General features: G+C 38.2%; 51 protein-coding genes (2 of these 51 only partly in view). 27 read left to right on the plus strand and 24 right to left on the minus strand.

What is annotated here, in order from left to right:
- Positions 1–2,160, minus strand: partial view of a glycoside hydrolase family 42 gene (locus GQR45_RS02235; protein ID WP_165725005.1) — the 5' portion only. The gene continues 276 nt to the left of window position 1, outside the view; the window shows 2,160 of its 2,436 coding nt (coding positions 1–2,160); the start codon lies at positions 2,158–2,160; its stop codon lies beyond the left edge, outside the window.
- A 616-nt stretch (positions 2,161–2,776) separates the two neighbouring features.
- Here GQR45_RS02235 and GQR45_RS21290 point away from each other — a divergent pair.
- From GQR45_RS21290 to GQR45_RS02255, 3 genes are all read left to right on the plus strand, one after another.
- Positions 2,777–3,100, plus strand: coding sequence for a hypothetical protein (locus GQR45_RS21290; protein WP_240920115.1), 324 nt, complete (start codon positions 2,777–2,779; stop codon positions 3,098–3,100).
- A 493-nt stretch (positions 3,101–3,593) separates the two neighbouring features.
- On the plus strand, positions 3,594–4,565 hold the full coding sequence (locus GQR45_RS02250; protein ID WP_165725006.1) for a TniB family NTP-binding protein: 972 nt from the start codon (positions 3,594–3,596) through the stop codon (positions 4,563–4,565).
- Between the two features lie 356 nt (positions 4,566–4,921).
- Positions 4,922–5,812 (plus strand): hypothetical protein, encoded by an 891-nt coding sequence (locus GQR45_RS02255; RefSeq protein ID WP_165725007.1) that lies wholly within the window; start codon positions 4,922–4,924, stop codon positions 5,810–5,812.
- A gap of 938 nt (positions 5,813–6,750) precedes the next feature.
- Here the strand turns inward: GQR45_RS02255 and GQR45_RS02260 are convergent.
- Complete coding sequence (locus GQR45_RS02260) at positions 6,751–7,332, minus strand: helix-turn-helix transcriptional regulator (RefSeq protein ID WP_165725008.1); 582 nt, start codon at positions 7,330–7,332, stop codon at positions 6,751–6,753.
- A gap of 603 nt (positions 7,333–7,935) precedes the next feature.
- Here GQR45_RS02260 and GQR45_RS02265 point away from each other — a divergent pair.
- Complete coding sequence (locus GQR45_RS02265) at positions 7,936–8,493, plus strand: TMEM165/GDT1 family protein (protein ID WP_165725009.1); 558 nt, start codon at positions 7,936–7,938, stop codon at positions 8,491–8,493.
- A 60-nt stretch (positions 8,494–8,553) separates the two neighbouring features.
- On the opposite strand, the gene GQR45_RS02270 is transcribed toward GQR45_RS02265, so the two are convergent.
- The 3 genes from GQR45_RS02270 to GQR45_RS02280 all read right to left on the minus strand — a co-directional run bounded on the left by GQR45_RS02270 (position 8,554) and on the right by GQR45_RS02280 (position 11,197).
- On the minus strand, positions 8,554–9,078 hold the full coding sequence (locus tag GQR45_RS02270; RefSeq protein WP_165725010.1) for a DUF6436 domain-containing protein: 525 nt from the start codon (positions 9,076–9,078) through the stop codon (positions 8,554–8,556).
- Complete coding sequence (locus GQR45_RS02275) at positions 9,062–10,528, minus strand: methyl-accepting chemotaxis protein (protein ID WP_165725011.1); 1,467 nt, start codon at positions 10,526–10,528, stop codon at positions 9,062–9,064. Before GQR45_RS02275 ends, GQR45_RS02270 begins: the two co-directional genes overlap by 17 nt.
- Positions 10,529–10,645: 117 nt before the next feature.
- On the minus strand, positions 10,646–11,197 hold the full coding sequence (locus GQR45_RS02280; RefSeq protein WP_165725012.1) for a hydrolase: 552 nt from the start codon (positions 11,195–11,197) through the stop codon (positions 10,646–10,648).
- A gap of 166 nt (positions 11,198–11,363) precedes the next feature.
- On the opposite strand from GQR45_RS02280, the gene GQR45_RS02285 reads away from it, so the two are divergent.
- The gene (locus GQR45_RS02285) at positions 11,364–15,863 is read left to right on the plus strand and encodes an EAL domain-containing protein (RefSeq protein WP_165725013.1); all 4,500 of its coding nucleotides are present in this window, start codon (positions 11,364–11,366) and stop codon (positions 15,861–15,863) included.
- Positions 15,864–15,917: 54 nt separating this feature from the next.
- Here the strand turns inward: GQR45_RS02285 and GQR45_RS02290 are convergent, their stop codons facing one another.
- Positions 15,918–16,811, minus strand: a complete 894-nt coding sequence (locus GQR45_RS02290) for a cation diffusion facilitator family transporter (RefSeq protein WP_165725014.1) — start codon at positions 16,809–16,811, stop codon at positions 15,918–15,920.
- 383 nt (positions 16,812–17,194) lie between these two features.
- Here GQR45_RS02290 and GQR45_RS02295 point away from each other — a divergent pair, with 383 nt between their 5' ends.
- The 3 genes from GQR45_RS02295 to GQR45_RS02305 all read left to right on the plus strand — a co-directional run bounded on the left by GQR45_RS02295 (position 17,195) and on the right by GQR45_RS02305 (position 20,194).
- On the plus strand, positions 17,195–18,646 hold the full coding sequence (locus tag GQR45_RS02295; protein ID WP_165725015.1) for a diguanylate cyclase: 1,452 nt from the start codon (positions 17,195–17,197) through the stop codon (positions 18,644–18,646).
- Positions 18,647–18,763: 117 nt separating this feature from the next.
- Positions 18,764–19,717, plus strand: a complete 954-nt coding sequence (locus GQR45_RS02300) for a slipin family protein (RefSeq protein WP_007581832.1) — start codon at positions 18,764–18,766, stop codon at positions 19,715–19,717.
- A 21-nt stretch (positions 19,718–19,738) separates the two neighbouring features.
- The gene (locus tag GQR45_RS02305) at positions 19,739–20,194 is read left to right on the plus strand and encodes an NfeD family protein (RefSeq protein ID WP_024605673.1); all 456 of its coding nucleotides are present in this window, start codon (positions 19,739–19,741) and stop codon (positions 20,192–20,194) included.
- A gap of 34 nt (positions 20,195–20,228) precedes the next feature.
- Here the strand turns inward: GQR45_RS02305 and GQR45_RS02310 are convergent, their stop codons facing one another.
- Positions 20,229–21,101 (minus strand): SMP-30/gluconolactonase/LRE family protein, encoded by an 873-nt coding sequence (locus GQR45_RS02310; protein ID WP_165725016.1) that lies wholly within the window; start codon positions 21,099–21,101, stop codon positions 20,229–20,231.
- Between the two features lie 166 nt (positions 21,102–21,267).
- Here GQR45_RS02310 and GQR45_RS02315 point away from each other — a divergent pair, with 166 nt between their 5' ends.
- Positions 21,268–22,104, plus strand: coding sequence for a patatin family protein (locus GQR45_RS02315; protein WP_165725017.1), 837 nt, complete (start codon positions 21,268–21,270; stop codon positions 22,102–22,104).
- Positions 22,105–22,113: 9 nt separating this feature from the next.
- Here GQR45_RS02315 and GQR45_RS02320 read toward each other — a convergent pair whose 3' ends face one another.
- From GQR45_RS02320 to GQR45_RS02330, 3 genes are read right to left on the minus strand one after another with little or no spacing between them, the layout of a single operon-like run.
- Positions 22,114–22,359, minus strand: coding sequence for a hypothetical protein (locus GQR45_RS02320; protein ID WP_007581829.1), 246 nt, complete (start codon positions 22,357–22,359; stop codon positions 22,114–22,116).
- Positions 22,356–23,951, minus strand: coding sequence for a PepSY-associated TM helix domain-containing protein (locus GQR45_RS02325; RefSeq protein WP_206008499.1), 1,596 nt, complete (start codon positions 23,949–23,951; stop codon positions 22,356–22,358). Before GQR45_RS02325 ends, GQR45_RS02320 begins: the two co-directional genes overlap by 4 nt.
- Positions 23,948–24,235: a hypothetical protein gene (locus tag GQR45_RS02330; protein ID WP_033026460.1), complete on the minus strand. Its 288-nt coding sequence runs from the start codon at positions 24,233–24,235 to the stop codon at positions 23,948–23,950. Before GQR45_RS02330 ends, GQR45_RS02325 begins: the two co-directional genes overlap by 4 nt.
- Before the next feature lie 236 nt (positions 24,236–24,471).
- Between GQR45_RS02330 and GQR45_RS02335 the strand changes: the two genes are divergently transcribed.
- From GQR45_RS02335 to GQR45_RS02350, 4 genes are all read left to right on the plus strand, one after another.
- Positions 24,472–25,242, plus strand: coding sequence for an undecaprenyl-diphosphate phosphatase (locus GQR45_RS02335; RefSeq protein ID WP_165725018.1), 771 nt, complete (start codon positions 24,472–24,474; stop codon positions 25,240–25,242).
- A 9-nt stretch (positions 25,243–25,251) separates the two neighbouring features.
- On the plus strand, positions 25,252–25,473 hold the full coding sequence (locus tag GQR45_RS02340; RefSeq protein ID WP_007581825.1) for a hypothetical protein: 222 nt from the start codon (positions 25,252–25,254) through the stop codon (positions 25,471–25,473).
- A gap of 541 nt (positions 25,474–26,014) precedes the next feature.
- Positions 26,015–28,036: an ATP-binding protein gene (locus GQR45_RS02345; RefSeq protein WP_165725019.1), complete on the plus strand. Its 2,022-nt coding sequence runs from the start codon at positions 26,015–26,017 to the stop codon at positions 28,034–28,036.
- A 40-nt stretch (positions 28,037–28,076) separates the two neighbouring features.
- Complete coding sequence (locus GQR45_RS02350; protein WP_033026456.1) at positions 28,077–28,337, plus strand: hypothetical protein; 261 nt, start codon at positions 28,077–28,079, stop codon at positions 28,335–28,337.
- A gap of 117 nt (positions 28,338–28,454) precedes the next feature.
- Here GQR45_RS02350 and ahpF read toward each other — a convergent pair whose 3' ends face one another.
- Positions 28,455–30,029, minus strand: a complete 1,575-nt coding sequence (gene ahpF / locus GQR45_RS02355) for an alkyl hydroperoxide reductase subunit F (RefSeq protein WP_165725020.1) — start codon at positions 30,027–30,029, stop codon at positions 28,455–28,457.
- Between the two features lie 154 nt (positions 30,030–30,183).
- On the minus strand, positions 30,184–30,753 hold the full coding sequence (gene ahpC, locus GQR45_RS02360) for an alkyl hydroperoxide reductase subunit C (protein WP_007581822.1): 570 nt from the start codon (positions 30,751–30,753) through the stop codon (positions 30,184–30,186).
- A 282-nt stretch (positions 30,754–31,035) separates the two neighbouring features.
- On the opposite strand from ahpC, the gene GQR45_RS02365 reads away from it, so the two are divergent.
- The 3 genes from GQR45_RS02365 to GQR45_RS02375 all read left to right on the plus strand — a co-directional run bounded on the left by GQR45_RS02365 (position 31,036) and on the right by GQR45_RS02375 (position 32,743).
- Complete coding sequence (locus tag GQR45_RS02365; RefSeq protein WP_165725021.1) at positions 31,036–31,455, plus strand: DUF3429 domain-containing protein; 420 nt, start codon at positions 31,036–31,038, stop codon at positions 31,453–31,455.
- Positions 31,456–31,522: 67 nt separating this feature from the next.
- The gene (locus GQR45_RS02370; RefSeq protein WP_002960599.1) at positions 31,523–31,924 is read left to right on the plus strand and encodes a hypothetical protein; all 402 of its coding nucleotides are present in this window, start codon (positions 31,523–31,525) and stop codon (positions 31,922–31,924) included.
- Between the two features lie 3 nt (positions 31,925–31,927).
- Positions 31,928–32,743, plus strand: a complete 816-nt coding sequence (locus tag GQR45_RS02375) for a class I SAM-dependent methyltransferase (RefSeq protein WP_165725022.1) — start codon at positions 31,928–31,930, stop codon at positions 32,741–32,743.
- A gap of 27 nt (positions 32,744–32,770) precedes the next feature.
- On the opposite strand, the gene GQR45_RS02380 is transcribed toward GQR45_RS02375, so the two are convergent.
- Positions 32,771–34,375, minus strand: a complete 1,605-nt coding sequence (locus tag GQR45_RS02380; RefSeq protein WP_165725023.1) for a GMC family oxidoreductase N-terminal domain-containing protein — start codon at positions 34,373–34,375, stop codon at positions 32,771–32,773.
- 102 nt (positions 34,376–34,477) lie between these two features.
- On the opposite strand from GQR45_RS02380, the gene GQR45_RS02385 reads away from it, so the two are divergent.
- The 4 genes from GQR45_RS02385 to GQR45_RS02400 all read left to right on the plus strand — a co-directional run bounded on the left by GQR45_RS02385 (position 34,478) and on the right by GQR45_RS02400 (position 38,795).
- Positions 34,478–35,488 (plus strand): AraC family transcriptional regulator, encoded by a 1,011-nt coding sequence (locus tag GQR45_RS02385; protein WP_165725024.1) that lies wholly within the window; start codon positions 34,478–34,480, stop codon positions 35,486–35,488.
- A 37-nt stretch (positions 35,489–35,525) separates the two neighbouring features.
- On the plus strand, positions 35,526–36,512 hold the full coding sequence (locus tag GQR45_RS02390; protein ID WP_165725025.1) for a Gfo/Idh/MocA family oxidoreductase: 987 nt from the start codon (positions 35,526–35,528) through the stop codon (positions 36,510–36,512).
- Positions 36,513–36,955: 443 nt separating this feature from the next.
- Positions 36,956–37,699, plus strand: coding sequence for a FadR/GntR family transcriptional regulator (locus GQR45_RS02395; protein WP_002960591.1), 744 nt, complete (start codon positions 36,956–36,958; stop codon positions 37,697–37,699).
- A gap of 232 nt (positions 37,700–37,931) precedes the next feature.
- Positions 37,932–38,795: a DMT family transporter gene (locus tag GQR45_RS02400; protein WP_024591885.1), complete on the plus strand. Its 864-nt coding sequence runs from the start codon at positions 37,932–37,934 to the stop codon at positions 38,793–38,795.
- An 81-nt stretch (positions 38,796–38,876) separates the two neighbouring features.
- Here GQR45_RS02400 and GQR45_RS02405 read toward each other — a convergent pair whose 3' ends face one another.
- Positions 38,877–40,073 (minus strand): MFS transporter, encoded by a 1,197-nt coding sequence (locus GQR45_RS02405; RefSeq protein ID WP_007581814.1) that lies wholly within the window; start codon positions 40,071–40,073, stop codon positions 38,877–38,879.
- 74 nt (positions 40,074–40,147) lie between these two features.
- Entirely contained in the window at positions 40,148–41,242 is a 1,095-nt protein-coding gene (locus tag GQR45_RS02410) for an NADH:flavin oxidoreductase/NADH oxidase (protein ID WP_165725026.1), read from the minus strand.
- A gap of 477 nt (positions 41,243–41,719) precedes the next feature.
- On the opposite strand from GQR45_RS02410, the gene GQR45_RS02415 reads away from it, so the two are divergent.
- Positions 41,720–44,137 (plus strand): TonB-dependent receptor, encoded by a 2,418-nt coding sequence (locus tag GQR45_RS02415; RefSeq protein WP_165725027.1) that lies wholly within the window; start codon positions 41,720–41,722, stop codon positions 44,135–44,137.
- Between the two features lie 85 nt (positions 44,138–44,222).
- Positions 44,223–45,806 carry a sulfotransferase gene (locus GQR45_RS02420; RefSeq protein ID WP_165725028.1) on the plus strand — a complete coding sequence of 528 codons (1,584 nt, stop codon included), beginning with the start codon at positions 44,223–44,225 and terminating at the stop codon, positions 45,804–45,806.
- Positions 45,807–45,898: 92 nt separating this feature from the next.
- On the opposite strand, the gene GQR45_RS02425 is transcribed toward GQR45_RS02420, so the two are convergent.
- Positions 45,899–46,816: a LysR family transcriptional regulator gene (locus GQR45_RS02425; RefSeq protein ID WP_007581810.1), complete on the minus strand. Its 918-nt coding sequence runs from the start codon at positions 46,814–46,816 to the stop codon at positions 45,899–45,901.
- A 125-nt stretch (positions 46,817–46,941) separates the two neighbouring features.
- Here GQR45_RS02425 and GQR45_RS02430 point away from each other — a divergent pair, with 125 nt between their 5' ends.
- Together GQR45_RS02430 and GQR45_RS02435 are read left to right on the plus strand one after the other, a co-directional pair.
- Positions 46,942–47,196: a DUF2798 domain-containing protein gene (locus GQR45_RS02430; RefSeq protein ID WP_202799302.1), complete on the plus strand. Its 255-nt coding sequence runs from the start codon at positions 46,942–46,944 to the stop codon at positions 47,194–47,196.
- Positions 47,197–47,238: 42 nt separating this feature from the next.
- Positions 47,239–47,739: a hypothetical protein gene (locus GQR45_RS02435; RefSeq protein WP_165725029.1), complete on the plus strand. Its 501-nt coding sequence runs from the start codon at positions 47,239–47,241 to the stop codon at positions 47,737–47,739.
- A 343-nt stretch (positions 47,740–48,082) separates the two neighbouring features.
- Here GQR45_RS02435 and GQR45_RS02440 read toward each other — a convergent pair whose 3' ends face one another.
- Positions 48,083–48,628, minus strand: a complete 546-nt coding sequence (locus tag GQR45_RS02440) for a hypothetical protein (RefSeq protein WP_039488420.1) — start codon at positions 48,626–48,628, stop codon at positions 48,083–48,085.
- 55 nt (positions 48,629–48,683) lie between these two features.
- A complete protein-coding gene (locus tag GQR45_RS02445; RefSeq protein WP_039488419.1) occupies positions 48,684–49,088 on the minus strand; it encodes a hypothetical protein in 405 nt (134 codons plus the stop codon).
- A gap of 266 nt (positions 49,089–49,354) precedes the next feature.
- Between GQR45_RS02445 and uvrA the strand changes: the two genes are divergently transcribed.
- Both uvrA and GQR45_RS02455 read left to right on the plus strand, forming a co-directional pair.
- The gene (gene uvrA, locus GQR45_RS02450) at positions 49,355–51,919 is read left to right on the plus strand and encodes an excinuclease ABC subunit UvrA (protein ID WP_206008502.1); all 2,565 of its coding nucleotides are present in this window, start codon (positions 49,355–49,357) and stop codon (positions 51,917–51,919) included.
- Between the two features lie 243 nt (positions 51,920–52,162).
- The gene (locus GQR45_RS02455) at positions 52,163–52,654 is read left to right on the plus strand and encodes a hypothetical protein (protein WP_165725030.1); all 492 of its coding nucleotides are present in this window, start codon (positions 52,163–52,165) and stop codon (positions 52,652–52,654) included.
- A gap of 150 nt (positions 52,655–52,804) precedes the next feature.
- On the opposite strand, the gene GQR45_RS02460 is transcribed toward GQR45_RS02455, so the two are convergent.
- The 3 genes from GQR45_RS02460 to GQR45_RS02470 all read right to left on the minus strand — a co-directional run bounded on the left by GQR45_RS02460 (position 52,805) and on the right by GQR45_RS02470 (position 55,325).
- Positions 52,805–53,398, minus strand: a complete 594-nt coding sequence (locus GQR45_RS02460) for a 3'-5' exonuclease (RefSeq protein WP_165725031.1) — start codon at positions 53,396–53,398, stop codon at positions 52,805–52,807.
- A 334-nt stretch (positions 53,399–53,732) separates the two neighbouring features.
- Positions 53,733–54,284: a hypothetical protein gene (locus tag GQR45_RS02465; protein ID WP_165725032.1), complete on the minus strand. Its 552-nt coding sequence runs from the start codon at positions 54,282–54,284 to the stop codon at positions 53,733–53,735.
- Between the two features lie 159 nt (positions 54,285–54,443).
- Complete coding sequence (locus tag GQR45_RS02470) at positions 54,444–55,325, minus strand: haloalkane dehalogenase (protein WP_165725033.1); 882 nt, start codon at positions 55,323–55,325, stop codon at positions 54,444–54,446.
- Positions 55,326–55,505: 180 nt separating this feature from the next.
- On the opposite strand from GQR45_RS02470, the gene GQR45_RS02475 reads away from it, so the two are divergent.
- Positions 55,506–56,018, plus strand: a complete 513-nt coding sequence (locus tag GQR45_RS02475; RefSeq protein ID WP_165725034.1) for a MarR family transcriptional regulator — start codon at positions 55,506–55,508, stop codon at positions 56,016–56,018.
- Between the two features lie 72 nt (positions 56,019–56,090).
- Here GQR45_RS02475 and GQR45_RS02480 read toward each other — a convergent pair whose 3' ends face one another.
- The 3 genes from GQR45_RS02480 to GQR45_RS02490 all read right to left on the minus strand — a co-directional run.
- Positions 56,091–56,582, minus strand: coding sequence for a DUF2798 domain-containing protein (locus tag GQR45_RS02480; protein WP_165725035.1), 492 nt, complete (start codon positions 56,580–56,582; stop codon positions 56,091–56,093).
- 80 nt (positions 56,583–56,662) lie between these two features.
- Positions 56,663–57,280: a LysE family translocator gene (locus GQR45_RS02485; protein ID WP_007581801.1), complete on the minus strand. Its 618-nt coding sequence runs from the start codon at positions 57,278–57,280 to the stop codon at positions 56,663–56,665.
- Positions 57,281–57,353: 73 nt separating this feature from the next.
- A protein-coding gene (locus GQR45_RS02490; RefSeq protein WP_165725036.1) for a prolyl oligopeptidase family serine peptidase crosses the window boundary here: on the minus strand, positions 57,354–57,671 show its final stretch. The gene runs 2,145 nt beyond the window's last position; the window shows 318 of its 2,463 coding nt (coding positions 2,146–2,463); the start codon falls outside the window, past its right edge; its stop codon occupies positions 57,354–57,356.

Genomic DNA, 57,671 nt, shown 5'->3' on the forward strand with positions numbered 1-57,671 from the left:
AGTTTGTTTAATAGTTTCAACGTCTGCACCTTTTGGCATAACAATAAGCTTTCCTTTATTGGCAACTAACTTAGCCTTACGTGGATGTCCGTATTCATCTAAAGACAAGCTTTTCGCTGAGTCTAAAATAACGGTCCCACCTTTGTTTAAATATCCTTGAAGCGCTTTAAACTCTTCATCTGTAACAAAGTTATTACGATAAACCAGTATTGCATCCCAATTGTTGTTATCTTGCTTTTCAATTACATTTTTAGTGACAAAACCAAGCGGGAAACCTTCAAAAAATAAATTTTCGTAAAGTTTGTAGCCCTTTGTCATATAGTCACTTGTATTGATCGCTGTTGTTTCAGAATAAAATAGTCGAAGAGGACGACGCTGCTCTCTAAATTCTATAATTTCCTCAGAAAAACTATTAAGATCAAACATCACTTGAGTAACTTCGTTAGTTACATGTGGCTGCATGTTATTAGAGCCTGCAAATGCACCACCAAGAGCTGGGTCAAAAAAGTCGAGATCACCTTCTAAGCGATCCTCAGGTGAACCATCTGGATCACGCGCCCAAAACCAACCCATATTGGCATCCATTCCAAGTAGAGTTGCAAGCCAATAAACACTTCGAACATAACTTGTACGTGTGTCTAAATCTCGCCACTGACCCGAAGATAAAAAGTGAGATTCTGAATTTACATTAATTTTATTAGGTGCAACTGATTCCATAAAGTCATGAAACATCGTTACAATGCCCCAATTGTAAGCGTATTTCTCAATCCACTTAGAGGACTTACCAGGACGAATGTTTTCGCTTCCAAAAGACTTAGCATCGTGCCCTACCATAGTTGTTAACTCGGCTAATGCTTCTGTATCAATACCACCAGAACGCGAATCATCCATAAACATACGCGGCATTATTTTTATATGAGTATCTGCATCTTTATTTACAGAATGTAATTCATTCTGAACGTAAGTAAACCAGTCTGTACTTCTGTCCATATTGTAACGCGTCCAGTCATACCATTTAGGCTCGCCTTTAATCGTAGGATCTATAGGTATCTCAATGGCTACATCAGAAAACTGACTAAAATGCGTTCCCCAGTTTTCATTTAGCTCGTTAATATCACCTTGGTACTTTTTATCTAACCAGCTTCTAAACTTGTTTAATGTGTATGAAGAAATACTGGTCATTTCTTGAAATTTTTGTGTCCAGTGGCCTTTTTCAGCATACCAGTGTGGTTCATTAGCTAATACAAACCCTACTTCAGTTACTTTTTTACCTTTAGTAAGCTCGCCCGTTTTACGGATTATTTTACCCCAAATCTCTCGTGCCAATGGGTTATCAATATCGAATCCAGTAAATAACGAGCGGCCTTTTCTAACTTCTGGTTCTTGCTCTTCAACCCACTTTGGAATACCCATTAACCAATAAACCAAAAAACCAATGTTGGTATCAGGGATGCGCGTTAGCTCTTTCATTAATTCTTCGTCAAAGGTGCCATCTTTACGCACTAAAAAAGAATTAATAGCGCGGTCATGGTCGACAGGATATAAATCTTCACCACCATGATAAAGCGCGCCTAAATGATCGTTATAAACATCTTTATTAGTAAGCGGCTGCCCTACCGTTTTTGAAAAATAGTCATATAAAAATATTGGCTTACCATTACTTACAAACATATTGTCTTGTGCTTTGGTATTTTGCCAATCAACTTTATTTACAGGGCGACGTTTAATCTCACCAGCCAGCTCTTTGGATAAATCGTCTATACCTTTATCTAAAATTTGAATTACCTTTATACGCTCAAAATCAGGAAGATCTTTTGCTAACTGCTCTTTTGTGTCTGCGTAGTAACGTTCATAGCTAAACAACTTAACAACAGCGTCGTAATTGTTTTCATCCCAGTTAGCAAACTTTAAAAACTGTTCTGCAAACCACACTACGCTTTCCTCACGCGTAACATCAATCTGCTTATGTTCAGCTTTTGCCATCAACTTTTTAAGTTTGTTAATTTTTAGCCGAGCTGTTTTCTCGTAGCTATTCAGCGAAGCACTAGATGTACTAAGAGTTTCTGTGTTTTTTAACTCTATGACACTTTCTTGTTGTGAACACGCTGATGTAAGTAAAAATAAAGGGGCTAGTGTGAAGCCAAATAAATGTTGTCTCATGCTATCTCTCGTCTAGAAAGGTTATTTATTAACAGTATTTATTCTGTTGTTAAGATTTATTTAAGATAACATACATCATATGTTTGTATTTGTAATTCCTTTTCTAACATCACAACATGTGTTTTTATAAAATACCTTTAGCTATATAAATATGCAGCCCTCTAAAAAGCTCAACTGTGGCTATTGGACTTCCTATTCTTTGCCAAAAAGCTGAAGCTCTCTTTCGATTAATTATAGTTAACTAAGAAAAGGACTGTCTTTAAGTTAATAAATTTTGAAACTAGCCTTTGCTTAAGAATATTCCACATAAATAGCTTTCTTGAAACTGAGGCATATTATTAAAGTTGGAGTCTAAATAATTCATTACCTTGGTGAAAGCTTGGAGATACTAGTTTAGCTAAGCTTTCATCAAACAATTAAAATTTATTGATAAGCTTTGAATCCCCGACAACAAAGTCTACAGAGCTAGGTATCTCTGCCGATGAGCTTATCGTCAAAAATCCCAACGCCACATTCATCAGGTTAGCCTTAGGCCAAATTTAGTCGAACACTACATTCCGGGGGAGATATTGTCACCGTTAGCTTTGCTTCAAGCTTCAGCCTAAGCAACATTTCATTGCTGAATGACTTAAAACATAACTGGTTAAATGTACCTGCAACAGCAATCATATCACCTTCAGATTCGACTTCAGGAAAAGTAAACCACGCCTCTATTGACAGTGCTGAGATATGTGAAGAGGAAGGTTTGATAGGCCGCAACATGTTTACCATTGATGCGTGTGAATTAAAGTCTAATGCGAGTAAAGAGTGCGGCTCAGTGGGTGAAAAACAAACTCTGCAGCCAGCCGTTGCACAATTAAAACAGCAACTCGCTAAACTCAAATGCCAGATGAACACACCATCAAATTCAACGCTGACAGTTGACTTAATAGCGAAGTGAATCTTGAATTTATAGCAAAAAATGGGTTTGATACCTACATTAAGGATAACCAATTTAGAAAACGAAATCCGCTGTTTAAAGACAGCGAAACATATGAAACAGAGCAAGAAAGCGCCAACTAAAACGTAGTAAAGGCAAGCCACGCTTATTTACTTTAGACGATTTCCATTATGATGAAACAACACAAACATGTCGCTGCCCCACAAGTAATGATATGTGGCGAAGTGGTATCAATGTAAAAAGTCACAACCAAAAATACACGTGACTCTGTGGTTACTTAAAAGATTGCAAATAATGCCCACTACAACAGCAGTGCATGCGAAAGCCGCCTATTAAAACAGGGCGACAAGTGCAGTTTATAAATAATGAGTCACGCAAAAAGCTGAGCTATGTAGACAAAATGAAAGTAAAAATAGACAGCCCGATCGGACGACATAGCTGTTTATTAAAGAATGGCTCCAACTCGCTCTAATGATGAAGGAAATGAAAAACAATGGTAGCTATGCCTAGTACAATTTTCGCATGTGACGTACAAAAAAAGATATGGCAGAGGATTGCGGAAACCCACAATATGTATTACGTCCCATCAGAGGATAAACGAGCTCAACTTATTTATGGTGCATCCGGTGCTGGCAAGACGTATATATTAAAGCAGTATCACGCTCAATTTATACCTGTTACCACGCCAGAGAAAACTACAGTGCCAGTCTTTTATGTGGCTTTTAAGGAGTTTAAAAAAAGTACTGCTGAGATAACTCGTTTTTTAATCTCAGAGCTAGACGGAACAACACAAAATGCTCGTGCTTCTGCAGCTGAATTGGACTCTCAACTTGTCACACTGCTCAGAGGGCTAGAAGTAGAGCTAATCATTCTGGACGAAATTCAGAATATTGCCTCGAGTTATGATGGGATAGAGTTTCAACGAATTATTAAATATTTTTGCTACCTTATCGATAGCAACAAAATCCGTTGTTCAATTGTTTTTGCAGGCACAAGTAGTGCTAAGCGCCTTATTACATTTGGTAGGACTGCCGGTAAATTTGACGATGACGAGCAGATGTCTCGCCGACAAATGCGCCCCATTGAAATTAACCCAATCCTTCCTAGAACGAAAAACTGGGTTGCCTGTTGTAATTGGTTCATTCAACACATTGGATTGCCAGTCTTAACAGCAGATAAGCACAGCGAGCTATTTGACCGTATTTATCTTGCTTACAGCGAGCACACTATGAGTACGATGCGCGATTTGTTTTTACGTAATAACACTCGAAAAGCAATGAACTATGAACAGCTTCTAGAAGCTTTATTTGAAAACTTTGAGAAATATGCAATTGGGGCTATCAACCCATTTGATTATGAACTCTTAACTAAAGAACAATTAGATGCATATATAAATGAGCAAGAAAAAAATCTTAGAAGTCAGCTATTGGTTATGTACTTCGCTTACTTAAAAGAAACGGCGTAAAATCAGAATCTCGCGTACTAAATAAAGCTATGCTAACCAGTATTATCAAAGGTAGGTCAACAAAGCACGAACTCCTTGATCACCTTATTCCTACTACTCGCACTTTATCATCATTAAGGATAAAGTGCTGGACACATGCGAGATTGCTAACGCCACAGGTTTGTACAGATTGTGTTAACCAATATGGGTATTTTAGGACCCAATGGCAAAATCCGTTTTTACGCCACTGTATTATTCATGAGTGTGCCTTATTATCCGAATGCCCTCATTGCAACGCACCACTGCAATTTACTATTAATCTTCTAAATGGCTGCTGTACATCACCTTTGTGCGGCTTACGTTTAACGCACATGCCATTGAATGAGCTATTAAAATCACAAGAACAAGTCCACGATGCATACCTTATAGCGAAGGTGATAGTAGACGATAGCAATACACGAACGAGCTTCCCGCCAAAGGAGATTACCTCTACATTATTGAATAAAGCGGCTGATATTCTTAATAGTCCAGATAGTGCTAGATTGTTCTTAAATGAAAGGGCCAAACGAGTACCAACAGATGTGCCGTTGAATATTGAATTTCACAAAATTGAAATTATTGTCCAGAATTTGCTATGTGAATGGGGGTCATTATCCACACTATATGGCATGTATAATAGCGAGTATATTCGTTCAAATGATCCTATGACTCAACTTTGGTTTGAAGCTCAAACAGCCTCCACTATCATCGGCATAACATTTAAACAAGTCGTTACTTTACATGAACTTGGATTAATACGTTCTGATTCTAAAAAGGCCTTGAGAACGGATACTCGCGTTGAAATATCAGGCATTTATACCTTTTTATCCGAATTCAGTCACGATAAAGATTACGCTCCCCTTACTGAGCAATATCGTTTAATGGCTCTCCACAATATCTGTATAACAGATGTACTTATAGCCGCTAAAAATAAAGATTTATCAATAGTGTATAAACCTTCCTCAGACTTGATGCATTCCATATACGTCTTGCCTGAAGCATTCGACACCTTTTGTAAGTTACATACTCAGCTTATAAGAGATAAAACGATGTCAGTTGCAAACGTAGCTGAAGTCACCGGTATACCAAAGGTTGAACTAATGAGATTGATTAATACCGGTAAGCTCAGACCCGTTTACATTCATGGCAGTGACTCAAAACGTATATATAAGAATGACACTTTGAAGTTGGCGAAAACACAAAACAAACAGCTATCACTCGGCATTTAGCATTTTATGACCACAACTTTAATTTTTTAGATCGAGACTTGTTCTCTGTCTATGTTCTATTAATAACAATACTGACAGTTGACCAAGACTAACCGACTAAATACCAATAAGTTTATTTTCCCCTCTTTTAATTAAGGTTTAGTAAATTCATCCAAAGCTAAACCTTAATCACACCACATTTAAACTAACTCAACATTGTAAATGGAGCTTTGCATACCTGCATTTTAGTTTTCACTTAAAAGGCATCATTTTTCTTTATCCTAAAAACCCATTTTCTACACGATTTACTACACTTTTACTAAGTAAATATTAGCCTATAGTGTTCGCCACTAATTCACCGAATACTGAATCTACTTAATTAAGTGTCCATTAAAATAAAGTTTGAGTTCTACAGCGGCAGAATGAGAATTTTCGAGGCAGGATGAGAACTTTTTGGCTGGATGAGAATTCGTCTTGGAGCAATTTTTAGCTATATATAATTCTCAATTTAAGAGGCACAGTACCCATAAAGAATACAAGCTAAGTTATTGTTTTAAAATTTTATTACTTGGCTGAGATTCTCAAGTTAAATGGCGCTGATCATTTGGCCAGCGCCACTTAAATTGAGAATTCGCGGCAGCTTGAGAATAGTTTTAATTTTAAGCAAGGTGTGGCACTCAGATTGAGATTTATTAATTAGAGTCTACCTTAAATCTAAGTAAGATTAGGTTTAGGTAAATATTTGAATGGTTCAGAATTAATTACCTTAAGGCTTTAAAAACCTTAATGTATAAATACGAAATTTATGGATGGGTGATTTCCGGTTTGTGCCAGTGTAGGTCGGATAAGCGAAGCCCCATCCGACACAGTAAAATACCTTGTCAATTATTATCAACATCTTATGTTGTCGAATGGCCGGAGATGGATGGTCGCAACCTTAGACACTTATTAGCAGTATATTAGTCAGTGTTAGTAAATTTTGCATAATTAGTAGTGATTTTCGTTCCTTTTTCAGTTTTTGTTATTATTGCTTTTTCAATAAAAACAACTGAGTTACCCAAATAGATCTTTACACTACCACTGGCTATTTCCGGTGTAGCTGTTTCCCATTTTGAATCAACTAACACTTCATAAGTAAGAGTTTTTGGCAAGAAAATCTCTACATTGTTACTGTAAACTCGATAATCATTATTTTTAGATGTTGTAACTTTATCTGAGTGTATCTTAATATCTAATGCCATTGTAGATGGCACTAGAAATAAAACACTACTGAAAATGGCTGCAATCATTGAAGATAACACTGCTATTTTGGATTTAGAGTGATTTTTCTTTAATGGGATTTCAGGCTGGAATAACTTAGTAACATCTAGCTCAAAACAGGAAGCTAATGCTTTAACAGTTTCCAATGAACCTGAACCATTATTTTCTACTCTTTGAATGGTTCTTAAACTTACAGCACTAACATCAGCTAAATGTTGCTGACTCCAAGCTCTGACTTTACGTTCTTCTATAATTTTTTTAGCGTTTAGTTTCATTTCCATTTGTATTTCTCACATGAATATATGGAAGCTATATCCTGTTCAAAAACTCCTTTTTTGTATACGACACATTTGCGTCACCTTAACGACAGGTCAATGCCATACTGCTAACAGCTTTATCAAAGGACACTTTCCCTATCTTAGAGCGAAAACGTCCTTATTTCGTGAGCTTCTATTATTATCAAATAGTGTAAATTATTACCAGCTATAAATATTATGCTTACTGTAGTTTATTTACACATATGAAAAAGGAGATAGTTTCCTTTTATTCTTACTAAGTTAATGACAACTCACCTGAGTGACGGCTTATCGCTCTTTCCTGACTATCAACTAATTGCCAAAAGCTAACTTTATTACTCCCGAATAAATTAACTATATTCGATTCTTAATATTTACCACGCAAAAGTTTTGTGGAATAATGCCCGCCTCTTAGGGGAGTAGCCCGCTCAGTAATGAGTAAACTTATCAACATAATTGCACCTCATGTGCATGGTAAGTTTGTAATGTTGTAGCAAGCGTTATCGGCGAGACCTAGGTAGACACTATCCTCATGGCGGGAGATATTTGTTTGCCTTGGTTTAGTATTCCCGCCTGTAAGAATCAATAATGGAAGTTTTTTTAACCTCAACCGTCACTGTCACACTTGCCGAAATAGGCGATAAAACCCAGCTTTTATCGCTCCTGTTAGCCGCCCGTTTTCGTAATAAAGGCGCGCTTATTCTTGGTATTTTAGCCGCAACCTTACTCAATCATGGTTTATCAGCGTGGTTTGGACAGTGGTTAAGTAATAGTTTTTCTTCTGAATATTTACCTTGGCTTGTAAACATCAGCTTTATTGTTGTTGGCCTTTGGCTATTAGTTCCAGACAAAGACGAAGCTGTAAGTAGTAAATACGATAGCTACGGGGCTTTTTTAGTCGCTTTTGTATTATTTTTTATTGCAGAAATTGGTGATAAAACACAAATAGCGACGGTGTTGTTAGGCGCACAATATCAGTCTGTGTTTTGGGTTACGGTAGGAACCACGTTAGGTATGTTAATTGCTAACGTGCCTGTTATATACGCCGGAAATGCACTACTTAAAAGAATATCGCTAAACACTGTACGTGCTATTGCAGCTTGTGTGTTTGTGTTATTAGGTATTTATGGCTTAGTGACAATTTAATCAATATTAGAGCTCGTAACTGTTGATTTAAGTGCGAGCTTTAGTTTATCGATACGTTATTTATGCATTATTTACACAGTAACATCCCTTGGTTTGCGTAATTAAAAGGTTGGAATTAAAACCTGCGGCTAAATTAGTGACCGCAGTTTCAACAAAACCACTCCCCTGGGCGCAAGCTAGCCCTTCGGAGAGCGGCCCTGCATACACAAATTCACCATCTTTATTAATAATAACAGCAGCAGGCGTTGCCGGAATAACGTGCCTAAGTTTAGGTGTTAATTCAACTTGCACAATCTTCATGCCTTTATTTGTAGCGAAAGAAGTTAGCGATGAAATATGTGGTTTGGCCTGCATAGTACATCCGCAGTTTTTTTCTGTTATAAGCACTAAAGACGGCTCACCAGTATCAACCCAATCCAATTGCTTTTTAAAATTACCAAACCAATGTTTTTGAGTTAAAACTTTTAAGTTATCAAACGGTTTAAGCTGCTCTAATTGAAAATAAACTAACCCTGCAACAACGCAAATAAGCCATGCTGCTATAAGCGAAAATACGAAAGAGTTAGGTTTATTTAAACTTTGCAATACTTTGCTCTAACACATCAATACTTACATCAATTAGCTGTACCTTAGCAGTTAACTGCTGCACTATTAGCGTATCTTGGTACTGATTTTGGCGCATAGTATCGGTACTACTTGCTATTAATTCGGTATTTCCAGCTTGCTCCGCTACAACTTGCGCTACAGACTCTGAGCTGGAAGCAACCGCTTTAATTTGTCCACTCATTGTTGAAATATTCTCTTTCATAGCGGTGCTAATATCAGTCAAGTCAACAACAAAATTTACACACTGACTCATAGATTGAGTTGATGTTTTACTATTGTTAACGAGGTCTTTAAGCGTCAAACTAATTTTATCTGTTGTCGCTTTACTATGATTTGCAAGTGATCTCACCTCATCAGCAACGACAGCAAAACCTCGTCCATGCTCACCTGCGCGAGCGGCTTCAATAGCTGCATTTAAAGCAAGCAAATTTGTTTGCTCAGCGATACCTGATATTTCATTAAGAAGACCAGAAATAACCCCCCCAGCTGCAACTAAATGACTTATTTGCTCTTCTGTATGATTAAGTAACGTTAATAACTCTCTACTTTTCGAATCTGTTTGAAGAACATCTTCTAATGCATTACTGACAGTTTTAGTAATATGGTCAACTTGGCGTTTAAGAACTTCACTTTCTTCTTCAACAAGTTTGAAGCCATGTGCAACTTGTGCGCCTGAATTTGCTATATCATCTGTTTGCTGTGTACGGTGCACAACTCCATCTGCAAGCTGATCATGAACCTCGATAAGCTCTCGCGAGTTTTTTTGCAGTGATTCTGATTGCGCTTGCACTTGCTTAATAACATCAGATATATAATCTAGCAATATATTAAACCCGACCACTGCATCACTTTTAGTATCACCAGCACGTAGGGAGAGTTTAATATTTTCAGGGTCTTCCATTATTTGCTCTGTAGCATAACTTAATGACAAGCCTGCACGGCGTTCGCGTTGCAATGTTTTAGCTATATAACCTGCAACTAGAACTTCAACAATCGCATACCCTGCATGTATAAGTACTGTGGTAAAAGCGAGTCTATCAGGGTCAAATACGTAGAAACCTGTATTTTGAGTTTGAAGATAATAAAAAGATAAATGATGAACAGCGACAAATATAATTGCAGTTATAAAAACACGCCACTGTACAAACATTATAAGTACAGCCATTAAAATGAATATTTCGAAGTGAACTTCTATTAGCCCAAATGTCTGTTGGATATGCAAAAAAGAGAACATCATAATAGCGGCCGCAACTACATGCGCCGTTATAACGTTGTCTGGATACGTTCTGAGTAACCAAATTGGGAGTATGCAAAGTGGCAAGCCAATAATAAAAGCTTGGGTTAACGTACCAAAATACAGACCAACGCCGATGGACTCAATAAATAAAAGGCTAAAAATAATGGTGAATAACCGAGCGACACTAGACATAAAACCCTTGAATAAATTGTAGGTTACTAAACACACACTATTATACGTAATAAAACTTAAATTGGAGCACCTATTCTAATAAAACTTCAAATAATTAAAGTCAAACTTTGAATAAGCTTATTTTATTATAGGTAATATTTTTTTAAACGTCGGTGTTGCAGCTTGCTTTGTCCATTGAAAAATGACAATTTCAGTACATGAAATTACTGCACCAGCTTGGCGTAACTGCTCAACGGCTAACTTTTTATGCTCTAAATTTCGAGAGCCAATAGCATCTTGGATAATAATGACCTCGAAACCACTTTGCACTAAGTCTAAGCATGTTTGCAAAACACATACATGTGCTTCAGTGCCTACAACTATTATTTGTTTTTTGCCGTAGGCCTTTAATTGTTCTAAAAACCCAAGCTCTGCACATGCACTAAAATGAGTTTTATGAAAATACGCGGCATCGGGCAACATGTTTTTTATTTGGTGATCAGTTTCGCCTAACCCTTTTACATATTGCTCTGTTATTAAGGTCGGCACGCCGTGAATAATACCCGCCTGCGCTAACTGCAATGTACTTTTTAAAATATTCGGAAAGTCTTTAATTGCAGGAGCAAGCAACTCTTGTAAGTCTATTATTAATAACACGCTATTTTTTGCATCAATATTAGATAAAACCACTATACTCTCCTTATGAACATTAACTGTTATCTATATAGATTAGCTCACTATTTGAAAATAGAGCTTTTAACTTTACGTATATTATTTGTAATTAAAAAATAAAAACTTATGCTATATTTACTATCTAGCTAAGTATCATCCTATCCTCCACTGAGAGTGTTTATAAGTGCGTTTGAGCAAACTTTTTTTTCATATCACCATTGTTTTTTTACTATGCATCCAAAGCACTTTTGCATCACAAAACTATGCTCAACAATTACAACGAATTTCTACTGACGAAGGTCTCTCGCAAAGTTACGTTTTGCAGACTCAAGAGGATGATATTGGTTATATTTGGATAGCAACCCAACAGGGTTTAAACCGTTTTGATGGTTATAATGTAAAAACTTTTAATGGTGGCTTTGGCTTAGATAAACACTATATTTATGCATTATTTAAAGCCGAAGACGGAAAAATCATTGTCTCAACTGATCTTTCTGGTGCGTATATAATAGATCCCCTCACTTTAAAAACCGAAAAAATCTATTCTGGTCAAATAGATAAAGAAAAAAAGATGTTTTCTCCAATCTCCGCAATGACTCAGCAACAAGATACTTTTTACTTCGCCATAGATGGTCAAATATATACATTTGATGAGACGAGTAAACACTTTACACTTAAGCTAGCACTCCCAAATAAAAGGGACTACATTAGGTCATTAACGATATATAAAAACACTTTATATATTGGTACAAATGATGGTTTATACACTGCAAATATAGATAATTCAGAACTTGTAAAAATCCCTCTTCATCCCCCTGAAAAAAATACGATAGATAATATAAACGTCAAATTTTTAAGTGTTGATAATGAATTAGGATTACTTGTTGGTACTGTCGAAGGTATGTATCAATTAGCATTTGATAATAACAAAAATATATCTGCAGCAAATGTTACAACATTAATTCCTGATTATAATATATGGGATTATGCCAATACTGTTTACGGCGAGTTTGTAGCAACCGAAAGTGGATTATTTAGTTATCACCGCGAAACCAAAGAGTTAGAGTTCATATTAAATTATGAAAAAAGTAAGTTTAATATTAATGAAAACTCAATCAACGATCTAATGATTGATAAGTCCGGCGTGCTTTGGCTCGCATCTAGAACCCAAGGCGTGTTTACCTGGCCAATTAAAACCCGACGGTTTAAACACATTTTTTTACCCGGTAACAATACTGTTCATGCCACCTACCAAGATAAAAATAATATTATATGGCTAGGAACAGAAGATGGAATTGCGCGCTATGACAAATCAACAAATAAAAGTGAAGTATATTTAAGCTCGACCGACTCAAAAGCAATATACGGAGCATCTGCGGTATTTGATATTTTTGCGTCTTCAATTGGAAACGATCAATTTCTTTGGCTTGTTACTTATGATGGTTTTAAACTTTTTGATAAGCAAACAGGTAAAATTATTGAAAATAAAGACACAGACAATAATGTAATTAACCAGCTCAACTTATTTGGTTTTGCCCAAGTTGATGCAAATAAATATGCATTTATGTCTGGTGATAATTTTTATATTTTTAATGAAACAACCGGAAAAACAAGAATTATTAAAGGACTCAAAGAGCAAGTTGACCCTTTATTTTCTTATGCTTTTTATAAACCCCTCGACACACATCCTGAAGAGTTTGTACTTGGCACATCAAAAAGTTTTTTTAGGTACAACGAAAAAACGAAAACTTTAACGACTATATTTCAGTCATTTAATCCTAAAGAAGATATTTTTTACACTGTAGAAAATTTTTACTTAGACTCAAAACGAAATATCTTATGGTTGGCAACCACCCACGAAGGCTTGCTTGGTGTTGACCCAGTTACTTATGAGAGAAAACACTACATAGGATTAAAAAATTCATTTAATACTGACTCTATCTATTCGTTACTTCCTGATGAAAATGGTTTTTTATGGGCAAGTACCGACAATGGTTTATATCAAATAAACCTAGATACACTCAATGTGGTGAGTTATTCAGTAAAAGACGGGTTGAATATAAACCAATTTACTCCTATAGCAGCAACAACATTAAACGATGGCAGGCTTATATTTGGTAGTAATGCGGGCACCCTACTTTTTGACCCCTTAGACTTTGATGAAAAAGAATTATTTAAAAAAAATAGTGTAGCGATTACCGATATAAATCTTTTTACCAAAGAGCTCGATTATTACCCTCATAAATACCTTAGCCAACCACTTGATCTCAGTTATGAAGACATGGGCCTTACAGTTAGTTTTTCTAACTTTTCTTACCCCAATATAGACAAAGCGTATTATAAGGTAATTCTTTCAGGGCCAACGTCCCTTACATATGAAGACTTACAATCTAACCAAGTGTTTTTCACAAAACTTCAACCCGGTAGTTATTCGCTAAAAATATCAGCACATAATCGCGATGGTATTGTTACAAGCGAACCTGCCACACTTAATATCAACGTGGCCTACGCACCATGGAAGTCGCCCTTTGCTATTGTCGCCTATGTAGTTTTAATAATTGCCGTGTTGTTTTTCATTTTTTGGCAATACCGCAGCCGCCAAGTTGCAATTGAACAAGCCCATAGAGCGACTATTCATTCGCAAAAGCAAACAGAACTCGCGCTTAAAAATAACAAAAGTGGCGTGTGGGATTATAATTTTAAAGATGCTTCCGTAAGTACGCTCAGAGGAAGTGAATTAGGCTATACAGGCTTGCCTGTACGCGTACACATAGAACAATTTTTAGCGCTTATACACCCAGATGACCGACGTCGTTTTGAAAACCAATGGGAAAACTACTTCAAGTACAAAAAACAACAAAACTGGCAAGCAACTTATCGTCTACAGCATAAAAATGGGCATTGGTTATGGTATCAAGATACAGGACAAGTTATATACGATCCTCAAACAAATGAGCCGCTATATGTTTCTGGCATATATACCAATATCACTGAGCAACGGGCTAATGAGCAACAAGCAAAAATTCTAGGTGAAGCGTTTAGCCAAATAAACGACTGGTTACTTATACTCGATAAGCATTTAATGCCATTTTCTGCGAACAACAGTTTTATTGAAACGTTTTCAAGTGAACAAGCAGCCACTAAAATTAGCCCAAAATTATTTATTAGGGCCATTGGTAAAGATAAGTGTAGAGAGTTTGCAAATATTTTAAAAAAATTAAAAGCTACAGAAAACTGGCAAAGTGATGCTTATATAAAAACAGCAAAAAGTAACGAACATCCAATACATATAAGCGCCACAGCCGTAACAAAAGATACTGCAAGCTACTACGTGGTTGTTATTACAGATTTAACTGAGCAAAAACGTGCAGAAAACGAACTGCGCTATTTGGCTAATTTTGATCCTCTAACGCATCTACCTAATCGTAGTTTAATGTATAAAAATATTGAAGACGCGATTAAACATGCCAATGAAAGTAATACACAATGCGCATTATTATTTATTGATTTAGATAAGTTCAAACCTGTTAACGACTCTTTTGGCCACGCAGTTGGCGATAAGCTACTTTGTAATATTACCCAAAGAGTAAACGGTATGCTTGGCGTAAACGCAAAACTTGGCCGTCAAAGTGGTGATGAATTTTTAGTGCTGATTCAAAATATAAAATCGCTTCAGTCTCTTCGCGATACAGTAAGAAAAATTAGTAATGAGTTAGCTAATAAAGTAATTATTGAAGACTTCTCTATTAATATTTCAGCCAGTATTGGCGTAGCTCTATACCCATTCGATGCTGTAACCACCGATATACTTATCCGTAATGCCGATGTTGCGATGATGCACGCTAAACAAGGCGGGAGAAACGACTTTAAGTTTTTTAGCGATGAAATGAATGAGCTGATAAAACAAAAGTTACTGCTCGAAAATGATTTAAAAGATGCAGTAAAAGACAACCGATTTTTTAATCACTATCAGCCCATTATCGACATAGAAGAAAAAACAATAAATGGCGTGGAGTTACTCATGCGCTGGAAAAATCAAGGACAGTTGGTATCGCCAGCACTTTTTATACCGGTAGCAGAAGAAACTGGTTTAATAGAACTCCTTACTGAGCAAGCATTGCAACGAGCTCTTATTGAAATTGCACCTATACTCAGCGCAAACCCATTGTTTTATATATCTTTAAACTTATCTCCTAAACACATTTTAAAAACAAACATAACCCAGCGGTTAATGTCCATATTAGCGGACTCTCAAGTTCATCCAAGACAATTAAGACTTGAAATAACAGAGAGTATTTTACTAGAAGATAAACTCAAAGCAGCCAAGCAGCTACAAAACTTAAAAGCTGCTGGGTTTCAATTACTACTTGATGATTTTGGTACTGGTTACTCGTCACTCACCTATTTGAGCCAATTTCCTATTAATGTTATTAAAATAGATCAAAGCTTTGTAAACAGTATTGGTATAGATAAAGGGGATGAGTCAATTATTAAGACCATTCTTTTATTGGCCGAAAACCTAGATCTTTACTGTATTGCAGAAGGAGTAGAAACGCGCGAACAGATGATCTTTTTAGCCGAGGTTGGGTGTACTGTACTGCAAGGTTATTACTTTGCAAGGCCAATGGATGCTAAAGACTTACGTAAAAGCGATTGTTTTAGCAATATCATTGATTTGATTTGAAACATTAAAAGCGTGCTAATCATTATTACACGCTTTTATATTAATTAGATGCTACTAATGGATGTGATGGCATTCGTGGCTTTCTATTTGTAATACACTATTGCGTACATTAAATTTTTCAGCTAACAGTTGTTCTACCTTCATACGACATGCTTCATCGTGTTTTTCAATAGTACAATGCTCTTTAAGTACAACGTGCGCCCCGACTACTACACCCTTATATTTGCGCGTTACAGTGACGTTATGGACATTGTGAACATGCTCCATATCTGTAATCTCACTTTCAATATCTGCAACTTTAGGAAGTTTGGCCTTATTTAAGCGTAAACCTTTTATACAACTAATAATGACCTTAACACCGGTAAACAACACGAAAGAGGCGATTAACATGCTCGATAAAATATCGATAACAACCCAGCCCGTAAAATATATAAGAATACCAGCCACAAATGTCGATACGGTAGAAATCAAATCAAAGAATGAATGTAAAAATACCGCGTAAACATTAATACTCGCTTTGCGGCCTTTATATAAAACCCATGCAGCAGCACCATGAAACAAAAAACCAATAGCAGCAATAACCGACATTAAATAACTATTAATAGCCAGCTCATTTCCTTCATGCTGGTGTATAAAGCGCTCACCACCTTCATACAAAATAATTAAACTGATTGCTAGGTATAAAAATCCGTTCACCAGACCACCCAAAAGCTCGGCTCTTTGATGACCATCGTTATAAGTTTTAGCAAAATGAATAGCGAGACTTGATGCAATCAGTGCGATGAATAACGAGCTATTGTGAACAAACAAATGCCCCGCATCGGCTAGTACAGCAAGCGAATTAGAATAATAAGCACCTATAACCTGAATTACCATAAACGAACACGTAATTGCTAGCGCAATAAGTAACCGACGACGAGAAGCTTGGTGTGTAGTGATTTCTGTCATGAAATGCTTGAATAACCTATACTTAAAGTGCAAATAAACCAAAGATGGCTTAGAGTAGAAAAGGGTAATGATATACAGTATCAATTATAATACGTACTGCCCTCAAACGCACTAAAAACTTAGTAAATCAAAAAAAATGTGCTAATAATTAGTAGGGCTTGTTGAACTTCGGTGGTTGAATTTACACCAGTATTTTTGTTTTTTAGGCAAGGCAGAGCCTATGTAGTGTGGCTATTCCCCATAAATAGGCGATAACGCAGCATAAATACCAAACATGCGCTGCCTTTTGAGCTCGATCTAAGGACGATTAACACGCCCAAGTAAAAACAATAAAAATACAATAGATAACAATTTAATTGTGGCTTAAACACATGGAGAGTTGAGTGAGTAATAACCTATCAAATGAAATATGGCGAAACTTGGAGTTACTGCCGTTTTGTGTATTACTTTATGATGCCAATGAAAATATATTTAAAGTTAACAGCCAAGCACAGGACTTGTTTGGCTTAAGAAATAAATCACATTTTAATAAAATTGATTTTTCACACATCACTTTAACCAATCATCACAGTAAAAAAGAACTATTAGTCGAGGAGCTATTCTTTGATTATTTCACTGCAAATAACCAATGCCAGTTTGTTTTATCAAAACAGGTATCTAAATTGCTACTCAATGTAAAATTTGCAAAATTACCTAACTCAAGCTCCATTATTATAATTGATATATTGAATAATAATGTAGATGAACAATATGATTTTGATAATATTATTTCGAACATATCAACTGACTTAATTGATATTCAAAACAACGACGTTGATAAGCATATCAACTACGCATTAAAAGCTATTGGTACCGTTTGCCACGCAGATAGAAGTTATCTTTTTAAGTTTGCCGAGGATGGTAAAACCATAAATAACACCCACGAATGGGTCAATAATGATATACAAGCATTTAAAGAGGACTTACAAAACCTTCCGAAAAGCGAGCTCCCCTACTTTTTTAGTTTGATGGCACGTACTCACTTATTTAGAGTTAACGATGTAACGTCGTTACCCATTCAAGCAATGAGCGAAAAAACAATTTTCCAGCGACAAAAAATAAAATCAGTACTTTGCATTGGTCTACGTTATGACAAAGAGCTCGTTGGCTTTATAGGCTGTGATTGCGTTGTTCAAAAGCGAAACTGGACTGATTTAGACCTTATTCGCTTAAGGTTAGTAGGTGAAATGCTTGCTAATGCTTTCAAAAATTTAAATTACAAGCAAGAGCTACAACAAGCCCAGCAGCAACTCATTAATGCCAATCATAAACTTAACAAACAAGTTAATACAGATGGCCTTACAAACATTGCTAACCGACGCTGTTTTGATCAAACTTTAAAATGCGAAATTAAGCGCGGCGCACGTAATAAAGAACCCATTAGTTTAATAATGTGTGATATTGATTTTTTTAAGCGTTACAACGATAACTATGGGCATCAGCTAGGTGACGAAGTGTTAAAACAAGTTGCCAAAGCGCTGCATGATCTTTGTAAACGTGAAGGTGATTTAGCCGCTCGTTTCGGTGGTGAAGAATTTGCGATAATTTTACCTGCAGTCGACACAAATCATTGTCAAAAATATGCTGTTCTTATTCAGGAAAAAATTGCAGAACTTGCAATTGAACATAACTTTTCAAGTGCTAGTAATTACCTCACTTTGAGTATCGGATTTTATAGCCTTATACCCAATCAAAAAACAACACCTAAAGAAGTTATAACTAACGCCGACATAGCCCTTTATAACGCAAAAGAAGCAGGCAGAAATAAAATAGCCAGTTTTAAAAAAACCGACTAAGTCGGCGCGTTACAGTGAGTTTTAGTGGTTAAAAGTTCGCTGTAGTGATAATCTATACACGCTGAAATTATAAACAATACAACCACTCAGCGTTTAATTATTATAAGGAATGTTTAAATGGATCCAGTCACACAAATTCTCGATATGGTTTTTACTGTTGAGGCTTTTTTACTTGTTTTTGTTATCGTGCTTTTAAAAAGTAGCGTTAAATTTGTACCACAAAACCGCGCCTGGTTAATCGAACGTTTTGGTAAATACCAATCAACTAAAGAAGCCGGCCTTAACTTTATTATTCCATTTATTGATAGAATCTCGGCTGATCGTAGCTTAAAAGAACAAGCTCAAGATGTACCATCGCAGTCAGCTATCACTAAAGATAACATCTCACTTATAGTTGATGGCGTACTGTACTTTAGGGTACTAGACCCGTACAAAGCAACGTATGGCGTTGACGACTATACATTTGCAGTTGTACAACTTTCGCAAACAACAATGCGTTCAGAATTAGGTAAAATGGAGCTTGATAAAACATTTGAAGAGCGTGATTTACTTAATACCAACATTGTTGCAGCTATAAATCAGGCATCTGAGCCTTGGGGTATTCAAGTACTTCGCTACGAAATTAAAGATATTGTGCCGCCTAACTCTATTATGGAAGCGATGGAAGCACAAATGAAAGCTGAGCGTGTTAAACGAGCTCAAATTTTAGAGTCAGAAGGTGATCGCCAAGCAAATATCAACGTTGCTGAAGGTAAAAAACAAGCACAAGTACTTGCTGCTGAAGCCGACAAGGCCGAGCAAATTTTACGCGCTGAAGGTGAAGCAACAGCTATTACTACGGTTGCAGAAGCACAAGCAAATGCACTTATTAAAATAGGCGAAGCTGCAGATACAGAGCAAGGTCAAAAAGCAATTCAGTTAGATTTAGCAACTAAAGCAATCGCGGCTAAAGAAGCGATTGCTCGTGAATCATCAATTGTATTACTGCCAGACAACGCGACAGATGCAAGCTCAATGGTTGCCCAAGGTATGGCAATCATTAATAGCTTAAATAAAAAGCATTTGGGTTAATAACTAAATAAAGAGGTTTGTATGGATTTTATTACGCAAAATTTACCGCAAACACTTATGGTACTTGGTATTGTTGCTTTAATAATAGAAGTAGCAGTACTTGGCCTTTCTACATTTATTTTGTTGTTTTTTGGATTATCGTTATTCCTTACAGGATTATTAATGAGTTTTGGTATTTTACCTGACTCATTAGCAACAGCCCTTTGGAGTAATGCAGTTGTAACAGCTGGCTTAGCCGTTGCACTTTGGAAACCATTAAAACAAATGCAAAATCGCGTAGATAAGAAGCAAGTGAATAGTGATTTTGCTGAACTTACTTTTGTACTTACTAGCGATGTAACAGAACAAGGTTTAACTACACATCAATATTCAGGTATTAGCTGGAAACTCAAAAGTGAGCAACCAATTAGCGCCGGTACTGAGGTTTTAGTAACCAAAAAAGAAGTGGGTGTTATGTGGGTTAAGCCTAAAAGCTAACCATCACTTTAAAACAAGCACTGTGTATAATAAATTACAGTAAAACGGGCGGCTCAAACTGCCCGTTTTTTATGCCTGAGATTTGAAATACAGCGCCTTGTTCAGTAACAGTATTATTAATCGATTCATCAAATGCCGATGTCACAAGTAACAATTCAGCATTTTCACCACCAAATGCAGTGCATGTCGGTTTTATTGCACAAAGCTTTATTGTTTTAATTAGCTCACCGTCTGGGGATAAACATATAACACACCCCATTCCCCACACAGCTAGCCACAAATTACCTAATTGGTCGGTTACGCAGCCATCGGGGTCAACATCAGTATTATTAAATTGATAAAAAACACGTGGCTCAGAGCAAGGTTCGCCAGTTTGCTCATCCAAATCTAATACATAAATACAACTCGTTAAAGAGTCGCAGTAATAACCGCGTAAACGTGGCTTATCAAAGCACAATCCATTTGGGATACTCAAACCACTTACAACGGCTTTAAGCTGGTGTTTATAATAACGGTATATCTTACCGTCACCTTTTTTAGCATTTACGTCCATTGTACTTAACCAAAAACCACCCCATGGATCAGCGCGGCCGTCGTTTGAACGCCTATTTAGTTGTGTATTTTCAATATTAAGAATAAGGTGGCGAGTGCTCGAATTAATATGGTATTTGTATAAACCAGTACTTGTACCTAGTAACAAGTGCTGCTCATCAATCCACGCTATTGCACTGAGTGTATCAGGCATATTAACTGTTTTTAGTTGGCTTTCGCTGTGTATTTTTTTGCTTAAAAGTAATTTTTTATTTATGTCGACCCAAAAAAAAGTATTCAGCATAGGGTGCCAAAGAGGACTTTCTGCAAGCTGATTCTGTGTGCTTTCAAAAATGGTTACGCTAGGGTCAAACATAAATACTTATTCTTTATTATTAACAAAGCCTTGTAACCCAAACCTTACCAGAAAACAGTTGATTTCGCGATGTGTACCTGGCTTTAATTTATCAACACCTTCAGTAATCTCTATCGCATTTTTTAGACTGAGTTGATAACATCAAATTTAATAAAAAGGATTGACCATGAACAACAATAATAAAAATACACTCGTCGTTGAAGGCGGTGCAATGCGCGGTATATTTGCCGCAGGTGTGCTTGATGAGTTTTTAAAACAGCAATACCAGCCGTTTGAACGCTATTTTGGTGTTTCAGCTGGGGCAACTAATATAGCCGCATTTTTATGCAAACAACCAATGCGAAATTATAAAGTGATTACCGACTATTCATGCCGTCCTGAATTTATTAATTTAGCGCGCTTTATTAAAGGTGGTCATTTATTTGATTTAGATTGGTTATGGCAAGAAACAATTCGCGAAATACGCCTACATACGGAGGTATTCGAACAAACTCCACACGAGTTTTATATTGTATCTACGGCAATCGAATCGGGCAAAGCACACTATTTAAAAGCCACTAGCGCCGATATGGTGCATCAATTAAAAGCATCGTGCGCTATACCCATCGCGTATCGTGACTACCCTATTATTAATGACATAGCGATGACCGATGGCGGTGTTGCTGATTCAATTCCGGTTATAAAAGCTTACGAAATGGGTGCACGCGAAATCACCGTTATTTTGTCTCAATGTTTAGGCTATCGTAAAAAACCAAGTAAGGCACCTTGGCTTACTAAAAAAATGTATAAAAACTATCCCGCATTAATTCAAACGACCTTAAATAGGGCTGATTTTTATAATAAGTCTATCGATTTTATTATGAATCCACCTAATGACTGCAAAATCAATATTATTGCACCACCGGCTAATTTTAAAGTTGGGCGTACCACTAAAAAGTTTGAAATACTTAATCGTGGTTACAACATGGGAGTTGATACTGCTAAGGCCTTTTTAGCTAAATAACTGCATTATTTAACCTAATAATTGCGGTGCTTTACCCGCAATAACTGCGGTTAGTAAACCAGCTAACATAGCTCCCACAACGGTGCATATTGCACCGCCTAAAATACCGTAAACACTCATAAAACATATCAGCGCTAAACCAAATAGCAGTGCACTTAAAAATGTTTTAGTCGCTAATGTAAGTGTGTTTTTTCGTAGGTTGAGCATCATTAATAATAAACTTACCATCGCAATTGTAATTAGTAGCTCGTTCATGCGGGTTGTACCTCAATTTGTAATTTTTGTGTGTTTTTTATTTTTAAGGCAACAAACATACACACGATACCCACCACCATAAAGCTTATATCTACTACCGCGACAAGCGAGCTATTAAGGTTAATAACATTGCTAACGCCAAGTAAAATATTAAGTGGCAGCACCAAAGCAAGCGAAGCGCCGCATAGTAAAAGTGTCAGCTTAAAATAGTTTTTATAACCTATGGGCAATACACTTAATAGTAACCATGCCAACCACGTATAAAAGAACACGGGTCCAAAAAAGCTATTTTGCGCCACACCAACAACGCTATAATTAAGTAAAACTTGCACAGGAAATAGCACAAAGCTTGCTAATACCAAACCGCCACAACTGCCAATAATAAAACGATTCCAGCGTGCATATGCCTGCATACTCAGTGAAGGGCTACTGCCACGTGTGCGCTTTGTTAGCCACATCATCATGCCCGAAATAGGTAAAAGCGCAGTACTTAAGCCAAGCAATACCCAAAGTAATTTTACAAACACCCCTGCAAAGTTCCCAAAGTGCAGCGGAAACATCAACTCAATTACTTTTATCGAAACACCTGAAATATCACCAAAACTACTCATCGACTGTACAAACTCACCATTGCCCTGATAATGCAGTAACTGAGAAGCAACAGCCTCGCCACCTAACAAACGCAAATATACCTGCGCATTCGCATCGTTATGCGCCATTATTGTGACATCCCTAATTATTGCTTCAGGGTAACGACTATGAGCATGCTCTAAAATAGTGTCTATTTTTGTAGGTTGTTTAATGTGGCTAACTACAGGCTCAGGAATAGCAGTAAACGTTTCTATTAACTTATCTTGATCGCCACCAAAGCTCACAAACGCAGCTGCTGGTAGTAAAATAATGGTCGCGAGCCCTAAAAATGATCCTGTAAAACCAATCACAATGTTAAATACGCTGCCCCAAATACCTATAACCTTATGAGCATCGCTTACTGCAATATCTAATCCTTTATCTCGCCTAAACGTAAAGAGCTCTTTTATCAATTTGCGATGAATAAACAAGCCTGTCACTGCACTTACTAAAAGCGTTAAACCTAAAAACCCAGTGAGTATTAACCCAATTGGTCGCCCTAAATGCAAATCTGCATGAAACTCACCTATATAAGTTGGCGCATCTGTTTTTTTATTAGCGTAAAACTCTTTACTAGGCCCATAGTAAGTATTTTCCAGCGCCAAAGTATCTGGATGAAACTGGAATACTCTGGCCACCTCTTGGTCATAGTTTTCATCGCCATGGTGGGATTCAAATACCAACGTTAATAAATGAAAGTTATGTCCACTTGGTAAAAACACATGAATGTTTTCGCCAAATTCACTAGGCACTTTTTTATGGTATTCGTTTACTAGTCGATTAATTTGCGCGCTGGCAACGTGTTGGCTAGATTGCAGTTCTGGATTAGCCCATATTTTTAACTCAGGTCGCGACAGAACTGCTAACGCCCCACTAAATGCAACAATAAATAGCAGTACCGCAGTAATAATTCCTACCCAGCTATGTAATAAAAATAGCTTTTTTAAAGTAATCGACTTCATCCCTGCCCCTGCGTTAACGCCCAAAAACTCAATAAACCATGTAATACACACAATGCAATCATTACTACAAAAGGTTGCCATGCTTTTTGCGCCAAATACGCATAAATAAACAACGCAGTCCAAATAATAGGAAAGAGTAAAATAGGCAGTAATATTTGTTCATTCATTTGAAACGGTAAATAGGTTGTCATACCCGGAATCATTATTACCGCTGTAACTAGCGCTAATACACACGCAATTAAGTGCCTTCGCCGTGTAGCTGTAAACGTTTTTTTATTATTCATTATTCGCTCAATAAATTTGCCCAAACATATACAAAACAGCACATGCAAATGATAACAATTGCTATTATATTGTGCATTTAATACTTAATGCAATTTATTAAACAAATTAAGTCTAAAAACACTGTTGGTTTACCTTAAGAGCTTTTATGCTACGCCTCGCAATTTAGGTACGCAGTAATGCGTCATTTCAGTTAAGCCGAGTTCGGGCTTTTTAATTTTTCAGGAAGCAATAAACCGTGGATATAATTAACGCGATTATTTTAGGTATTATTGAAGGTATAACAGAATTTTTACCCATATCATCAACTGGGCACTTAATTGTAGCGTCAAAGTGGTTAGGCATTGAATCAACAGATGCTAACCTCGCCTTCGAAGTAATTATCCAGCTTGCCGCCATTTTAGCGGTACTAGCCAACTATAAAGACAAGTTTAGCCCTAAACATTTCAATTTATGGGTGAAAGTTGCCATTGCATTTATTCCTTTGGGTATTATTGGTTTTATATTTAGTGATGTAATAAAAGCACTGTTTAGCGTACCAGTAGTAGGTGTTATGTTTATTGTAGGCGGTGTGATTTTTTTACTATTAGAGCGCAGTTATAAAGAGACTCACTGCACAACTACCGATGTAACCCAAGTTACTTATAAACAAGCTCTTTGGATTGGCGTAGCACAAGTATTTGCGTTAATTCCAGGGACTAGTCGTGCTGGAAGTTCTATTGTTGGTGCCATGTTGTGTGGTTTAAACCGAAAAGCCAGCGCTGAATTTTCATTTTTACTTGGTTTACCTGTACTTGCAGCAGCCTCAGGGTACGACTTACTTAAACATTACCAACTGTTTAGCTTAGATGACCTAACTGCCCTTGCTGTGGGTTTTTTAACGTCTTTTATAGTTGCTTATTTTACTATTAAACTATTCATACGCTTTCTAGAAAATTTCACTTTTGTTAGTTTTGGTCTTTACCGAATCGTATTTGGTGTTATTTTACTAACTATAGCCTACACATAAGAGAATATTATGAGCGAAAAAATAAACGAAGAAGCACTCCACGCCCTAAAAATAGCTTTTACTTACATGCCTAAAGCGATTGAGGTGACAAAGTATGAATATGGCGAGCGCTACCAAAGCGTGCTTGATCACATTGAAGCGGTACGTGAAACACTGCTTATTAACGATGTTGACCCAGAGGAAGTAGGCGGCGATATCAACCCGCAATATACCCCAAATTCAACGTATTAAAAGTATACCGCTGAGTATTATATGCTCGGCGGCATGTTGCGCTATATACAAGGGCCTGTTTATCTTTCGAGGTTAAATTTACAGCAGACTGTTTGGTATTTAGGCAAGGCAGAGCCTATTTAGTGTGGTTATTCCCCATAAATAGGCGATAACGCAGCATAAATGCCAAACATGCGTTGCCCTTTGGGTTCTGCCTAGGGACAATTTACTCTTTGTTGCTCGGTTTTTACTTATTCTTACATGGATGTAAGCCAGTAGAATAACGCAGGAGCAGTTATCGAGCCCACTAGGTTACAAACCTCGCGCCGCGATTAAATCGCCCCTAGATTGAACAAATTTTAATCCTGAAAGGTCAACAGGCCCTACTACTATTAATAAACCACTAACTTAGTTCATAAAAACATAAGGTTATAAAATTTAATACGTATCAATTTTAGTTATTAGTAATTAAAACTGCTAAACTGGATTTTAAACTAATACCAATGCCCTAATTGGCCTATGTATTATATAAATTGAACAAAAGCTTACGGGGTGTTTTCTTTTGAATTTTTTACGATGTTTTCACGATATAGTTTCTAATCAATCTCTTGATTTTGAAAGTAAAATTAATAAGCTCTTAGTGTTTGGGTTAGAAGTATTTGACCTTGAGCTAGGTATTATTAGTAAAGTAGATGAAAACAGCTACACCGTTTTATATGCCAAAACCCCTGACAACTCACTTTTACCCGGTACCGTGTTTGAATTACAAGGCACCTATTGCGTACATACGCTCGCTGCAGGCTCTGCACTTGCCTTTCATAAAGCATCTCAAAGCGCAATTGCAAACCACCCCTGTTATATAAACTTTCAGTTAGAGTCTTATATTGGCGCGCCAATAAAAATTGGTGAAAAAATATTTGGTACCGTTAACTTTTCATCCATAAACAGCTCTCCAGCTTTTAATGATGCAGCCTATGATTATATTGAGTTATTTGCACAATGGCTTGGATCGGAATTTGCTCGCACCCAAGCTAAAGAACAACTAATAAAAAATAGTAATACTTTATTAAAGTTAGAACATGTTGCAAATATAGGTACATGGGAGGTTGATCTAATCTCCGATAAAATTACCTGGAGCGAGCAAACATACCTCATACATGAGGTGGATGAACAATTTCAACCGCAAATGAATTCTGCAGTCGAGTTTTATAAAGAAGGTCCAAGTCGTGAAGGCATTACTCGCGCGGTAGAATTAGCCATAGAAAAAGGCAAAAAATGGAATCTAGAACTAGAAATAGTAACCGCTAAAAATAAACATTTATGGGTGGCTACCTTTGGTGAGGCCGAATTTGATGAAGGCCGATGTGTCCGATTATTTGGCACCTGCCAAGATGTAACCGAGTCAGTAATGCTCCGAGAAGAGCTTAAACAAAAGCAAGCTCAAGCAGAGCGCCTACTTGAAGACAGAAGCATGCTATTTGCTAAAATCAGCCACGAATTAAGAACCCCACTGAATGGCATTACAGGTATGCTAACCACATTAGTTGATGAACACAGTGAAGAAGTTCGCGCTGAAAAAATTAAAATAGGACTTAGAAGCGCCGATATTTTACTTAGTATTATTAACGAAGTGCTCGATTTTTCTAAAATTAATCATGGTGAGCTAAAGCTTGAACCTACTGACTTTTTACTAAAAACAATTTTTACCGATTTAACTTCTTTGTATACACCTCTATTTAAAAACACACATGTAACGCTACAAGTAAATAATACAATTGATGACAACTGCTGGGCGTTTAGCGACAACACACGCCTTAGCCAGATTGCTTCTAATTTACTGAGTAATGCACTTAAATTTACTGAAAATGGTTCAGTTACATTAAACACCAGCCTTTCTAAAATAAAAAATAAGCTAAGTTTAAATATTGAAGTGTCTGATACAGGCCGAGGAATGAGTAAAAACTTTTTAGAATCACTGTTTTCTCCTTTTTCTCAAGAAGTAGATGCTAAAAATTCAAAAGGTGGAACAGGCCTTGGCCTTGCAATAGTAAAAGAGCTTGTTGAATATATGGGCGGCAAAATAAAGGTAAAAAGTACACCTAATAAAGGCACTACGTTTTTAGTAAATATTCCTATTGAGAAAGGGACAGAACAAAAACAAGAAAGCCTTAAATCAACGTTAGATATCAACGGCAGTGAACTATCAGTGCTTGTAGTCGATGATAACGACATTAATAGGTTGGTACTTCATGCTTCTTTAGGCAAACTTAATATAAAAGCCGACTCTGCAGTTGATGGCCAAGATGCTGTATTAAAATGTCGCCAAAAGCATTATGACCTTATTTTTATGGACTGCATAATGCCCATACTCGATGGATTTGAGGCAACAAAGCAGCTTAGATCAGAAAACATCTGCTCGCATGAAGAAACCTACATAGTGGCTATAACTGCTAATACTTCATCACAAGACAAACTTGCCTGCAAACAAGCCGGTATGGATATGTTTATATCAAAACCGTTTAAACTACCCATACTTGAAAAAGCGGTTATTAATGCGCTTGAGCATACCGTAAAAATCAGCTAATTTTTACTGCACTGCCACTGGTAAAAAATAAGAACATAAAATGAAAAACATAATTAGAACTATATTACTAACAGTACTTATTGTTGCAGTATTTAAAGGCGTTTCCACTGGGCAATGGAGCTCATCAATAACAATAGTTATCGTATCAGGCGTATTGCTGTTAGTTACATTTATCAGTGCTAAGCCATCACGTGGATCATCAGCTTATACTGGCAGTGACTCATCAGTTTCCTCTAGCAGTAACTCATCGCATTCTCATACAAATTGTAGCGGCGGTGATTCTGGTGGTGGGTGCGATTAAATCGTGTGCTAATTCTTAAGCATTAAAAAAGCCGCCTTTGGAGAAGGGCGGCTTGGGTTAACAAACAGCTATGGGTGTAGCCTTGCTGTTATATCAAGAGAGTTTTTACTAATTACATTAAGCAGCGCTTTGATCAGCTTCTTCAGAGTGACGAATTAAATAATCAAATGCACCTAAACTTGCTGTTGCACCGCTGCCCATTGCAATAATAATTTGTTTAAACGGAGTATTGGTGGCATCCCCCGCGCCGTAAATTCCTGGTAGTGACGTTGCGCCTTTAGCATCAATCAGTATTTCACCAAATTTGCTTAATTCAAGGTCGCTGTCTTTTAACCATTCGGTATTTGGTATTAAGCCTATTTGTACAAATATACCGGCAAGTTCAAGCTCTTTGCTCTCTCCCGACACTCTATCTGTGTACATTAAGCCAGTTACTTTTTTACCATCGCCAAGTACTTCGGTAGTTTGTGCACTTTTGATAATGGTAATATTAGCCATGCTTTTAGCTTTACGAATAAGCACTTCATCAGCACGTAGTGTGTCTGCAAATTCAAGTACCGTAACACTTTGCACAATATTAGCTAAATCGATTGCTGCTTCTATACCTGAATTACCACCGCCAATTACGGCAACAGGTTTACCTTTAAATAAAGGGCCATCACAATGTGGGCAATATGCCACACCATGGCCGCGATATTCTTGCTCCCCTGGTACGTTCATTTCGCGCCAGCGTGCACCAGTGGCAAGTACGAGCGACTTAGCTTTGAGTACTGCGCCATTTTCAAGTGTAATTTCGTAGCCATTGTTATAACCAAGTGCCGCTGCACGCTGATTATGCATTACATCTACATCGTATTCTTTAACGTGCTCTTCAAGCTGGGCAACCAATTTTGGCCCTTCAGTCGCCTTAATCGAAATAAAGTTTTCTATTGCTAATGTATCTGCAACTTGTCCACCAAATCTGTCGGCAACAATACCTGTATTTAACCCTTTTCGTGCTGAGTAAATCGCAGCCGATGCGCCCGCAGGCCCGCCACCAATTACAAGTACATCAAATTTATCTTTTTTACTTAGCGATTGAGCTTGGCGCTGTGCCCCTTTGCTATCTACTTTATTGAGTATGTCGGTAAGGCTTAGTGCACCTTGGCTAAATGGTTCGCCATTTAAATATACAGCCGGTACAGCTAAAATATTTCGCTCTTCTACTTCATCTTGAAATAATGCGCCATCAATCATGGTCGCTTTAATATTGCTGTTTGTCGCTGCCATAGTATTAAGTGCTTGCACTACTTGCGGGCACGTTTGGCAACTTAAACTTATATATACTTCAAAGTTAAGTTCTTGAGTAAGCGATTGTATTTGTTCAATGTCTTCGCTTTTAGCTTTACTTGCGTGTCCGCCAGTATGTAAAAGTGCTAGCACTAAACTTGTGAATTCGTGGCCCATAGGTACGCCTGCAAACGTAATATGGGTATTTTTAATAGGTGAATGTACAACCATTGACGGGCGACGTACGCTTGTATCAGGATTGTTTATTACCGTAAATTTATCGCTCAGTGAAGCTAAATCGTTCGCTAAGCTTTCTACTTCTGCTGATTTTTTGCTGTCATCCAAGGCAATAAGCAGCTCAACAGGTTGAGTAAGCGATTCAAAATGGCTTTTTAATTGATTTTTTATGTTGTTATCTAACATGGCTTAACCCTTTTAGGAAAATTTAAACAGCAAGCCTCCCATGCCAAATAATGCATGTGCTTAAACAAGTATATTGATATAGGAGGCACCAACAAACGGATGTTCGTTGATTTAAGGGCAGTTACCTGCCCTTATAGTAGGAATAAATCTATACTTAGATTTTACCAACTAGGTCTAGTGAAGGTGCAAGTGTGTCTTCACCTGGCTGCCAAGATGCAGGACAAACTTCACCGTCGTGAGTTGCAATGTATTGTGCAGCTTGTACTTTACGAACAAGTTCTTTAGCGCTACGGCCAATACCTAAATCGTGAGTTTCAATAATTTTAATTTCGCCTTCTGGGTTCATTACAAATGTACCGCGAAGTGCTAAGCCTTCTTCTTCAATCATTACGCCAAAGCTACGAGTAATACGTCCTGTTGGGTCGCCAATCATTGGGTAAGTAATTTTACCAATTGTGTCTGACGTATCGTGCCATGCTTTGTGAGTGAAGTGAGTGTCAGTAGATACTGAGTAAACTTCTACGCCCATTTCTTGAAGTTGTGCGTAATAATCTGCAACATCACCAAGTTCAGTAGGACATACAAATGTAAAGTCTGCTGGGTAAAAGAAGAAGATTGACCATTTACCTAGAACATCTTTTTCAGACAATTCTACAAAGTCACCGTTGTGGTAAGCGGTTGCATTGAATGGTTGTAATTTAGTATTGATTAATGAAGTGCTCATGGTATTTCCTCATCTATATTTAATGTATTTAAAAAGTAATCAACGCTCTCGTTTAAAACGACCTTCTGCGTTGGCTTGGTTAATACAATAAGGCTAATGGATAATTAAATAAAATTGATTGTTTAGATTAAAACAATCGGTTTTTTGGATTGAACTATATAATCCCTGTTATCGTAAGCATTATTTGGATTGTAAACGCTGGCGAATTATTAAGATCGCTAATCGCAATACTGCTACAATAGCCGCGCTTCAAATAAGTCATTAAATATAAGGCACGCCGTAATGGAAAAATTTTTTAACCACATACAACTAGGTTACTTAGGCTTAATCCCGTTTTTAGGGTGTGTGGGTTGGCCACTTATGTTTGGCAGTAATAGCCTTAACTTAGAGTTTTTTACTTTTTACAGTATCGCCATTTTAGCATTTATGGCAGGTAGCTTGTGGCGCGCCGGAGAGCAAAGCTATAGCAATGCAATTAAAGCGGTATTACCTGTTATCCCAGTTCCATTTTTATCATTTTTACCTGTAGAGTGGGCACTGGCTTGGCTAGGTGCTAGTTTTTGGTTAGTACTTATATTTGAAAAAGCCACGCCGCAATGGCAAACCTATCATAAAGATTATCAAAAAATGCGTGTAGTACTTACCTCTGTTGTGTTTGTTTGTCACATTCTGACTATTGGTATGAGTATTTACCCTAAATAGCAGCTGCAAACTTAAATATTGCGTGGTAATAAGGTAATATCCGCGCACTGCTATTTGAGGACACACCATGATTGACCAACTACGCCAACAACTCGACGAACTTGGCGAAAACTACGTAGAAAAAAACGCTGCATTTAAAATCAAAGTGATCCCATTTTTTTGTGCTATACGCATTAAAAAAGATCATAAAAGCGAAGGTCGTTTAAGCTTTTATTCAAGTCAATTACTCGAAATATTTTTAGTCGTCTTATTTTTGCTATTTGGTTTAACACTGTACGATACAGATGCAGGATTTACTCACGGCCCTATTCATATTGCCTTTGCCATTTTAATTACCTTTAATCTTATTATTAAACAAATCGCAATTGAAGGGTTAAAAACCAGACTTGCGTTTCATCGTTTACTAGCAAAAGACTCACAAACAAATAGCGATATTAATAATACTGCTACAAACATAAACGCTAAATAAAATATGTATTTAAATCCTCAATGGCGAATACTCACCGTAGGCGATGGCGATTTATCGTTTTCGAACGCTATTTACACTCATCTATCGCCAAAAGCTTTGGTTGCATCCACTTACGATGACCAAACTACTATTGAGAAAAAGTATCAGCACAATGCACTTGGTAACCTAAAAGCGCATAACGTTGAGATACTTAATAGTTTTGATGTAACAAATCCCGCGTGTTGGCAAACTCTAAGTGAAAACCAGCACAGCTTTGACGTGGTTATTTTTCAGTTTCCGCTTATACCTGCGTTTGTTGGTCGTGAAGCATTTGAAAACAACACGCGCCAAACCAGTATGAACGTATTAAACCGCGCTTTACTGCATCAATTTATTAAATACGCTAACGAATACGCACTTGATAAAAATGGTCCAATGCTGTGTTACATCACTTCAAAGGATGTAAAACCTTATCGAGAATGGAATATAGAAGGGAGTTTAAATAACGGTTTAAACGCTGATTATTTAGGCCAAATCCCATTTGATATTAGCCATTTTGAAGGTTATAAAATTCGTAATGTTGACCGCGATAAACACGTTAAAGACACCAGCGGCATAACTTACGTTTTCAGCCCAAAAAGTATTGATACACATACTAGCGAATTAAGCTCACGTCTTACCAAACCTGCATACTTAACATCTAACCATTGCCCCCTTTGCCGCGTTGGACCTTATATGGCAAGCGAGGACGAAACCAAGCATCTAAACGCTAAAAAGCATCAGCAAATGCTACATCTTGAAAGCGATTGGCAACAATGGCTAAATGAGTTTTATAGCTAATTAATAGCCCTACTACAGTTTATTTAATTACACCTTTTCGTGTTTAATTAAATCAGCTGCTTTTTCAGCAATCGCAATTACCGGTGCATTTGTGTTGCCGGTAATAATGGTAGGCATAATCGACGCATCGACTACGCGTAAGTTACTTACCCCGTGCACTCGCAAATTAGTATCCACCACTGCCATTGAGTCTTGCCCCATTTTACATGTCCCTACTGGGTGATATTCGGTATCTGCAGTTTGGCGTATAAACTCAATTAGCTGATCCTCATTATTTATATCAAGCGGGTAGACCATTTTACCGCATATGTTATCAAAAGCTTTGCTTTGCATAATAGCGAGTGTTTTTTTAAGACCAGCAAGCATTACAGTTAAATCATCTGGATGGCTTAAGTAATTAGGGTCAATAAGTGGAGCACTACGCGGGTTGTTATCAGCTAATGTAATAGTACCTCGGCTTTTGGGGCGCATAATACTGCTGTGTATACTGTAACCATGCCCAGTGTGTAATTTACGACTATGATCGTCCACCAGCCCAATTACAAACTCTAGTTGCACATCGGGCGCTGGCGAGCCTTCAAATAATTTAATAAACGCGTGCGACTCTGCAAAGTTACTGGTTAATCGCCCTTGTCGTTTACTAAACCAGTTAACACAGCCTTTTATAATGCTGGCAATGCCTAGCGGGCTTATACCAAATGTGCCTTTATTTGTTTTTGATTTATAAAGTGGCACTACTGTTAAGTGATCCTGTAAATTAGCGCCAACACCTTCAAGTACGTGCTGAACCTTAATGTTATGTGCACTTAAATGCTCTTTTGGGCCAATACCTGAAAGCATTAATATTTGAGGCGAATTAATAGCGCCAGCACTAAGTATTACCTCTTTTTTAGCACGTAAATTAATAACCTCTTTATTACGCTCTATTTGCACGCCTTGCGCTATCTTATTGGTTATATTTATTTTATTAACGTGGCTATGGGTTAATACCGTTAAATTGGGGCGGTTTAAATGCGGTGTTAAATATGCTTTTGCTGCACTACAACGCTCGCCATTGTGCTGAGTTACCTGCGATAGACGTGCGCCGCTTTGCTCTTTGCCATTTATATCGTCGCTTAAATTAACTCCCTGCTCAGCACAGGCATTTAAAAAATACTGGTTTACATCACTTGGGTTATTTAGCTCTTGTACATGTAGCAGACCCTTTGTCCCGTGCAGCTCATTATTTGTAAACGCTTTATTGTTCTCAGCTTTAATAAAGTACGGGAGTAAACTATCAAAATCCCATCCCGTATTGCCATTAGCAGCCCATTGGTCGTAATCGTACTTATTACCTCTTATGTAAACCATTGCATTAGTCGAGCTTGACCCACCCAATACTTTGCCACGCGGCACAAAACCACACCGGTTATTAAGCTCTTTTTGTGGCACCGTATTGTAATGCCAGCTATTTATGCCATAAGGCACACTCGCTGCTATGCCTGCTGGCATTTGCACAAATACAGTGTTATCACTACCGCCAGCTTCAATTAAGCACACACTTACATTTTTATCCTCAGACAATCGCGATGCCATAACGCACCCACCACTACCTGCGCCAATCACAATGTAATCAAATGTTGTATTGTTCATGGTGTACCTTAATAAAAGTTTTAAACGGCCTTAACAGTAATAGTGCATAGAAAAACTCAACAAAACTTGATATTTTTAGACATAGTTTATTTGAGGTTAACCATGAGCAGCCTAATCAGAGCCACGTCATTACAAGGTATAGACACCCTAATTAGCGAATTTGGCGGCAATCCGCATGAAATAATGCAAAACTGTAATGTTAATAACGTTGACTTTAAAAATCTCGATAACCAATATTTACCTTATCGAGATTACGCTGAGCTATTAGAATACTGTGCTTGTAAGTTCAATTGTTCTAGTTTTGGCCTTAAGCTCGCAAGTAGACAAAATTTTGATATTTTAGGGCATATTGCAATAGCAGCTAAAAGTAGTACTAATTTAGGTGATGCACTTAATTGGGTTATTAAATACCTTCACTTGCACAGCCCTGCACTTAGCTTAAACTCCCACCCTTTAGAGAATGATAAAAGCTTGTTTTTATCATTCGAAATTAATTTAAAACCATTACCGAACATTAACCAAGTGATTGAGCTAACCATTGGTTTAGCATTGGCTGTTATTAAAAAGCTGAGTAATAACCGCTGCAAACCAATTAATATATTTTTGCCAAAAAAATTAAGTACTAATACTCGTGCCTATAACACTTACTTTGGTTGTAACGTTATAGAGCATCGCAACAGCGCTGGTATTGTAATCTCAAAAAGTGATTTAACTCTTGAGCTTGATCACCCTGAACTAAATAAAGTACAAGCAGCGCTAAGCTTCTTGGCAAAAAACAAAGAACACACACAACCATTACCCAACCAAGTTAGTGCACTAATTAGGCCTATGCTTCCTATTTATCAATGTAGTAACCAAACTATTTCAGCTGCGCTGGGTATGCACCCGCGTACTCTGCATCGAGAACTTACCAAGCATAATACGAGCTTTGTAAAACTTAAAGATGCCACTCGTCGCGCTTTAGCTGCACACTACTTAGCACAAAGCCAATTTACAATATCAACCATATCTGAGCTTTTAGGGTATCAAGAGCAAGCAACGCTAAGTGTTAATGTTAAACGCTGGTTTGGATGTTCTCCTCGAGCATATAGGACTAAAAAAATGTTAAACTAAACACTCTTATTATTTTTATTTAAGCTAAGGAGTGAGCATGAACTTTGTTATTGTTGGCACCAATTTTATTAGCGACACACTGTTAGCCGCTGCAAATACGTTAAACGATTTTAATTTATATGGTGTGTGCTCGCGCGCAGTATCAAGCGGCGAAGCATTTTTAGCCAAACACCCACAAAATGCACAAGCAAAAATTTTCACCTCAATCGAGCAAGTATGCCAAGATCAAAATGTTGATGCTGTCTACATAGCCGCCCCTAACAGCTTACACAAACAATATGCCGTTATGTGCCTAGAAGCGGGTAAACATGTCCTTGGCGAAAAACCATCAGCAGCCAATTCTAAAGAGCTTGCAAGCATTATAGCTACAGCAAAAAAACATCAGCGCCTTTACATGGAAGCCATGATGACCACTCACTTGCCTAACTTTGCACGGCTGCAACAGGCAATGGTAAAAATTGGCACACCACGTAAATATATTGGGCAATACAGTCAATATTCATCGCGTTACGATAAATATAAAAATGGCGAGCGTCCAAATACGTTTTTACCCGAGTTTGCTAATGGTGCTTTAGTTGATTTAGGGATTTACCCACTGTATTTATTGATTGCACTTTGGGGAGCGCCGCAAAGCGTAAGTGCCAGTGGCGTATTACTTGATACAGGTGTAGATGGTGCGGGCGATGTATTACTAAACTACGCAGATAAACAAGCCGTTATTAGCTACTCTAAAATATCGCAAGGCGACAACATAACCGAAATACAAGGCGAGCTTGGACGCATACGTATAGAAGCCGTATCGCAACTCAAAAAGGTGGAGTTTATTGCTAATAATGGTGAGGTAGAGGTTATATCCCAGCCGTTTGATGAGCACTTTATGAAATACGAAGTTGAACATTTTATGGCGTTAGTGAAGCAAAATATTCTTGAGTCACCCGTTAATACACATATTTTAGCCAGTAACGTAATGAGCGTACTTGATGAAGCGCGCAAACAGCTTGGCGTTGTGTACCCTAACGACTAATTAAATAAAATATGGGCGTTAACCAACGACAGTTAACGCCCAGAAGAAAGCTTAAATAGCTCTCGTACAACTACACATTTTACAAAACACACTTTACAAACACATTTAAAAATAGCGATCCCCATCCATGGGCAATCAAATACTTCTACAGCAAACTTAACACTAACAACCCAAATTCGGTTTATTACCAATATTTATTATTCAATAACCTTAAAACTAACCTAACACATAAAAACATTACCAATCAAGCTAGCCAATTGCATTATTTTAAACTAAATTGGTAATACAAGAATACAACCATTGGTGTATAGTGGTTTTTAACCATAACATCGCGTTAGAATTTTGACATAATAGTGAATTTTGAGGTAACCTCTGGTATTAACAGTTGGTTTTGACTTTTAGGCCCCAGAGGCCATTATTCCTTAAGGTAATGAAGGTAAAGTATGGGTAATCGTCGCTTATTTTGGCGCATAGTTGATAAAATTGAGTCTTTAATAAATCAAGGCGAATTTTCTGCTGGGAGTCGTTTACCACCTGAACGTGAACTTGCAGAAATGTTTGATGTAAGTCGCCCTACCATTAGAGAAGCTATTATCGCATTAGAAGTACGTGGCCGAGTTGAAGTTAAAACCGGCTCTGGTGTTTACGTAGTAGAACAAAAAAATGCATCTATAAAATCAAAAGAGATCAGTGCATTTGAACTTACTCAAGCTCGCGCATTAATTGAAGGCGAAATTGCCGCTTTAGCTGCTCAAAGCATTACAGAAGAAGAACTAGAGCAACTAAATAAAACATTAATTGCCATGGAAAAAGGCCTTTATGTTGAGCAAGCCGACCGTGAGTTCCACGAAATTATAGCTAGAGCAACACGCAATAAAGCACTTGAATTTGCAGTGTCTAACTTGTGGGATTTACGTTTAACAAACCCACAAATTGTTGCTGACTATGGCAGTGTGTGTAAAAACAATAACGAGTGCGTTATGGACGAACACACCGCTATTTATACAGCTCTAAAGTCGCATGATGCAAATGCAGCGCGCAGTGCAATGCACAAACATTTTAACCGCTTAATTAATGCTTTATTTGACGCTGTAGAATCGCGCGCACTTGAAGAAATTAAACGCAAAAATGATGAAAAACGAGGCCTCTACTCGCTTGATGGCTTAGTTAATAAAAGTGCCCACTAAGGCCTTTTAACCAACTGATTAAAGTTAGCAAACGCCTGTTTGCTAACTTTACCTCTTACTTTATTTACCTGCCCTATTAAATATACTTTTAATTGCGCTATTTTTGGTCGCAAACACTTACCTATAAATTTAAAAAAAGATACTATGCCGCCATTAATATCGGGCGGGTTTAGCTTTTATACTCCCTGCATTACATAACTAATTGATAGAGTTACTCAACTCAAGGATAAAAATGCAAGCATCTTCAAAAAGTTATTTACTGGCTATAGTGTGTGTACTGCTTGCTATGATGACCATTCAAACGGGCGCGTCATTTGCAAAGCAGCTTTTTCCTATTGTTGGCCCTGAAGGTACAACTGCCCTTAGGCTTGGTTTTTCTGCCTTTATACTTTGCTTAGTGTTTAAACCTTGGAAACACTTACCTACTTCTGGTAATCGTATTCCTATAATTGTGTATGGTTTAAGTTTAGGCGGCATGAACATTTTGTTTTATTACGCCATTGAACGCATTCCACTAGGCATTGGTGTAGCGCTTGAATTTACAGGCCCGCTTGCTGTTGCCTTATTTTCATCACGCCGCAAACGTGACTTATTTTGGGTTGCCTGTGCTATTGCCGGTATTTTGCTTCTGCTTCCTGATATGAGCGGCCAAGACAGCCTTGATCCATTGGGTGTAGCGCTTGCGCTTGGCGCCGGTGCATGTTGGGCAGGTTATATATTATTTGGTAAAAAAACGGGCACACAAAGCTCTGGTGGAGCCACTGTCGCATTGGGTATGACCGTTGCCGCTATAGTGCTAGTACCTTACGGCGGCATTATGCAAAGCGCCGCGTTTACGTGGGAAATTATCCCACTGGGTATTGGTATTGCTATTTTATCAAGTGCACTGCCTTACACACTTGAAATGGTTGCACTGCGTAACATGCCTTCACAAGGGTTTAGCGTAATGATGAGCTTAGAGCCTGCAATAGCTTCGCTCGCAGGGTTTATTATACTGGGTGAGTTACTTACTTTATGGCAGTGGCTCGCTATTTTACTTGTTATTATTGCATCTGTTGGTAGCTCGTTTTCAAACGCAAAAAAACAGGCTACTTAATTAACTACCAAATAATCTAAATAACCTAAATAAAGTCACCACGCAACATGGTGACTTTATTATGTTGTATCCGGTAATTTTTTAACTCACAGCCTTACTTTGCTTTTTAGTTGTAACCAAATAGCCAATCAACGAAATAAGCGGCATGCCCGTTGCAACCAGTGCTATACCTGTCCACCCGCCCGCTTCATATAATGGGCTGGCAATAAGTGAGCCTACTGCGCCACCTACAAATATACTCGTCATGTAAATAGCGTTTAAACGCGCACGGCTTTGTGGTTCTAGTGCATACACTGCACGTTGACCCAATACCATATTGGCCTGCACAGCAAAATCAATAAACACACCGGTTAATGCCAATACTATAATGCCGTAAGGTAGCTCAAATAAGCTTGGTAAAAAGCACACTGCTGCAATTACTTTGGCCAGTAACGATACCTGATGTGTATAGCCCTTATCTGCCAAGCGACCAACAATAGGGGCTGCTACAGCACCTGCCGCACCCACTAATGCAAACAATGCTATTTCTGATTGCGATAAACCATACTCACGGGCAAGCACAACCGGTACGCTTGTCCAAAATAAACTGAACGATGCAAACATTAATGCTTGAAAAAGTGAACGTTGGCGCAGCACTGGTTGGCTTATCATTAACTGTTTAAGCGATTTTAATAACTTAAAATACGTTGTTTTATGGGTAGGTTGCCTGCTTGGAATAGCAAAATAAATTACGCCTGCAATAAACACCATACACCCTGCTGCAAAGTAAAATACAGCGCGCCAACCAAAGTGATCGGCTATTAAGCTCGATATAGGTCTTGCCAGCAAAATACCTAGCAAGAGACCCGCCATAATATTGCCAAGAACCTGCCCGCGCTTCTCGTCAGACGATAAATGCGCAGCAAGCGGAATAAGCACCTGAACAGAAACCGAGCTCATACCTATCATTAAACATAAAATAAGCATTACATTAGGTGAATCAGCAAGTGCCGTACCCACTAAACTCAAAAACGACACAGCTAAAGTAATAAGCATTAAACGCTTATTTTCAATTAAGTCAGCTAATGGCACTAAAAAAAACAACCCCAAAGCGTAGCCTATTTGTGTAAGCGATACGATAAGGCTAGCACTGTGCGCACTTAATCCAACTTCTGGGGCAAGCAACTCAATAATAGGTTGAGCGTAGTAAATATTGGCAACAATAAGACCGCAACACAAAGCAATAATGGTAACGAGTGTATTGCTAAGTGGTTGCGCTGAAACGCCTGTTTGGGTCATGTATGTCTCTACTTTATAAAAATAATAAAACCCAACCAGCAAACGCGGGTTGGGTTTTTACAAAAAGCTTCGTTTTATTTTATTGGTGATGGCTGCCCATGTGGGCTTGAGCGTAAATACTGTTTAGGTGCAGTTACTGTAGCGCCAAGCTCTGCAGCTGCATGCCACGGCCAATGCGGGTTATATAAGATGCCACGCGCCAGCGCTACACCATCGGCTTGCTGCTCACTAATAATATCTTCGGCTTGTTGCGCCTGTGTAATTAAACCCACCGCTATAACAGGCATTTTAACCGCTTCTTTTATGGCTGTTGCAAACGGTACCTGAAAATTAGGTTTTACTGGTATTTTTTGCTCAGGACTTAAACCCGCAGTACTTACATGAATAAAATCACAGCCGAGTTCATCAAGCGCTTTACTAAGCACTATCGATTGATCTAAATCCCAGCCGCCTTCAACCCAATCAGTTGCCGAAATACGCACACCTACCGTTTTTTCACTAGGAAATACCGCTCTTACCGCTTTAAACACATCAAGCAATAAACGCATTCTGTTTTCTAGGCTACCACCGTAGTTGTCATCGCGCTTGTTTGAAAGTGGCGACAAAAACTGGTGTAACAGGTAACCGTGCGCACCATGTAGCTCGATTAAATCAAGGCCGAGTTCATCAGCGCGTTTAGCTGCACTGACAAAGTCTTTAATTAATGAGTCTATGTCGTCTTGGCTCATTGCTTTTGGCACAGGGCTGTTAGCGTCGTATGCTATTGCAGAAGGAGCGAGCGTTTGCCAGCCATTAACATCATCAGGTGCAATAGCGCCTATATCTTCCCACGGCTTACCTGTAGAAGCTTTACGCCCAGCATGCGCTAACTGAATACCAATAGGCATAGGGCTATATTGTCTTACTGCTTTTAGGCTTTTGCCCAGGGCTTGCTGGGTTTCGTTATTCCAAAGCCCTAAATCGCCGTAGCTAATACGCCCTTCTGGGTTTACTGCTGTTGCTTCTAAAATTAGCAATCCTGCACCACTCAAACTCAATTGGCCCAAATGAATAGTGTGCCAATCGCTAGCAGCGCCATTGTTTGCTGAGTACTGGCACATGGGTGCAATAATAATACGGTTATCTAACGTTACTTGCCCAAGTGATAAAGGCGAAAATAGTTGGCTCATTGTTAATCCTTAAAAACACGCACAAAAAAGTGCGGACAAAATAAAAAAGAGAATACGAAGCGGCAATCAAACACGCTCACTCAATAACTTACACAGTTACTTATAAATACGACTACCACTCTTAATGGGGATAAAAACACACTTTAATAGTGCTGATAAAAGCATAACTAATGACATTATAAACTATCAATTTTAATGTAATAATTTGTTTAACGAACACGTCATAAAGCCATCTTTAAAAAATGAATGACTATTTACCTTTAAACAAGGGTGTGATTTTTAACCTAACTGTACCTAATAGCACTAAGCTGTTGCTTATATTGCCTATTAACTAAATAAAAACCCCACATAAAAACCATATTTATTCTATAAAAGTGAATTAAAATTCAATTTAGATATTCCAAGCTACTTCACTCCCTGATAAACTGCTTAACTTAATTTACTAATGTAAAACATTTGAACTGGGGATCACTTTTTATGTTTAAACCAAGCTTGTTAACCTTGGCTATTTCGAGCGCTGTTTCTAGCGTATTTTTATTGCCTAATGCTGCACTTGCTCAAGAAGAAGTTGCAGCTAAAAACAAATCACTCGAAGTAATCGAAGTTACAGCAACAAGGCGCAGCGGCTCTGTGCAAAATGCACCGCTAAATATTACAGCCCTTGATGCAGATATTATGAAAGATCAAAATATCAATGAGCTTGCGGATGTAGCACGCTGGGTACCTGGTTTAACAATTACCGATCAAGGTGGCCGCTCAGGCTCGCCTATTATTGTTCGTGGTTTAAATACAAACTCTTCTGGTCCATCGTCAGATGGTGGCACGGTATCTACTTACATTAACGAAATTCCAGTTTCGGTAGATATGCGCCTAGTAGATATTGAGCGTGTTGAAGTATTAATTGGGCCACAAGGCACGCTTTATGGAGCAGGCACATTGGGCGGTGCAATTCGTTACATGCTTAAACAGCCTGAGCTTGATTTTACATCGCTTGAAGTATACGGCGACCTATTTCAAACAAAAGAAAGTGACTCTTTAGGCGGCGAAGGCGGTTTTATATTTAACCTGCCACTAATTGAAGACAAGCTTGCAGTACGCGCCAGCTTAAACGTATATGAAGACCCTGGTTTTATCGATTACGGTTACGTAGTGCGCGAGCCTGGCGAATCGTTACCAGATCCTGATTGGAGCGACAGCTCAGCAGTTAACAACAATCTTAAAAATGTAAAAGACGCCAACGGCGAAACCACCACAACAGGTCGTATTTCTGTTCGCTTTAAACCAAATGAATCGTTTGAAGGTACGCTTAACTACTTTTACCAAAACCAAGACAGCGAAGGCCGCTCGATTGTTCATTACAACAGCCTTAATGCAAACAACGGTTTAAGCGACGTAATAGGTAAATACGAATCGGCTTATCGCTTTGAAGAGCCTCGCGAGAAAAAAGATCAATTACTAAGCCTTGAACTAAAAGCCGACCTAGGTTTTGCAGAGCTAGTATCGGCAACCGGTATTTCAAGCTTTGATGCCGACGGTCAACGCGATCAAACCGATTTACTTATTCGTCTTGATTACGGCTATGAAGAATTTCCTTCGTTTTCAACGTTTACCCGTGAAATAGACGAAGAAGATACCTTCACTCAAGAAATTCGCTTAGTGTCGCAAGGCGACAGCGACTTTAACTGGATTGTGGGTGGCTTTTACAACAAAACAGAAACCGAAGCGTCAAGCCGAGAGTTTACGCCTGGGTTTGACCAATTCGCTATCGATAACTTTGGTGGCGAGCAGCTAAGACCTGACTCATTAGAATACTTAGAGCTTACAAAAAGTACCGTCACTGAATCTGCACTATTTGGTGAAGTTGGCTACCAAGTTACCGACAAATTAGATGTGACCATTGGTGCCCGTTTTTACAAATACGATATAGAGTCGCAAGCGGCTTTTGACTTCCCGCTAGCAAATACATTGTATGGTGGAGTAGATCCTGATGTAACCACCGTTGCATACGAAAAAGACGAAGCAGGCGATAACGGTAACTTATTTAAATTTAATGCTAAATACCAGTTCACTGACTCAGTAATGGGTTACGTAACAGTAAGTGAAGGCTTTAGAATTGGCGGCTCAAACGGTTTAGTGTCTTGTCCTGATCCAATTGTTGAGGATCAACAAACAGGCTGTGGTAAACCTGACGAATTATTATATGAAGCCGACACCACAACAAACTACGAGCTAGGCTTTAAAAGTACATGGTTTAGAAGCCAACTACACTTTAACGCCGCGTTATTTAACGTAGATTGGGATGATGCGCAAATCACTGGCGCTACAGATATAGGTCAATTAACGTACCTTTCAAACGCAGGCAGCGCTAATGCAAAAGGGGTAGAAATTTCGACTCGTGCAATTTTATCTGACTCGTTTTCAGTTTACGCTACGTACGCTTACACAAAAGCAGAACTAACATCAGACGCACCATTTTTGTTTAATGCCGACGGTACCGGTGGCGCAGAAGACGGCGACCGTTTACCTGGTTCACCTGAAAACCAATTTTCGATGGGTGTAAACTATCAAACAGACGTGTTTAACGACAAAACGCTTGATATTAACTACGGTTTAACCGCGCAAAGCGACGTGCTTTCTAGAGTAGGACTTCGTGATAACGGCGAAACACTACCAGGTTACAGCTTAAGTAATATATCAGCTAAATTAACAGCCGATGCATGGTCAACTACGCTATATGTTGATAACCTATTCAACAAATACGCGGTTACCTCAGTTCGTCGTTCAGATGCCGATATAACATCAGCTAATGGCGCCGACATACAACGTAACTACGGCCATTACATTAATCGCCCGCTTACGGTAGGTGTTAAATTTAACTACAAATTTGAAATATAATTTATAGTAATTTTTAAACAATGTTGTAAGGCTCAAATTTATTTGAGCCTTTTTATTTTCTTTCACAAAATAATTACCAAAAACCATGCAGCCAAATTTAAAGCAACTTCATCAAAATGCAATACACTCCCTAAACCAAGGTAAAATAGAGCAAGCACACAAAGCCCTAGTGGAGTTAGTTACACTCAAACCAGACTTTGCTGATGGGTATTTTTTGCTGGCAATGGTTAATTTAACTGTTGGGCAAATACACAAAGCAATAAAGCTCATCGAAAAAGCCCTTACCCTTGGCCAAAGTATTGAATACACCGCGCAACTTGCTAAATGTTATGCACTTACTGGCGAATTACAAAAAGCAAAAAATACTGCCCTATCGGTGCCATTAAAACAAATAACTAAAGCACTTGATGCCGACACACTTGGCGTTGCACTTACTCAAGCAGGTATTCACGAGCAAGCACTTAACTACTTTGAGCACGCTATTAAACTGGCTACAGCAGCTAACAAAGCTCAACCACCGTTTTATTATAACTACGGTGTAAGCGCTAAGTTTTTAGGACTATTTGATAAAGCCCAACACGCTTTTGAAAATGCCATAGCGCTTAACCCGCTGCATCATCAAAGTCATTTTGCATTAAGTGATTTAACTAAAGTAAGTAAGCAAAACAACCATATTGAGCGCTTAAAAAACGTATTTGAGCAAGTAACACACCCCGATGCAAAACTGCATATTGGCCATGCTTTAGCAAAAGAGTATCAAGATATTGGTGAATTTTCAGACGCTTTTAACGCGTTAGAGCAAGGTAAAGTAGCAAAACGTGCTGTGCAGCCGTTTGATCATAAAAGCTCAACTGAGTTATTTGAACATATTAAACTCTTAAGTGAACAGCGCAAACAAGCGCTAACACAAGGTAACCCAACCGCCGAACCTATTTTTGTATTAGGTATGCCCCGCTCTGGCACCACATTAGTTGAGCGTATTTTATCGAGCCACAGCGACGTGCAATCAGCCGGTGAATTACAAGACTTTGGCCTGAGTGTTAAAAAGCTAAGCCAAACACAAACACCTCACGTGCTCGACACTCAAACGCTCAGTAAAGCCTACGAGCTTGATTTTAATCAGCTTGGGTCAACCTATTTAAACGCAACACGCGTAATAACAGGCAGCCATAAACACTTTATTGATAAGCTCCCGTTTAACTTTTTTTATATCGATTTAATAACCAAAGCACTGCCAAACGCTAAAATCATTTGTATGCTGCGCGATCCAATGGATACCTGCATTGGTAACTACCGCCAATTATTTACCATTAATAACCCCTACTACGCGTACTCGCTCGACCTACTCGACACTGTAAAATTTTACAGCCGTTTTTACAAACTAATGCAGCACTTCAGCATGCAACACAGCAATATAAAATTAGTAAAATACGAAGAATTAGTCGCACAGCCCGAGCAACAAATTAAAGAGTTAGTCAGCTTTTGTAACCTAGAGTGGCAAGAGCAATGTATAGATTTTCACTTAAACACCGCACCGGTCTCTACCGCCAGTAAAGTACAAGTACGCCAACCATTAAATAGCAAAGCAATTGGGCGTTGGAAGGCGTTTAAGCCCCATACTGATGCAGCAGTGGATTACCTTTTAAAGCAGGGTATCAGTTTTGAGTAAGGGTTTTATACAATGGATTGATCAAGCGGAAGTGTACGCTCGCAAGCAAGTGAAAACAAGTTGCTCGCCGCACTTGAAACCGCTTTTGCAGATTAACCTAACATATTGCGCCACAATGTTTCGGCATTATGATTCATACGACTAAACACAAGATCTCTAAATGCGACAACGCGTGAAGCGATCATTTTTCTATCTGTCCATACCAAGTATGCCGTACCTTTAGGACATTCAACCTCCGGTAGCACTGGCACCAGTTTATTCTGCGAAGCTAGGTGCTCTAGTGCCACTTTTGGCATCAAACAAATACCCGCCCCTTCTATAGCCGCTTGAATATTCAACCTCAAACTATTAATTGAGTATTTGGGCTTAATCGGTATTTTGATTGGCTCCGAGCCTTCTTTTAGCAACCAATATGGGAAGTTATTACCAGCTAATACATTATGATCGAGTAATTCTTTAGCAGAACCTGGTGCTCCTTTTTGGGTTAAATAACTTTTTGACGCTGCCAACGCTAACTCAGTTTCAAATAGTTGGCGCTGAACAAGGTGAGAGGCCGTGGCTGGCAGTGTAACAATCGCCAAATCGATTTGCTCAGATATGAAGTCTTTTGCGTCCGATGCAAAATGCACATGAATATTCACCTTAGGATGCTCCGCCATAAACTCCAATGCGAGCGCTTGTAAGAAAAAATCGGCGAATGGCTCTGGACATGAAATATGAATATCTCCCGTCAACTCCCCTTGTGCATTTGAGAGGCTCTGCCACTGTTCATCTAGCCCGCTAAAGAGCCCTGAAAATTTATTATAAATCTCTTCGCCGGCATTAGTTAGTTGAAAGTTTTTTGAGTCACGGTGTAACAGTTTCTCATTCAACTGCTGCTCAAGGCTCGCGACTGAGCGAGAAACTGTTGGGGCTGAGGTATTTGCTTTTATACTTGCCGCCGCAAACCCTCCACACTCAACAGAAAGACAAAACCAATATAAGTTGGTCATATTTTTGGTACTGATCATCGTAGACTGCTTTTTATTTATAGAGTACATAAATGTACTTTTAAAATTCAATATTGTCTATTTTTGAATCTTTAATTTCCTCTTATACTCTCTCCATCGAATCGCCTTATGGCTACAGATACTGAATGGAAATACTTATGAAAAAATTTAACCGTAAATTTCAATACCCACTAATGATATCTATGGTACTGCCAACCATGCTGCTGGGGATGTCTGGCATTATAGCTTTTCGCAACCTACCTACTGGTGCTGACTTTGTCTCAGCATGGGGATCGACCATAGTACAAGTTGTACCTTCGGCATTATTACTGCTTGCTGTTGTTGCGCCAATTGTGCGCCTGTTTGTGACAAAGGTGCTGCTCAAGCCTGAGCAAGCGTAATCTATTCGGATACTTTCAATAAATTCGACAACGGAGTTAGAAATGAACCAACAGATTTTATTAGAAGCTGTGATGATTGGAACCATGTTTCTTATTACAGCGGGTTACTTCATACGTTCGAAGGACACAGTGAGCAATAAAACAAAAAACTTTGTAACAGCCCTCTTAGGGGGATTCATGGTGATGGCTGGAATGGCTAAGTTTTTCTTACCCTTCGCCGATATTTTTGCAGCTCAAATTGAGTTGAGTGGTTTACCTTTCCCTGCACTCTCAAAATTTGCAGGACAAATGGGTGAGATATTTGCTGGCCTTTTGTATTTACTTATCCTAACTGAAGGAAAGTTTATCTCATCGAAATTAGCGGCTATGATATTGAACCTAGTCACCATGCTTACTGTGGTTATTATGAGCGTGGCGGTGTATGTACACCTTTCACCCAATGTCCCAGCTGAGGTGCTGCCGCTGCAATCGAAGCCGCCAGTATTAACCGTGCTAGTTATGTTTGTTTCTTTGGGACTATGGTTGAGCAAGAAGAAAGTATAAATCTATTTGATTTCATCGGATCTATGAAGGTTGGAGATTTGCCTAACTCAAGCTTATCTGAAAAATAAAAGCCACTAGAAACCTGAAACACGTTTCAGTCCAAAACAAGCTTGGTAGGCCCTAATGTAGCATCAAGTTTTATTGGCTACTACAAATTTCCTAACTAGACGAGAACCTATATATAAATTGCCAAAAAATGAGCATACCGAGTGTCTGCAATTCGCTCTAAGCCAACTAGTAGCTACATGCAATTTGCAGATACTCAATACTTTAAAAGCCTTTGCTATATTACCAAGCTGAAGGTAACTCCAGCAGCACATTATTTTGTGATTATAAGGGCTTATTATTCTGTTTTTAAAACCATACCTTTCGATTGGGCAAATATTACTAGCGCAAATACTATTTCGGTTATCCCGCCAATAAAGGCGCCGATTACAAAATTGGCATTTAATACAATACACAGCATGCCAGAAAACATAAGCGAAACACCTAAAATCCAGTACACTTTCATGCCATATAATGTGTTGAAAACTAAATAGCGAACACCAATTATCATCAGCATTATTGAATAAAACCATTCAGCTTGAAGTTTTGCTACGTAAAACGCTAAAAACAAACCAACAAATAAAATAATAGTGCTTTCTAAGGCCAATTTACCTAATGGGTTTTTAGGGTCATGATTGCCAGAGCGTTTAAGTGCTTTTGAAAGTAACATGGCTAAAGGATGTATAAACATACCACCAAAAAACAAAGTAAGCATACTCGATTGATTTGAATGCAGTAATGCGACAAAGCCAGCTATACACCAAACCAAGCCAGACACTAATACACCGGTTCCACCACCGAAGTATGCGAGGTTCATATTTTGTTGCGCATCTTCAAACTTCATAAAAATCCTTAATTTTAGAAATATCCCTAATTTAATATTATCGCATCGTTATTAGTTACAAATCGTTACTCGAATACACACTTAAAATAGGGAATTTATAATCGGCAAACGATACAGTTACCGATTGTGTTTCGTTGCCTTTAAAACCGAGTTTAAATTCCATTGGCATGAATCGGCTGCCGTCAGCAAAAAGTGCAAGTAAGTGCTCCTCGCCTAATTCTCGATTACCCGACGATAAGTTAGTTAGCGTTATAACCGCCCAGCGTTCGCCCTCTTCATTGCTCATTAATACATAATTAACGATTTTAAAATCCCCTTTTTTAGGGGTTATGTTGCTATCGTTTGCAAACGATAAGTGCATGCTATTTGGTACTGCACGGTCAACATTTAGCGCGTTGATAGAGTCGGCTTGGGTTGCCCACGAAAGCACCAATAAAATGATCACTAAGGCTTTATTCACTGTTAGTTCCTTTTTATTACCTAGTAAAATACCTAGTAAATTACGTAACAAATTACATAACAATAACTGTTTAAATTATATTCGCATTCCATACCTATTATGTAAACAAACAATCATCGTTATTTACCCAGCGCTTTGGCTGCGCCACTACAGACTAAGCGCTCATTCAGTGTGCTTGCGCTACTTTAGGGTAATAACGAGTGATAAGAGTAAATAATTAAAGCTAACTTAAAGTAAAAAGCGCGATTAAACAGGAGTATAAACGTATGGCAAGCACACATAAAAACTCAACAATGGATTTATCTGATCCCAGTAATAGCATTCAAGTAAGAGGGGCACGCGTTCACAACTTAAAAAATGTAGACGTTGATTTACCTCGTAACGCATTGGTTGTTTTTACAGGAATATCGGGCTCTGGAAAATCGTCGCTTGCGTTTGGAACGCTGTTTGCTGAGTCGCAGCACCGTTACCTTGATTCGGTTTCGCCGTACGCCCGAAGGTTGATAGATCAAGTTGATGAGCCCGATGTTGATTCTATTGAAGGGCTACCGCCAGCGGTAGCATTACAACAACAGCGCGGCGCACCCTCGGTTCGTTCATCCGTTGGCAGCATAACAACTATTTCTAACGCGCTACGCATGCTTTACTCTCGTGCTGGCGAATACCCCAAAGGGCAAGGCATACTGTACGCCGATGCGTTTTCGCCGAATACGCCACAAGGTGCGTGCCCAGAATGCTCAGGAATAGGCCGAGTGTTTGAAGTAACCGAAAAGCTACTTGTGCCAGATGATACAAAAACTATTCGCCAGCGCGCCATTGAAGCGTGGCCACCAGCATGGCAAGGTAAAAACCTAAGCCGTATTCTTACTTCCCTTGGTTATGACATAGACACACCTTGGAACAAACTTTCTAAAAAAGCACGGGATTGGATTTTATTTACCGACGAAACACCTACTGTGCCGGTATACCCAGATTACACCTATGAGCAAACACAAAATGCGATAAAAAATAACGAAGATCCAAGCTACATGGGAACTTTTTCAAGCGCTAAACGCTTTGTTTTACAGTCTTTTGCTACTACCCAAAGCCCGCGTACAAAAAAGCGCGTATCGCAGTTTATGCAAATATCGCAGTGCCCTACTTGCCAAGGTAAAAAATTAAAACAAGCATCGTTAAGTGTTAAATTTGCAGGGCTCGATATTGGCGAGCTATCTCAACTTACATTAAACGAGCTTGCTAAAAAGCTAAGTAACGCCGCCAATACCAAAGTAAATAAAAATACAAAAAATCCAGAGCAAGCCATTGTTACGCAGCGCATTGCCAGCGATATACTCACCCGTATTGAAGCACTAACCATGCTTGGTTTAGGATACTTGTCGCTTGAGCGTACAACGCCAACGCTCTCACCCGGAGAGCTACAACGGTTGCGACTTGCCACACAAATTCGCTCTAAATTATTTGGGGTAGTTTACGTGTTAGATGAACCATCAGCGGGTTTACACCCTGCCGATACTCAAGCATTGCTAAAAGCGCTTGATGAGCTAATAGCGGCTGGCAATTCTGTATTTGTTGTTGAACACGATGTTAGCGTTGTTAAACATGCCGATTGGATTGTTGATGTAGGCCCTGATGCCGGTGTGCATGGTGGCAACATTATTTACAGCGGCCCTGTTGAAGGGTTAAGAAAAATAAAAAATTCGCACACCGGTCGTCACCTTTTTGCTAAAAACGCCAGTCAAGAGTCAACTCAAAACAGCGCGCAAAAAAAGGAGCAAAGGCAGCCTAGTGCGTGGTTAAAATTGGCTGATATTGAGCGTAACAATCTTAAAAAACTCAATGCAGAATTTCCATTGGGTGTTATGACAACCGTTACTGGGGTTTCGGGCTCTGGTAAATCAAGCCTAGTAAGCCAAGCGTTAGTAGAACTTGTTTACGAAGCACTTGGGCAAAAAGTAATACCGGAAGCGCCAACCGACGAAGCCGACTTACTCGAACAAGAGCTGCAAACACACACCAGCGGAAAAATCATTGAAGGTATAAATAATATAAGCCGCCTAATTACCGTAAATCAAAAAGCGATTGGCCGTACCCCTCGTTCAAACTTAGCTACCTATACGGGTTTGTTTGATCATGTACGTAAACTATTTGCTTCTACCCAAAAAGCGAAAGAGCGCCGTTACGATGCTGGTCGCTTTTCGTTTAATGTTGCTAAAGGTCGCTGTAAAAACTGTGAAGGCGTTGGCTTTGTGAGTATAGAGCTGCTGTTTTTACCTAGCGTTTATTCACCTTGCCAAGTGTGTCATGGCAAACGTTATAACGAGCAAACACTTGAGGTTACATATCGTGATAAAAACATAAGCGATATCCTCAATTTAACGGTTGAATCGGCGTATACCTTTTTTGAAAATGAACCTGCAATACTGCGAGCACTCGATGCACTTATGCAAGTAGGTCTTGGGTATTTGCGTTTAGGACAACCTGCCACTGAGCTTTCGGGCGGTGAAGCGCAGCGTATTAAATTAGCCACCGAGCTGCAACGTGCCCAGCGCGGCAACACGCTTTATATTCTCGATGAACCAACTACGGGTCTGCATCCATCAGATGTATCAATGTTAATGTCGCAGCTAAATAAGTTAGTTGATGCTGGCAATACCGTTATTATGGTTGAACACGATATGCAAGTAGCCCGCAATAGTGACTGGGTAATTGATGTAGGCCCCGGTGCTGGCGATGAAGGAGGAATAATTGTGGCACAAGGGAAACCAAAAGACGTAGCTAAATCTCAAACAAGTAGAACGGCTCCCTTTTTGTTAAATACTAGCCAAAGCTAAGGTTAACTTAAACTAAGCGCAACATTACAAACACTCTCGTAAATTACTAAGGATTAAGCGCCACACCTAAGTAATTTAATTTTGCATATGTTTAATAATTAACAATAGCGGCCATAAAAATCGGATGAAAACATTGAACAAGGTCATAAACTCAGATACGGTTTTAATCGAAATTAATTTAAAGCTAGTTGTAAATGTTAGTTATAAACCTAAAAATATATCACTTAAAAAATGGGTAACATAATGAATGAAAATCTCGACTCTAAGCCTAATGAACCTCAAGATTTAGAATATAGCCTGTATTATGAATTTGAAGATTTCAACCCTGAACTAGGCTTAATTACAAGGCTAGTTATAACGTTAGGTCCTGAACGAGTTCCTGAAGGATTTAAACATGACGGGCCATTTTCTGATGATTTAACAACGCTTTATAATGAAGGTATTGTTGACTGGGTATCAGAGGCTTATTTTATTAATGCGTCTAACGAACCGATTACTCTCGAACCTAAAAAGCTTGGAGTTCGTAAGTTTCAAAAACAATTTTCTGACGTAGTAACTATAGAACCACAAAAATGGTTTATTAGTGAGCCATTAATTGCATTGGATAGCTTTTATGAAATAGAAGCTGATTTTATATTAGAATTTAATTGCAATAATTTAGTGCTTAAATTTGAAGATGTAGCTAAAAGAATGACTGCTGATGAAATTAAAAATAAATACAACGCTGCGCTATAAAACCACGCTAAAGCAACGTAATATTTTTATATAAACTTAAATCACCTTAATATAACCCGTAAAAACTATGGGTTATATTAAATAAATTTAGTTATTGATGTAACAACTGGCACAAAATGGCTTAAACCCAACCTTATTAATATTACCAACTTATAAACTGCTATTGTGTTTTTCTATTTCAAGCTCAATTAGTAATGCTGAGTGGGCGTCATTTGCGGCGTATACTTTTTGGTGATCTTTTAAAGGAAAAACTGACCAGTTTGAACGTTGCGCGCCTTTAGATAAACGCTGATTAAAAAACATTGCCACAGCAGCTCTAGCACCAACGCGCTGTTTTACCTGCGCAAAGTGCATAACTTTAGAGGATAATTCGACTGTATTTTCTAATTTAATTCCAAATTTCCTAAAAATCATTTTTTTATCTTCTTTTAGTCCAAAGCCTACTTTTTTTATAGTTGGATCGGATAATATATCTTCAATTTCAGTAAAGTTTTCAAAAAATTTAGTCGGAAATAAAAACGCTTTTGTTTTTGTAGATAATTGAATTAAGTGAGGGCCATCGCTTATTTCGCCTTTTTTAAAGCAAGGCTTACTTTCTGTATCAAACCCTAAAATTACATGTTTTTTTAGCTCAACTATTGCACTTATCGCTTCTGACGCTTGCGTTACTACAATTATATTATCGAGGCTTAAACCGTCGTACATCGGTAAAAATTGAATCTGCTCTTTTGTTAATCTTTCCATGTATTATCCCGTTCAAAAAAGCTGAAATTTGGTAACTTGAATTTGCATATTAATAACCAAAATTTAAGCTCTCAACACAACCTTTATGATTTCATTACTATTTATAAACTCATGCACTTGCAAGTAAGCACTTGGTAATAGGTTGCCATACTCGATATTAAGATAATCAATTATTTCATCTACGCCCCAAGGTCCTAATGATGCTTTATAATCACCTTGTATTTGTCTCCACTGTGTATAATTTTTTTTAGAGAGTACAACATGCCCCACCCCGCAAAAACAATATGTAAAACCATTACTTTAACTCCGCTTAACTATATGTATTTATACTATTTTACGTATTCTCGTTAAATACTTGATAGACTCTTTCTGGAGATACTTTATTGAAATCATCGCTATAATATTCATTTGCATATTCAATAAAATCACTGGGTGTTTTTGGAATTGCACAGAGTAACCAACTCGCTCCATCGTCTTCATTATTTTTAAAATTAACCGGACCTTGTTGCCATGCCGCATCCTTTTCAGAGCGCCAAAAGCAAAATGTTACATGATCAATTTCAAAGTCATCGGCTTCTAAAATTTTGAGTAACTCTTTAGGCGTACCTTGGTACATTCCGGGCCAAATAGCATATTCATCTTGAGAGTGTGGGCTTACCTGCGATTCATGATCGAAACCTTTTATTAAAATAGTATTACTTGTTAAAACAATAACTATTTGGTCCCCACCGCCATTATCGTATGTAGCAATGTCAACACCACGCGCGTACTCTGCTTTATAAGAAAAACAACGAAGATGCTCATCATCACAAAATTCAATATCTAATATTGCACTCGCTTTTAACGCCGCTTTTAAATTTTTATTGGTTATATCATCTAAATCCATTTTAAATTCTTATATACAGTAAATAACCATGATTAGTAGTGATTGTTAATTAATCTCGCAATAAAAACAACCACTATAAACCACATTCTAAACTGGCGTTATTATAAAAAGTTTAAAGCTATTTAGACCAAAAAACCCAACCCTTATAATTGTCTGATTTTATAACCAATCTGAAATAGCTTTACCTATTTCGTGCGGCGAATCCTCTTGGATGTAATGAATACCGCTCACGGTTACCTCAGTTAAATTTGGCCATGTGCGCACAAAGTCTCTTGCGTAACCAACTAAAAAAGCACCCGGTTCAGCATTAATAAATAGCTTTGGAATATCGTGAGAGTTAGCTAAATAGCTCGCATAGCTTTTAACTAAAGCCACGGTATCGGCAGGCTCTCCAGCAATGGGCAGTTGGCGAGGCCCTGCTAAAATTGCACGGCGATCTTCTCCTGCATTTATAAAGGGTCTACGATACTCATCATGTTCTGCCTGCGTTAATTTGCGTGCAATGGTCGCTGGTAATATTGTTTCAATAAAAAAGTTGTCATCAAGCACCATTTTTTCACCCTCAGCTGAGCGCATAGTGCCAATAGGTCCGTGCAAATCTTTAGGAAAATCGTCCCATGTTGGAAAGTCAGTAACAATTGCTTCCATAAAGGCAATGGCTTTTACTGCATCACGATGTGTATCAGCCCAGTTAAAACCAACGCCTGAACCCCAATCGTGCAGCACCAAGGTAACGCTATTATTTACACCCAACGCTTCTAAAAGTGCAAATGTGTATTTGCTGTTTTCAGCAAGTGAATAGCTGCCCTCATGAGTGTTATCTAACTTTTGCGAATCTCCTAATCCAATCATATCGATAGCAATTAAACGCCCTTTTCCTTGCAAATAGGGCATGACGTTTCGCCAAAGGAAGCTAGATGTAGGGTTACCATGTAAAAACACAATAGGATCACCTTCGCCTTCATCTATGTAGGCCATTTTTTTATCTAATACTGTTTTAAACTTTTTTGTATAACGTAGTGTTTCTGAATCATTTTTCATTTAATTATATCGCTTTATTTAACTGATGAGCTGGCGGTAAATCCTCGCTCATCTAATTTGTGTAATATTCGAAGTAGATTAACTAATTTCGAGTTAATATACATGACTGAGTCACACAATAAATGAGAGCGCTTAATTTGTCACTATATTTATATGATCGAATCACATATAATTAAGTTTATGAAAAATGAAAAATATATATCAAATTTAATCGGCACGTTTGCTACTTCTGTTTCTAATGACATTGAAAAACAGATTGCCGAATTAGGCGGGCGAAGCCTAAGCCACGAAGCGGCACTGGTCACTATTTACAATCATCCTAATGAAACCATTGATGTACTAAGCAAGGTTTTAGGCTTAACGCATTCTGGTGCAGTTAGATTAATAAATACACTTGAAAAAGAAGAACTTGTAGAAAGGCAAAAGTCAGTAAAAGATGCCCGCTCTGTTGTTTTATGCGTAACGGATAAAGGGAGTAAAAGGGTTGAACTAGTACTAGGCAGCAGAGAAACAGCCACCTCTAAAATACTAAACAACTTTAATGATGAACAAAAACAACGCTTTTTAAGTTTGATAGAAATAGCACTTGGCAGCCTAACAAGCGAGCAGGTAGAAGCACGTAAAATATGCAAATTATGTAACGAAGGTGTATGCCGTAAACAAGGCTGCCCGGTAGAAAACTCAATTAAGTAACTAATTACTTCATGCATCTGCCCACTATAAACGTATTAAATTATTTGCTTTAATACGTTAGCGCTCAAAGTGTTAGCTCTTTAAAAAGCGTTCTATTTTAGGTTTTACCGTAACCGACATTATCAGCATTATAGTTAAACCTATTGGTAATGCGGCAAATAACCCTTCAGCCCATCCAGTTACAAATACACGCATATCTGCATAGCCAATATTATTAGTAGCAGTAACAAACGCCATCACCGACTCCATGATCAGCGCCATAAAAACACTAATAACTAAATTACGTTTTAGCTCGCTACTAGTAGGCAATAACTTATTAACTAGCTTATGCATTAAGGTCATCATTACAAAACCAACAGGCGCCATAACCAATACTGCACTTATAAATGAGGTAAACCAGTCGGCATAAAAATGCTCTGTAACACCCACATTCACATAAGTCATAATGCCAGTTAGAGTACCGCCAATTAAGGTAATAATACTTACCATAACCAGTATTTTATAAATTACAGGTGTTTTTTTAGGCTCAACCATTACTGGGTTTGCTGATACGGGTGTACTCATTTTTGGGCATGCCTTAAGCGTTAAATAGATGACAAAATCAACTATAACAAATTAATTGATAATATCAACTACTTTTTGAACTAACCAAAAATAAGCCAAATTCCAACTAATCCCATTAAGCTACCAGCAATACGGTTCATCCATTTAATATTATCACCACGGCTTAAAAATAAACGTAAGCTTTTACCGCCTGTTGCGTAAGCTAACATACTTAAAAACTCGGTGGTCATTATAACGCCAAGCAATACTAAAAGCTGAGGGGCTACAGCATGCTCAACACTAATAAACGGCGGTAATAACGAGATCATAAACGCCCACCCTTTAGGGTTAGCAATTGCGGTTACAAAACCTTGCGTAAATAACGACTTCCTACTTACGTCATTTGGTTTTGAGGTATCAACCGACATTTTGCCTTTGGCTCGCCACATGTTAACGCCAATGTAAATTAAGTACGCACCGCCTACCCACTTTAAAATGGCAAATGCATCTGGGTAATTTAGCATTACGCTTGCAACGCCTAATACCGCAGCTATGGCAACGGTTGCTACGCCTAACAGCTCACCTATCATCATCCATAATGTGCGGCGCACGCCAATGCTCATACCGAGTGTCATGGCAAGGGTCATACACATACCTGGGGTGATAGACACAAAAAAGAACGTAGGAATAAAAACCGCAAGTGCTGCTACATCAATCATTAATTTACTCTCATATTAAAAGCAAAAACGCGGCTATAAGTAGCCGCGCTGTTGCTTACTCATGTTTAAGTTATTATTGCCCAGTACTTACCACGGGTTCAGTAATAACCTCTACTGGCTCCGCTGTACCATTTAACAAATACTTATCTAACCACTGTTCTTGTTCCCACAATACATGTAATAAGCTTTTACGCGCACGGTAACCATGTGCTTCATAAGGGAGCATTACTAAGCGGGCATCTTTACCTAAACCTTTAAGCGCTGCGTACATGCGCTCACTTTGCATTGGGAAGGTTCCTGAATTAGGATCTTCTTGACCGTGGATCATTAGCATTGGCTCATTGATTTTTTCAGCGTGAAAAAACGGCGACATATTAGCGTACACACTTTG

This window comes from Pseudoalteromonas sp. SA25 (assembly GCF_011378705.1).
Taxonomy (GTDB): domain Bacteria; phylum Pseudomonadota; class Gammaproteobacteria; order Enterobacterales; family Alteromonadaceae; genus Pseudoalteromonas; species Pseudoalteromonas arctica.

Bases quoted from the DNA above. Each gene is read 5' to 3' on its own strand.
- GQR45_RS02375 (WP_165725022.1), top strand. From the start codon at position 31,928: ATGTATTTAAATCCTCAATGGCGAATACTCACCGTAGGCGATGGCGAT.
- ahpC (WP_007581822.1), bottom strand. From the start codon at position 30,753: ATGAGCACTTCATTAATCAATACTAAATTACAACCATTCAATGCAACC.
- GQR45_RS02290 (WP_165725014.1), bottom strand. From the start codon at position 16,811: ATGACAGAAATCACTACACACCAAGCTTCTCGTCGTCGGTTACTTATT.
- GQR45_RS02385 (WP_165725024.1), top strand. From the start codon at position 34,478: ATGAGCAGCCTAATCAGAGCCACGTCATTACAAGGTATAGACACCCTA.
- GQR45_RS02425 (WP_007581810.1), bottom strand. From the start codon at position 46,816: ATGATCAGTACCAAAAATATGACCAACTTATATTGGTTTTGTCTTTCT.
- GQR45_RS02350 (WP_033026456.1), top strand. From the start codon at position 28,077: ATGAAAAACATAATTAGAACTATATTACTAACAGTACTTATTGTTGCA.
- GQR45_RS02400 (WP_024591885.1), top strand. From the start codon at position 37,932: ATGCAAGCATCTTCAAAAAGTTATTTACTGGCTATAGTGTGTGTACTG.
- GQR45_RS02265 (WP_165725009.1), top strand. From the start codon at position 7,936: ATGGAAGTTTTTTTAACCTCAACCGTCACTGTCACACTTGCCGAAATA.
- GQR45_RS02250 (WP_165725006.1), top strand. From the start codon at position 3,594: ATGGTAGCTATGCCTAGTACAATTTTCGCATGTGACGTACAAAAAAAG.
- GQR45_RS02470 (WP_165725033.1), bottom strand. From the start codon at position 55,325: ATGAAAAATGATTCAGAAACACTACGTTATACAAAAAAGTTTAAAACA.
- GQR45_RS02305 (WP_024605673.1), top strand. From the start codon at position 19,739: ATGGATTTTATTACGCAAAATTTACCGCAAACACTTATGGTACTTGGT.
- GQR45_RS02480 (WP_165725035.1), bottom strand. From the start codon at position 56,582: ATGAGTACACCCGTATCAGCAAACCCAGTAATGGTTGAGCCTAAAAAA.
- GQR45_RS02435 (WP_165725029.1), top strand. From the start codon at position 47,239: ATGAACCAACAGATTTTATTAGAAGCTGTGATGATTGGAACCATGTTT.
- GQR45_RS02460 (WP_165725031.1), bottom strand. From the start codon at position 53,398: ATGGAAAGATTAACAAAAGAGCAGATTCAATTTTTACCGATGTACGAC.
- GQR45_RS02430 (WP_202799302.1), top strand. From the start codon at position 46,942: ATGGAAATACTTATGAAAAAATTTAACCGTAAATTTCAATACCCACTA.
- GQR45_RS02370 (WP_002960599.1), top strand. From the start codon at position 31,523: ATGATTGACCAACTACGCCAACAACTCGACGAACTTGGCGAAAACTAC.
- GQR45_RS02405 (WP_007581814.1), bottom strand. From the start codon at position 40,073: ATGACCCAAACAGGCGTTTCAGCGCAACCACTTAGCAATACACTCGTT.
- GQR45_RS02475 (WP_165725034.1), top strand. From the start codon at position 55,506: ATGAAAAATGAAAAATATATATCAAATTTAATCGGCACGTTTGCTACT.
- GQR45_RS02300 (WP_007581832.1), top strand. From the start codon at position 18,764: ATGGATCCAGTCACACAAATTCTCGATATGGTTTTTACTGTTGAGGCT.
- GQR45_RS02365 (WP_165725021.1), top strand. From the start codon at position 31,036: ATGGAAAAATTTTTTAACCACATACAACTAGGTTACTTAGGCTTAATC.
- GQR45_RS02315 (WP_165725017.1), top strand. From the start codon at position 21,268: ATGAACAACAATAATAAAAATACACTCGTCGTTGAAGGCGGTGCAATG.
- GQR45_RS02440 (WP_039488420.1), bottom strand. From the start codon at position 48,628: ATGAAGTTTGAAGATGCGCAACAAAATATGAACCTCGCATACTTCGGT.
- GQR45_RS02380 (WP_165725023.1), bottom strand. From the start codon at position 34,375: ATGAACAATACAACATTTGATTACATTGTGATTGGCGCAGGTAGTGGT.
- GQR45_RS02325 (WP_206008499.1), bottom strand. From the start codon at position 23,951: ATGAAGTCGATTACTTTAAAAAAGCTATTTTTATTACATAGCTGGGTA.
- GQR45_RS02260 (WP_165725008.1), bottom strand. From the start codon at position 7,332: ATGGAAATGAAACTAAACGCTAAAAAAATTATAGAAGAACGTAAAGTC.
- GQR45_RS02455 (WP_165725030.1), top strand. From the start codon at position 52,163: ATGAATGAAAATCTCGACTCTAAGCCTAATGAACCTCAAGATTTAGAA.
- GQR45_RS02275 (WP_165725011.1), bottom strand. From the start codon at position 10,528: ATGTCTAGTGTCGCTCGGTTATTCACCATTATTTTTAGCCTTTTATTT.
- GQR45_RS02330 (WP_033026460.1), bottom strand. From the start codon at position 24,235: ATGAATAATAAAAAAACGTTTACAGCTACACGGCGAAGGCACTTAATT.
- GQR45_RS02340 (WP_007581825.1), top strand. From the start codon at position 25,252: ATGAGCGAAAAAATAAACGAAGAAGCACTCCACGCCCTAAAAATAGCT.
- GQR45_RS02420 (WP_165725028.1), top strand. From the start codon at position 44,223: ATGCAGCCAAATTTAAAGCAACTTCATCAAAATGCAATACACTCCCTA.
- GQR45_RS02415 (WP_165725027.1), top strand. From the start codon at position 41,720: ATGTTTAAACCAAGCTTGTTAACCTTGGCTATTTCGAGCGCTGTTTCT.
- GQR45_RS02465 (WP_165725032.1), bottom strand. From the start codon at position 54,284: ATGGATTTAGATGATATAACCAATAAAAATTTAAAAGCGGCGTTAAAA.
- GQR45_RS02390 (WP_165725025.1), top strand. From the start codon at position 35,526: ATGAACTTTGTTATTGTTGGCACCAATTTTATTAGCGACACACTGTTA.
- GQR45_RS02320 (WP_007581829.1), bottom strand. From the start codon at position 22,359: ATGAACGAGCTACTAATTACAATTGCGATGGTAAGTTTATTATTAATG.
- GQR45_RS02485 (WP_007581801.1), bottom strand. From the start codon at position 57,280: ATGATTGATGTAGCAGCACTTGCGGTTTTTATTCCTACGTTCTTTTTT.
- uvrA (WP_206008502.1), top strand. From the start codon at position 49,355: ATGGCAAGCACACATAAAAACTCAACAATGGATTTATCTGATCCCAGT.
- GQR45_RS02310 (WP_165725016.1), bottom strand. From the start codon at position 21,101: ATGTTTGACCCTAGCGTAACCATTTTTGAAAGCACACAGAATCAGCTT.
- GQR45_RS02395 (WP_002960591.1), top strand. From the start codon at position 36,956: ATGGGTAATCGTCGCTTATTTTGGCGCATAGTTGATAAAATTGAGTCT.
- ahpF (WP_165725020.1), bottom strand. From the start codon at position 30,029: ATGTTAGATAACAACATAAAAAATCAATTAAAAAGCCATTTTGAATCG.
- GQR45_RS02410 (WP_165725026.1), bottom strand. From the start codon at position 41,242: ATGAGCCAACTATTTTCGCCTTTATCACTTGGGCAAGTAACGTTAGAT.